The following is a 54,011-nucleotide window of genomic DNA, read 5'->3' as shown; positions in this document are numbered from 1 at the left end:
TCGCCGGTCAGTACGGCGGCCGCGGCGGCGGCGTAGTCCGCCCGCGCGGCGGAGGCGATCCTGCCCGAGCCCGCGCTGCCCACGACCGCGCCGTGCTCCAGGACGGTGCCCAGGTGCCCGGTGTAGTTCTCGTGGTACCAGCCGTTGCGCAGGAAGGTGTGGGGCAGGCCGGAGTCGAGGATGGCCTGCTCGGTGACCTTGTGCTCGGCGGCCAGGTCGAAGTCGGCCTCGGGGCCGCCGAGGATCCCGGTGTACGCGAGCTGGGCGACGCCGGCGGCCTGCGCGGCCGCGACCACGGCGAGGTGCTGCGGAACCCGGCGGCCGACCTCGTTGCCGGAGATCAGCAGGACGCGGTCGCCGGAGCGGAAGGCGCCGGCCAGGGTCTCGGGGGCGTCGTAGTCGGCGACGCGCACCTCGACCCCGCGGGCGGCCAGGTCGGCGGCCTTCTCCTCGCTGCGGACGACGACGGCGACGCGCTCGGCGGGGACCTGGTTCAGCAGCTCCTCGACGACGAGGCGGCCGAGGGCTCCGGTGGCTCCGGTGACGACGATGCTCATGGGGTGCGCTCCTTGCGTGGGGACCGTGTCTTGTTTCGCGGTGTGACACCACCCTAGGGAGAGCGCTAACCTTTCGTAAGTACCCACTTCAAAGTAAGGTACTGGTATGAAGGTGAGTGAGCAGCCCGAAGTCAGTGTGAAGGCCCCGATGTGCCCCTCCCGCGGGGTGCTGGAGCACGTCACCAGCCGCTGGGGCGTCCTGGTGCTGGCCGCGCTCGTCGAGCGCTCGTACCGCTTCAGCGAGCTGCGCCGGGAGGTGGGCGGCGTCAGCGAGAAGATGCTGGCCCAGACCCTCCAGACGCTGGAGCGCGACGGGTTCCTGCTGCGCGACGCCAAGCCCGTGATCCCGCCGCGCGTGGACTACTCCCTGACCGAGCTGGGGCGCGAGGCCGCCGACCAGGTGTGGGCGCTCGCCCGCTGGACCGAGCGGCGCACCGTCGACGTGCAGGCCGCGCGGGCCGCGTACGACGAGGCCCGGAACTCCTGAGGCAGGAGCTCCGGGCCTCGTCGCACCGTCCGGCGGGCGCGGGTCAGCCGACGACCGTCCAGGTGTCGTTGCCGGCGAGGAGCGTGCTGAGGTCGCCCTTCCCCTTGGCGTCGACGGCCGTCTCCAGCTGCTCGGCCATCAGCGTGTCGTAGACCGGCCGCTCCACGCTGCGGAAGACCCCGATGGGCGTCTGGTGCAGGGTGTGCGGGTCGGCCAGCCGGGAGAGGGCGAAGGCGGTGGTCGGGCCGCCGTGCGCGTCGTGGACCAGGATCCGGGACTCGTTCTCGGGGGTCACCGTGACGACCGCCAGCTCCCCCGTGGCCTGGTCGCGTACGACGCCCTTGTGCCCGTCCACGCCGAAGCGGATCGGCTGCCCGTGCTCCAGCCGGATCACCGCCTCCTGCGCCTGGTCGTTGTCCTTCAGCACCTCGAAGGCGCCGTCGTTGAAGATGTTGCAGTTCTGGTAGATCTCCACCAGTGCCGTGCCCTGGTGGTCGGCGGCGGCGCGGAGCACCTCGGTGAGGTGCTTGCGGTCGGAGTCGACCGTCCGGGCCACGAAGGTGGCCTCGGCGCCGAGCGCCAGCGAGACCGGGTTGAAGGGGGCGTCGAGCGAGCCCATGGGGGTGGACTTGGTGATCTTGCCGACCTCGCTGGTGGGCGAGTACTGGCCCTTGGTCAGTCCGTAGATCCGGTTGTTGAAGAGCAGGATCTTGAGGTTGACGTTGCGGCGCAGGGCGTGGATCAGGTGGTTTCCGCCGATGGAGAGCGCGTCGCCGTCCCCGGTGACCACCCACACCGACAGGTCGCGGCGCGAGGTGGACAGCCCGGTCGCGATGGCGGGGGCCCGGCCGTGGATCGAGTGCATCCCGTACGTGTTCATGTAGTACGGGAAACGCGAGGAGCAGCCGATCCCGGAGACGAAGACGATGTTCTCCTTCGCCAGCCCCAGCTCGGGCATGAAGCCCTGCACGGCCGCGAGCACCGCGTAGTCACCGCACCCGGGGCACCAGCGGACCTCCTGGTCCGACTTGAAGTCCTTCATCGACTGCTTGGCCTCGGCCTTCGGCACGAGGGAGAGCAGATGGGGGGCGTCGGTCACCTCAGTCATTGATGGCCTCCTCGAGAACCTTCGCGAGCTGCTCAGCCTTGAACGGCATTCCGTTGACCTGGGTGTACGACTGGGCGTCGACCAGGTACTTCGCCCGGATCAGGGTGGCGAGCTGCCCGAGGTTCATCTCCGGCACCACTACCTTGTCGTAACGCTTCAGGACCTCCCCGAGATTCCTCGGGAAGGGGTTGAGGTGGCGCAGGTGGGCCTGTGCGACGGGGCTGGCGGCATTGCGCAGGCGTCGCACGGCGGCGGTGATGGGGCCGTAGGTGGAGCCCCAGCCCAGGACGAGGGTGCGGGCGCCGTCGGGGTCGTCGACCTCCAGGTCCGGGACCAGGATGCCGTCGATCTTGGCCTGGCGGGTGCGGACCATGAAATCGTGGTTGGCGGGGTCGTACGAGATGTTGCCGGTGCCGTCCTGCTTCTCGATGCCGCCGATGCGGTGCTCGAGCCCGGGCGTGCCGGGCACCGCCCACGGGCGGGCCAGCGTCATCGGATCGCGCTTGAACGGCCAGAAGACCTCGGTGCCGTCCGCGAGCTGCTGGTTGGGCCCGGCGGCGAACTGGACCTTCAGGTCGGGAAGGTCGGCGACGTCCGGGATCCGCCAGGGCTCGGAGCCGTTCGCGAGGTACCCGTCGGACAGCAGGAACACCGGCGTCCGGTACGTCAGCGCGATGCGCGCGGCGTCGATGGCGGCGTCGAAGCAGTCCGCCGGGGTCCGGGGCGCCACGATCGGCACCGGGGCCTCGCCGTTGCGCCCGTACATCGCCTGGAGCAGGTCCGCCTGCTCCGTCTTGGTCGGCAGACCGGTGGACGGGCCGCCGCGCTGGATGTCCACGATCAGCAGCGGCAGCTCCAGCGAGACCGCGAGCCCGATCGTCTCGGACTTGAGCGCGACTCCGGGTCCGGAGGTGGTGGTCACGCCGAGGGCGCCGCCGAAGGCCGCGCCGAGCGCCGCACCGATGCCCGCGATCTCGTCCTCGGCCTGGAAGGTCCGTACGCCGAAGTTCTTGTGCCTGCTCAGCTCGTGCAGGATGTCCGAGGCCGGGGTGATCGGGTACGAGCCCAGGTAGAGCGGCAGGTCGGCCTGCCGGCTCGCCGTGATCAGCCCGTACGACAGGGCCAGGTTCCCGGAGATGTTCCGGTACGTGCCCGTCGGGAAGGCCCGGGTCGCCGGGGCGACCTCGTACGAGACCGCGAAGTCCTCGGTCGTCTCGCCGAAGTTCCAGCCGGCCCGGAAGGCCGCCACGTTCGCCTCGGCGATGTCGGGCTTCTTCGCGAACTTCTGCCGCAGGAAGTTCTCCGTGCCCTCGGTGGGCCGGTGGTACATCCAGCTCAGCAGGCCCAGGGCGAACATGTTCTTGCTGCGCTCGGCCTCCTTGCGGGAGAGCCCGAAGTCCTTCAGCGCCTCGACGGTGAGCGTGGTCAGGGGCACCTGGTGGATGTTGTAAGCGCCCAGCGAACCGTCTTCCAGAGGCGAGGTCTCGTAGCCCACCTTCGCCATCGGGCGCTTGGTGAATTCATCTGTATTGATGATGATCTCGGCCCCGCGCGGAACGTCCCCGATGTTCGCTTTCAGCGCCGCCGGATTCATCGCGACCAGTACGTTCGGGGCGTCGCCCGGCGTCAGGATGTCGTGATCGGCGAAATGCAGCTGGAATGACGAGACGCCCGGCAGGGTGCCGGCGGGGGCGCGGATCTCGGCCGGGAAGTTCGGCAGCGTGGAGAGGTCGTTTCCGAAGGACGCCGTCTCCGAGGTGAACCTGTCACCCGTGAGCTGCATGCCGTCACCCGAGTCACCCGCGAAGCGGATGATGACGCGGTCCAGACGGCGTACTTCCTTGCCCCCCGGAGCCGGGGGGGTCCGCTGTTCGCCGACTACGGCACCTTCGGCCCCGTCGGCCTGTTCGGCTGGACTACTGACCTGGCTGGTCACTGAACTGGACCTCCTTCGAGGCGTGGCGTTCCCGTTCCCAAGGTCAACCCTACGTCGGCAGGGCCGGCCTTCCCGGGGGACGCTCGTATTCTGGACCGTCGTCTGCGGCGGTCTGTCGAGAGAATCCCGTGGGATTGCGCGGGTCCACGGGATTCCGAGAGATTTCCGAGATTTCATGCAGTGCAGAAATGGTGCGAGCCCCCAGCGGCCCGGTGCGGTAACGCCGCACCTGACAGGGTGTCAGTTGATCAAGGTTTTGATCAATGCCCCCGGTCCTCCGGTCAAGACCGCAGGTAGGTGAGAACGGCCAGAACCCGCCGGTGGTCCCCATCGCTCGGCGACAGCCCGAGCTTCATGAAGATGTTGCTGACGTGCTTCTCGACCGCTCCGTCGCTGACCACGAGCTGCTTGGCCACGGCCGAATTGGTCCGGCCCTCGGCCATCAGGCCCAGCACCTCGCGCTCGCGCGGGGTCAGCCCCGCCAGCACGTCCTGCTTCCGGCTGCGCCCCAGCAGCTGGGCGACCACCTCCGGGTCCAGGGCGGTCCCGCCCCGGGCCACGCGTACGACGGCGTCCAGGAACTCCCGCACTTCGGCCACCCGGTCCTTGAGCAGATACCCCACCCCGGTACTTGAACCGGCCAGCAGTTCGGTGGCGTACTGCTCCTCCACGTACTGCGACAGCACGAGCACACCCATACCGGGATGCTCGCGCCGCAGCCTTACGGCGGCCCGCACGCCCTCGTCGGTGTGCGTCGGCGGCATCCGTACGTCCGCCACCACCACATCCGGCAGCGCGTCCTCGGCGGCCAGCTCCGCCACCGTCTTGATCAGGGCTTCCGCGTCCCCGACGCCGGCCACGACGTCATGCCCCCGGTCGGTCAGCAACCGGGTCAGGCCCTCACGCAGCAGCACCGAATCCTCGGCGATGACCACCCGCACCCTGTCTTCCACGTCCAGCAGCTCCCGCGTCCCCGTCGTCCTGTGTACCTGACGCAGCCAAGCATCCCAGCCTGGGGTCCGGATGGAGGCGAGAAGGGATCATCGGACGAGGCGTACTCGGGAGCCGGGAACGGACTACCGGGAACGCCAGGGGAGCTCGGCGGTGACGGTGGTGCCGCCGCCGGCCGGGGAATCGAGGACCAGCACCCCGTCCACGGCGTCCAGCCGCTCGGTGAGACCGGCCAGCCCCGTGCCGGAGCCCGTGCTGCTCGCGCCGCCGCGTCCGTCGTCCGTGACCTGGATCAGCAGCCGGTTCCCGGACCTCCACACGTCCACGCTCGCCGTACGGGCCCCGGAGTGCTTGCTGACGTTCTGGAGAAGCTCGGACACCGTGAAGTACGCGATTCCCTCGATCGCGGCCGCGGGCCGTTCCCGCAGCTCCGCGGAGACCCGTACCGGCACCGCGCAGCGGGAGGCGACCGAGGACAGCGCCGCGTCCAGGCCGCGGTCGGTCAGTACGGCCGGGTGGATCCCGCGGGCCAGGTCGCGCAGCTCCTGGAGCGCGATCTTCACCTCTCCGTGCGCCTCGTCCACCATGCGGGCGGCGGCCCCGGGGTCCTCGGCCAGCTTCTCCTTCGCCAGTCCGAGGTCCATGGCCAGGGCCACGAGGCGGGCCTGGGCGCCGTCGTGCAGGTCGCGCTCGATGCGCCGCAGGTCGGCGGCGGCGGTGTCGACGACGACCCCGCGGTCGGACTCCAGCTCGGTGACCCGGTGGTCGAGGCGCGAGGGACCGAGCAGCCCGGCGATGAGGACCCAGTCGACGGTGGTCAGGGCCCGCACCACCCAGGGCGTGGCCAGGGTGAAGGCCAGCCCGGCCAGGCAGGCGAGGGCGATCTCGGCGGGGGAGTCGAGGTAGAAGGTGTGCTCGCCGTTCTGGAAGAGCTGGAGCCCCGGCCAGTCGGTGTAGGCCGGGAAGACCCAGAACCAGACCGGGTACAGCAGGAAGGCCCAGCCGTACGCCCAGAACACCAGTGCCAGGGTGAAGGCGAACACGGCCCAGGGGAGGTGGATCACGCAGTACAGCGCGTGCCGCCAGGCGCTGCCGCTCTTGAGCAGGGCCCCCATGGCGGCGACCGGACCCCGCTTACCGGCCCGGACGGGCGCCGGGTCGGCGATGTCGGCCCCGAGCATGGCCCGCGCCCGGCCCCGCTCGACGCGCCCGAACCCGCGGCACATGGCGAGCACCCCGGCGAGCACCGGGATCCCGAGGAAGGTGACGAGCAGCCCGGCGCCGAGGCTGACGCCGGTGATCGCGAGCGAGAAGTACAGCACGCTCAGCGGCAGCCCGAGCAGCAGGAACCCGAGCTCCCGCCAGGTCCGCCCCTCCACGGGAGCCCGCAGCACACGCACGAAACCCATCATCCCGACCCGCCTCCCAGACACTTCCCACGATCACCCCACCCTCCCGTCCGGGAGGCCCGGAAACCATCGGGCGGGTAGGCGTCCCCAGGGTGGGGATAACCCCACCCTCCGATCCGGCCCCGACCGGGGCTCGAGCGGGCCCCGACCGGACCTCGACCGGGCGTCGCGGGCGGGACGCGCGACACGTGACGGGACCCCCGCCCGCACCCACCCCGGACGGGGGTCCCGATCACACGTCCCGGGGCCCGCTCAGCCGCGCCCGCGCCAGGCTCAGCCGCGCCCGCGCCAGGGCAGCTCCGCCGTGACCACCGTTCCCTCCCCGGCGGGGGAGTCGACCAGGAACACCCCGTCCACGGCCTGCAGCCGCTCCGCCAGCCCCGCCAGGCCCGAGCCGCCCGTCACGTCGGCCCCGCCCCGCCCGTCGTCCGAAACCCGGATCAACAACCGCCCCGAAGCGGTCTCCGAGCTCCGCCACACCTCCACGCTCGCCCCCCGGGCCCCGGCGTGCTTGCTCACGTTCTGCAGCAGCTCCGACACCGTGAAGTACGCGATCCCCTCGATGGCGGCCGCGGGCCGCTCCTCCAGATCCACCGCCACCTTCACCGGCACCACGCACCGCGAGGCCACCGACGACAGCGCCGCGTCCAGCCCCCGGTCCGTCAGGACCGCCGGATGGATCCCCCGCGCCAGGTCCCGCAGCTCCTGGAGCGCCAGCTTCACTTCCCCGTGCGCCTCGTCGACCATCGCCGCCGCCGCGTCCGGATCCTCCAGCAGCTTCTCCTTCGCCAGACCCAGCCCCATCGCCAGCGCGACCAGCCGCGCCTGCGCCCCGTCGTGCAGGTCCCGCTCGATGCGCCGCATGTCGGCCGCGGCCGTGTCCACGACCACCCCCCGGTCGGACTCCAGCTCCGCGATGCGCCGCTCCAGCTCGTCCGAGGGCGACAGCAGCCCCCGCACCATCAGCCGGTCCGCGTTCGACAGCAGCCGCACCACGTACGGCAGCACGGGCCACAGCACCAGCAGCCCCACCAGCGCCACCGTGAACGTCACCACCCCCCAGGGCAGCCGCACCAGCGAGTACAGCACCGTCCGCCACGCCACCGGGTCCTTCACTCCCGCCCACAGCCAGGGGAAGAACCCGCCGGCCCGGCGCGGCCCCGGCAGCGGGGTCGGCTCCTCCACCCGTACGCCGAGCAGCGCGCGCGCCCGCGCCCGCTCCAGCCGTCCCAGCAGACGGGATCCGAGCAGGCCGAAGGCGAGCAGCGGAAGACCGACCGCGGTCACGGACAGGCCGCCGGCGGTCGCCACCATGGCCACCGTGTAGACGAAACCGACGAGTGCGAGCGGAAGATTGACCAGCAGATGGACGGTCTCCTTCCACGCCACGGCCCCCAGGGCCGGGCGTACGGGCGGGGGCCGGTCGTTGTCGGGACCTGGGTGGGAGACTTGAATGGTCGCGGTCATGCCGCCCAGCCTGCCAATTCCGTCCCGCCGTCGCCATGGGGTAGCCGGGCCGCGGTAAACGGGGGATAACCCCACCCTGTGTGGGCCAGGCCCTAGACTCCCGTCCGTACCAGATCATCGACAGTGGCCAAGGAGCGAGGAACGGACGTGCCCGACCCAACGGTATCGACCGTAACCGTGCTCGCGGCGGACTATTTCCGGAGTTATTCGGTCGTCGGCCTGCTGGCCGTCCTCGGTGTGCTCTTCGTGGCCGTCGCGTTCGGCGCGGGCCGCCTGCTGAGACCGGTCGTCCCGACCCCTGAGAAGCTGCTGACGTACGAGTGCGGCGTGGACCCCGTCGGCGAGGGCTGGGCGCACACCCAGGTCCGCTACTACGTCTACGCGTTCCTCTACGTCATCTTCGCCGTCGACTCGATCTTCCTCTTCCCGTGGGCGACGGTGTTCGCCGACAGCGGCTACGGCGCCACCACGCTCGTGGAGATGTTCATCTTCCTGGGCTTCCTGGCCGTCGGCCTGCTCTACGCGTACAAGAAGGGCGTCCTCGAATGGACGTGACACCGGCCGCGACACCGGCCGAGCCCCAGCTGCTCCCGGAGCCCAGGCGCCTGGGAGTCCTCTCCCGCCTCGCGCCCGAGCCCATGAAGGTGGTCCTGAACTGGGGCCGCCGCTACAGCCTGTGGGTCTTCAACTTCGGCCTCGCCTGCTGTGCGATCGAATTCATCGCCGCGTCGATGGCCCGGCACGACTTCATCCGCCTCGGCGTCATCCCGTTCGCGCCCGGCCCGCGCCAGGCGGACCTGATGATCGTCTCGGGCACGGTGACGGACAAGATGGCCCCGGCCGTGAAGCGGCTCTACGAGCAGATGCCGGAGCCGAAGTACGTCATCTCCTTCGGCGCCTGCTCCAACTGCGGCGGGCCGTACTGGGACTCGTACTCGGTGACGAAGGGCGTCGACCAGATCATCCCGGTCGACGTCTACGTCCCCGGCTGCCCGCCGCGCCCGGAGGCGCTGCTCCAGGGCATCCTCAAGCTCCAGGAGAAGATCGCCAGAGAGTCGCTGGCGGACCGCTACGCGACCGACCCCTCGACCGTCCAGCTCACGAGCGGCCTGGTCAAGCCCCCGCCGGCCCCGGGAGCGGGCGCATGAACCTCTACGACTCCCTCCCCGACGCGGTGGCGACGGTCTTCGGCGCGGAGGCGCTGGCCGACCACTCCTACGACGTCCTGACCGTGGACGTCCCCGCCGGAAGCTGGATCGCGTCGCTGGAGATCGCCCGGGACAAGCTGGGCTGCACCTACTTCGACTGGCTGAGCGCGGTGGACGAGCCGGGCACGGGCTTCCGCGTCTGCGCGCACGTCGTGTCCCTGGAGAACCACCGGGTACGCCGCCTGCTGCTCCGTACGACGGTCCCGCACTCGGCGCCCTCCCTGCCCTCCGCGGTCGCGATCTACGCGGGCGCGGAGTGGCACGAGCGTGAGACGCACGAGATGTTCGGCGTGGTCTTCACGGACCACCCGCACCTGGTCCCCCTCCTGCTCCCGGAGAACTTCGAAGGCCACCCCCTCCGGAAGGACTTCGTCCTGGCCGCGCGCGTCGCGAAGGCCTGGCCGGGGGCCAAGGAGCCGGGCGAGGCACACGACCCCGACGCCCCGAAGCGCCGCCAGATGCTCCCGCCGGGCGTCCCGGACCCCAACGACTGGGGCCCGATGAAGGGCCAGCTCCCCCCGGCCCCCGCCCGCCCCGCCCGCACGGCCCGCACCCCCCGCGCAGCCGCCGCCGGCGCCCCGGCCGCCGAAGCCCCGCCGCGCCCCGCCCGCCGTACCCGCTCGGCCGCCGACGGCTCGGCCGGCCAGGCGGCGCAGCCGGAGGCGGCGGCCGCTCCACAGGCCGACGCCCCCGCGCGCAGCACCCCCGCGGCAGCCGAAGGCCCGGCCGGCCGGGCCGTCCCCCCGGCGCAGCCGGAGGCCGAAGCCCCGCCGCGCCCCGCCCGCCGTACCCGCTCCGCATCGGACGGCTCGGCGAGCCAGGCCGTCGCGCCGACCGAGCCCGGGACCGAGGGCGCGCCGCAGGCCGACGCCCCCGCGCGCCCGGAGGGCCAGGCGATCCGGGGCCGCACGGTGGCGCCGGGCAGGCGCCCCGCCCCCCGCAGCGCCGACGCGCCCTGGCACAACCCGCAGCCCGCCTTCACGGAACCCGGACCGGACCAGGCCCAGGCCCCGGACCAGGCCCAGGCACCGGACCAAGCACCGGACCCCGAGCCCGCCCCCGGGGCCGACCCGGGCCCGAAGGGCGGGTCGAGGACCGCGCCCGGCGCCGGACCCGATTCCGACCGCGGGCCCGACTCCGACCGCGGCCCCGAGTCCGCGCCCACCGGCACACCCGAATCCGAATCCGACCCCAACGGAGGCGACGCGTGAACGACGTCCTCGACGTCGCGCTGCGACTCATCGTCGTCTTCGCCGTGTTCCTCGTGCTCCCGCTCGTCGTCGGGCAGACCGAGCACAAGGTCATGGCCCACATGCAGGGCCGCCTCGGCCCCATGTACGCCGGCGGCTTCCACGGCTGGGCCCAGCTCGTCGCCGACGGCGTGAAGTTCGCGCAGAAGGAGGACATCGTCCCGGCGGGCGCCGACCGGCGCATCTTCCAGCTCGCCCCCGCCGTCGCCCTCCTCCCGTACCTCCTCGTCCTCGTCGCCGTCCCCATCGGCCCCGGCGAAGGCGCCGTCGGCCAGGTCATCGACGCCGGGCTGTTCTTCGTGCTCGCCGTCATGGGCGTCGGCGTCCTCGGCAGCCTCATGGCCGGCTGGGCCTCGGCCAACAAGTTCTCCCTCCTCGGAGGCCTGCGCACCGCCGCCCAGCTGCTCGCGTACGAGCTCCCCATGCTGCTCGCCGCCGCCTCCGTCGCGATGGCGGCCGGGACCGTGTCCCTCCCCGGCATCGTCGACGCCTTCCAGTGGTGGTGGCTCCCCTGGCAGATCACCGGCGCCCTCGTCTTCTTCACCGCCGGCCTCGCCGAACTCCAGCGGCCCCCCTTCGACATGCCCGTCGCCGACTCCGAGATCATCTTCGGCGCGTACACCGAGTACACCGGCCTGCGCTTCGCGCTGTTCCTGCTCGCCGAGTACGCCGGCATCGTCGTCCTGTGCGCCCTCACCACCGTCCTCTTCCTCGGCGGCTGGCACGGCCCGATCGCCGACGGCTGGGTCTGGACCCTCCTCAAGACAGCGGTCCTCGCCTTCGTCGTGATCTGGCTCCGCGTCAGCTACCCGCGCCTGCGCGAGGACCAGCTCCAGAAGCTCGCCTGGACCACACTCATCCCGCTCGCGCTCGCCCAGATCGCGCTCACCGGCATCGTGAAGGTGGCGATCAGCTGATGCCCATTCCCGGATCCGGCCTGGCCAAGGGCCTCGCCGTCACCCTGCGCACGATGACGAAGCGCGCGCACACCGCCCAGTACCCCGAGGTGCAGCCCGAACTCCCGCCCCGCACCCGCGGGGTCATCGGCCTGTTCGAGGAGAACTGCACGGTCTGCATGCTGTGCGCCCGCGAGTGCCCCGACTGGTGCATCTACATCGACTCCCACAAGGAGACGGTCCCGGCCGCCGCCCCCGGCGGCCGCGAGCGCAGCCGCAACGTCCTCGACCGCTTCGCCATCGACTTCTCCCTCTGCATGTACTGCGGCATCTGCATCGAGGTGTGCCCCTTCGACGCCCTCTTCTGGTCGCCGGAGTTCGAGTACGCGGAGACGGACATCCTCGAACTCACCCACGAGCGCGACAAGCTGCGCGAATGGATGTGGACCGTCCCGGCCCCGCCCGCCCTGGACCCGGCCGCGGAGGAGCCCAAGGAGATCGCCGCCGCCCGCAAGGCGGCGGAGAAGGCCGAAGCCGCGGCCGCCGCCGCAGCCGAGGCCTCCGCGACCGCGACGCCCGGGACCGACACCCCCACGACCCCGGAGGGAGACGCGTGAGCGACCTGACCCCCGCGGCCACCACCCTGGCCGCCGCGGCGACGGGCCACGGGTTCCTCTCCCCGACCGGCGTCGAGATCGCCTTCGTCCTCGTCGGCCTCGCCACCCTCGGCGCGGCCGTCGTCACCGTCACCACCAAGCAGCTCGTGCACGCCGCCCTCTGGCTGGTCGTCGCCCTGGGCGGCATCGCCGTCGAGTACCTGCTGCTGACCGCCGAGTTCATCGCCTGGGTCCAGGTCCTGATCTACCTCGGCTCCGTGGTCGTCCTCCTCCTCTTCGGGCTGATGCTCACCAAGGCCCCCATCGGCCGCTCCCCGGACGCCGACTCGAACAACCGCCCGGTGGCCCTCGGCGTCGCCCTCATCGCGGCCGCGTCCCTCGTCTGGGTCGTCGTCGACGCCTTCCGCACCACCTGGATCGACCTCGACGGCCCCGCCCAGGGCTCCACCAAGGTCTCCGGCGAGATCCTCTTCCAGCACTGGGTACTGCCCTTCGAAGCGCTCTCCGTCCTCCTCCTCGCGGCCCTGATCGGCGCCATCGTGCTCTCCCGCAGGGACACCGCGGCCGGCGGATCCGCCGACGACACGAACACGAAGGGGCAGCAGCGCTGATGCACCTCGCCTACCCCGCCGTGCTCGCGGCGCTCCTCTTCTGCACGGGCCTGTACGGAGTGCTCGCCCGCCGCAACGCCATCCTGGTCCTGATGTCCGTCGAGCTGATGCTCAACGCCGTCAACCTCAACCTGGTGGCCTTCGACGTCTGGCTGCGCGACGCCCTGCACGGCGGCCAGGCCCTCACCCTCTTCACCATCGCCATCGCCGCCGCCGAGATCGGCATCGGCCTCGCGATCGTGCTGATGGTGTACCGCAACCGCGGCACCTCGGACGTCGACCGGCTGCGCGACACCGCCGAGGGCCACGAGCCCGCCCCGAACGACCAGACCGCCCCGAACAACCAGAGCGAGGTCACCGCGTGAGCACCACGACCCTCGCGGTCCTCGTCCCGCTCCTGCCCTTCCTCGGCGCGGTGGCCGGACTGCTGCTCGGCCGCCGCGCCCCCGGGTTCGTCCGGCCGCTCGCCGTGCTGCCGGCGCTGGCCTCGGCCGTACTGGCCGTCCTCGTCGCCGTCCGCCAGGGTGGCGGCACCCCGATCGCCGCTTCGACGGAGCTGACCCCGACCGGCTCGGTGCCGATCGAGCTCTCGCTCTACCTGGACGGCTTCGCCGCGCTCGTCGCCGTGCTGGTCGGCGTCGTCGCCACCTGCGTACAGCTCTACTCCACGGCGTACCTGCGCGAGGACCCGCGCTACCCCTCGTACGCCGCCCTGGTCTCGCTGTTCACCTCGGCCATGCTGCTCGTCGTCTACTCCGGCGACCTGATGGTGCTGCTGGTCGGCTGGGAGGTCATGGGCATCTGCTCGTACTTCCTCGTGGGCCACTACTGGGAGACCGAGGCGGCCCGCTCCGCCTCCCTGAAGGCCTTCCTCGTCACCAAGCTGGGCGACGTCCCCTTCCTGATCGGCCTGTTCGCGCTCGCCACCGACGCCGACTCCTTCGAGATCCCCAAGATCCTGGGCACCGTCGCCTCCGGCGGACTCGACCACCCCACGCTGATCGCGCTCCTGCTGCTCGCCGGAGTCGCGGGCAAGTCCGCCCAGTTCCCGCTGCACACCTGGCTCCCCGACGCCATGGCGGGCCCCACCCCGGTCTCCGCGCTGATCCACGCCGCGACGATGGTCGCCGCCGGCGTCTACTTCGTCGCCCGCCTCCTGCCGGTCTTCGCGGCCTCGCAGGCCGCACTGGTGGTCATGGCCGTCATGGCGGCCGTCACGATGGTCGGCTCCGGCCTCGCCGCCCTGGCCCAGGACGACATCAAGCGCGTCCTCGCCTACTCCACGATCGGCCAGCTCGGCTACATGACCGGGGCCCTGGCCGTCGGCGACCGCGGCGCCGCCGTCTTCCACCTCCTGTCCCACGGCGCCTTCAAGGCCCTCCTGTTCCTCGGCGCGGGCGTGATCATCCACGCCGCCGGGACGAACTCCCTGGCCGCCATGGACCGCATGGACGGCCTGGCCAAGCGCATCCCCGACGCCTTCTGGACGATGACGATCGCGCTGCTCGCGCTCGCCGCGATCCCGCCCTTCGCCGGCTTCTTCTCCAAGGAAGCCGTCCTCGTCGCCGCCGAGCACGCCGCCGGGGGGCACTCGGAATTCGCGCCCAGCGCCGCCGGCTGGATCGTGCTCGTCTCCGGCGTGCTGACCGCCCTGCTCACCGCCGCCTACGCCACCCGGCTGTGGCTGATGGCCTTCCGCGGCCGGGGCCCCGCCGCCCCCGACCACGGCAAGGAGCCCGTCGCCATGACCGGCGTGCTGTGGGTGCTCGCGATCCCGTCCATCGGACTCGGCCTCGCCGCCGGTACGATCGCCGACTGGTTCGACGGCAACGGACTCACCCCCACGCCGGTCACCTCCGTCCTGGGCACCGGAGCCGCCGTCGTCGGCGGGGTCCTGACGTACGCCCTGTGGCAGCGGGCCACCGCGAGGGCCGCCACGGCTCCGGCCACGGCCCGGCCCACCCCCGCCGCCGCTGCCGCCGCGGCCGAACAGCCGGCCGCCGTCGCCGCCGGGGTGTCCGCGGCCACCGCGGCCGCCGAATCCGCGGCCGAAGCACCCGAGGTCGCGGAGGTCGCCCACGAGCACCCCGCCGTCCCGGCGGGCCCCGCCGCCGACCCCGGCCGGGCGCTGCTCGGCCCCCTGCACCGCCACGCGGCCGACGGCTTCCACCTCGACGCCGTCTACGACCGGCTGTTCGTCCGCCCCGTCCGCGCCGCCGCGAGCCTCGTCCGCTTCCTCGACCGCGAGGTCGTGGACACGTACGTCAGCGGCGCCGGAGCCGGCCCCCGGCTGCTCGGAAGCCTCGTACGCCGGGCCCAGACCGGCAACGTACAGAGCTACCTGAGCGCCCTGCTCGCCGGCGCCGTGGTCCTGGCGATCGCCACCGCCGTCCTCGCCAACGTCAACGCCGGATCGTGAGCCGTGAGTCAGCCGTGATTGATATCAGCCCGTCCGTGATGCAGTTCCTCCTGGCGTTCGTCGTGGCCGCACCGCTCCTGGGCGCCCTCGCCGCCCTCCTGCCGGCCCCGCCCGGACTCAAGGGCAAGAGCCCCGAACAGGCCGTGCTGCGCCACGGCGTGACCGTGACCGGCGTGATCCTCGCCGCGGCCGTCGCCCTCGCCCTGGGCTTCGACCGCGGCACCCCGGCCCGCTTCCAGGCGACCACGGACATCAGCTGGATCCCGGCGCTGGACGTCCGGATCCACCTCGGCGTCGACGGCATCTCGCTCCCCCTCCTCCTGATGACCGCGCTGCTGTTCTTCCTCTGCGCGCTCTACAGCTACTTCAAGTTCCCCGAAGGCCCCGCCCCGAAGGCCTTCGTCGCCCTGCTCCTCGTCCTCGAATCCGGCACCCTCGCGACCTTCGCCGTCCTCGACCTGCTGCTGTTCTTCCTCGCCTTCGAGATGGTCCTCATCCCGATGTACTTCCTCATCGCCCGCTGGGGCGGTGCTCAGAGGCAGGCCGCCGCCTGGAAGTTCATCCTCTACACGCTCCTGGGATCCGTGGTCATGCTCCTCGGACTGCTGCTCATCGGAGTGAACAGCGGCACCTTCGACATGGTGGCACTCGCCTCCGACAACGGCCGCGAACTGACCCACACCACCCAGCTCCTGGCCGTCCTCGCCATCGGCATCGGCCTCGCCGTGAAGACCCCGATGTGGCCGCTGCACAGCTGGCTGCCCGACGCCCACACCGCCGCCCCCACCGTCGGCTCCGTCCTGCTGGCCGGCGTCCTGCTGAAGATGGGCACGTACGGGTTCGTCCGCATCCTGCTCCCCGTCACCCCCGACGGCATGGCCACCTTCGCCCCCTACCTGGGCGCCTTCGCCGCCGTCGGCATCGTCTACGGGTCGCTCGCCTGCCTCTCGCTCGCCCGCAAGGGCAACAAGGGCGACCTCAAGCGCCTCATCGCGTACTCGTCCGTCGGCCACATGGGCTTCGTCCTCCTCGGCATCGCCTCCATGACCCCCACCGGCGTCAACGGCGCGCTGTTCGCGAACATCGCCCACGGCCTGATCACCGGCCTCCTGTTCTTCCTCGTCGGCGCCCTCAAGGACCGCTACGGCACCGCCGACCTCGACACCCTCGCCGGAGCCACCGGCGCCGCCCTCTACGGCCGCGCCCCCCGCCTCGGAGCCTTCCTCGCCTTCGCCGCCGTCGCCTCGCTCGGCCTGCCCGGCCTCGCCGGCTTCTGGGGCGAGATGCTGGCCCTGTTCGGCGCGTTCGAGCCGGCCCGGGGACTCTCCCGGCCCGCCTTCCTCACGTACATGGCCTTCGGCGCGTTCGGCACCCTGCTCACCGCCGCCTACCTGCTGATCGTCGTACGGCGCGTCTGCATGGGCGACCCCGCGGCCCGGCCGGAGCACCCGTCGGGCCCCGCGCTCGAACTCGCCGACATCCAGCGCCACGAGTTCGCCGCCTGGACCCCGCTCGTGGCCCTCACCGTCCTCGCCGGCCTGTGGCCCGCCGTCCTCCTCGGCCTCACCGACCCGGCCGTCCAGAAGCTCCTCGCAGGAGGCAACGCATGACGGCCCTGACGGCCTCCGTTCTGTCCGCTCCGTCGGCGGCCCCGGCCGCCGAGGCCGCGAGCCGCGTCCAGAGCGTCGACTGGCTCGCGATCACCCCCGTGGTCCTGACCGCCGCCGTCGCCCTGGTCGTGCTGGTCGCCGACCTCTTCGTACCGGAGCGGCGCAAGCCCCTCCTCGGCTGGGTCTCCGTCGCCGGCCTCGCCGCCGCGACCGCCGCCCTGCTGCCGCTGCGCGCCGGCGACCGCGCCACCTTCTGCCTCACCACCGACCCCGGCGCGTGCAGCTACACCGCCGACCACTTCGCGCTCGTCGTCCAGTTCCTCGTACTGGCCGGCGCCCTGGTCACCGCCCTGCTGTCGGTCACCACCGTCCGCGAGGCGCGCATGCCGGCCGGCGAGTACTGGTTCCTGCTGCTGTCCTCCGCCGCCGGCGCCGCGCTGCTGCCCGCCTCCCGCGACCTCGCCACCCTGATCGTCGCCCTCGAAGTCGCCTCGCTGCCCGCGTTCGCCCTCGTCGGCATGCGCCGCGGCGACCGCCTCTCCTCCGAGGCCGCCCTCAAGTTCTTCCTGTCCTCCGTCACCGCCACCGCCGTGTCGCTGATGGGCGTCAGCTTCGTCTACGCCGCCACCGGCACCCTGCACCTCGCGCAGGTCGCCGACCGGCTCGAGGACGTCCCCGGGCAGCTCGACACCCTCGCCATGGCCGGCGTCGCGCTCACCCTCGTCGGCTTCGCCTTCAAGACCGCCGCCGTCCCCTTCCACTTCTGGGTCCCGGACACCTACGTCGGCGCGCCGCTGCCCATCGCGGGCTACCTCTCCGTGATCGGCAAGGCCGTCGGCTTCACCGGCCTCATCCTCGTCACGGTGATCGCCTTCCCCGCCTACTCCGACGTGTGGGGCCCGGCCCTCGCCGTCCTCGCCGCGCTGACGATGACGCTCGGCAACGCCGCCGCCGTGCGCCAGAGCGCGGACCGGCCGAACAGCGCCGTCCGGCTGCTCGCCTGGTCCTCCGTCGGCCAGGCCGGCTACCTGCTCGTCCCGATCGCCGCCGCCGCGTACTCCGAGCGCGACCAGGTCGGCTCCACCATCGCCTACGCCCTCATGTACGCCGCCGTGAACCTCGGCGCCTTCGCCGTGGCCGCCCTGGTCGCCCGTACGAAGCCGCAGAACCGGATCAGCGACTACCGCGGCCTCTACGCGGAGCGCCCGGCCGCCGCCCTCGCGCTGGCCTTCTTCCTGCTCTGCCTGGCCGGACTGCCGCCGGGCCTCATCGGCCTCTTCGCCAAGGTCACCGTCTTCCGGTCCGCCGTGGACGCGGGCCTGGGCTGGCTGGCCGTGGTCATGGCGGTCAACGTCGTCATCGCCCTGTACTACTACCTGCGCTGGACGGCGCTGCTCTTCCGCGCCCCCGAGGCCCCCGCCGAAGGCGCCCGTACGAAGACCCCGTGGCCGGTCACCGCCGCCATCGCGGTCACCGCCGTCATCGCCGTGGTGCTGTCGGCCGCCCCGCAGCTGGTCCTGCGCTTCGCGTCGGGCGGCCTGTTCCCGCAGTAGCCCGCGGTGCCGCGGGCCGGTGCGCCCGTACGCCGTGACCCGTACGGCCCAACGCCCTCCGCGTCCCCGCCGCCCCGCCCTCCCGGGCGGCGGGGACGCCGCGCCCTGGGAACCAGACGCCCTCACCTCGCGTTGAGCCAGGAGGGAGGGTCCACTGGACCGTAGACCCTCAGATCCAGGACGGGGCTCCCCTGCCGCACCATTTGGAGGGCGTACCGTGCACCGCCGGCACAACGGGCTGAAGACCGCCGTACTCCTCGGCGGGCTGTCCGCACTCATCATCCTCATCGGAAGCTTCTTCGGGCGGGGCGGCCTCATCATCGCCGTCCTCGTCGCCCTGGGGACGAACGCGTACGCGTACTGGAACAGCGACAAGCTGGCTCTACGCGCGATGCGCGCCCGCCCCGTCAGCGAGTTCGAGGCCCCGCAGCTCTACCGCATGGTGCGCGAGCTCTCCACGTCCGCACGCCAGCCCATGCCGCGGCTCTACATCTCGCCGACCGAGGCGCCGAACGCGTTCGCCACCGGCCGCAATCCGCGCAACGCCGCGGTCTGCTGCACCGAGGGCATCCTGCGCATCCTCGACGAGCGCGAGCTGCGCGGGGTGATCGGCCACGAGCTGAGCCACGTCTACAACCGCGACATCCTGATCTCCTCCGTCGCCGGAGCGCTCGCCTCCGTGATCATGTTCCTGGTGAATTTCGCCTGGCTGATCCCGGTCGGCCGGTCCAATGACGACGAGGGGCCCGGCATCCTCGGCATGCTGCTGATCATGATTCTGGGCCCGCTGGCCGCCTCCGTGATCCAGCTGGCCATCAGCCGCTCGCGCGAGTACGAGGCGGACGCGTCGGGCGCCCAGCTCACCGGCGACCCGCTCGCCCTGGCCAGCGCCCTGCGCAAGCTGGACGCCGGCGTCAAGCAGCTCCCGCTGCCCCCCGAGCCCAGGCTGGAGACGGCGAGCCACATGATGATCGCCAACCCGTTCCGCCCGGGCCAGGGCCTTTCTAAAATGTTCTCGACGCACCCCCCGATGGCCGAGCGCATCGCCCGGCTCGAACAGATGGCAGGACGTAGCCGATGAAGACCATCCTCAACATCATTTGGCTCGTACTCAGCGGCATCTGGCTCTTCCTGGGCTACTGCCTCGCGGGCGTGATCCTCTGCATCACGATCATCGGCATCCCGTTCGGGATCGCGGCCTTCCGCATCGCCGTGTACGCCCTCTGGCCCTTCGGCTACACCACCGTCGAGCGCCATGACGCGGGCGCGGGATCCTGCGTCGGCAACGTCCTGTGGCTGGTCCTGGCGGGCTGGTGGCTGGCCCTCGGCCACATCGTCACCGGCATCGCCCTCTGCGTCACGATCATCGGCATCCCGTTCGGCATCGCCAACTTCAAGATGGTCCCGCTGTCCCTGCTCCCGCTGGGCCGTGAGATCGTCCCGACCGACGCCCCGTTCGCGTCCCGGTAGTGCCCCCTGCCGGCTCGGCCACGACCCTCTCGGTCATCGTGCCGATGTACAACGAGGAAGAGGCCCTCCCCGCCCTGGTGGGCCGCCTGCGCCCGGTCCTCGACGACACCGGCGTGCCCTACGAGGTCCTCGCCGTCGACGACGGCAGCACCGACCGGACCGCCGAACTCCTCGAGAAGTTCCGTACGGACTGGCCCGAGCTCCGCATCGTCCGGCTGCGCGGCAACTCCGGCCACCAGGCCGCCCTGCGCGCCGGACTGCACAGCTCGGTGGGGGCCTACGTGGCCAGCATCGACGCCGACCTCCAGGATCCGCCGGAAAAGATCCCGGAGATGCTGGACCTGGCCCGGTCCGAGAACCTCGACATCGTCTACGGCGTCCGCTCCGACCGGAGCACCGACACCGCCTTCAAGCGCCTCAGCGCCGGCGCCTACTACCGGCTGATGCGCCGCATGGTCGGCAAGCAGGTGCCCGCTCAGGCCGGTGACTTCCGGCTGCTCAGCCGCGAGGCCGTGGAGGCCCTCAAGTCCCTGCCGGACCAGCACCAGGTCTACCGGCTGCTGGTGCCCTGGCTCGGTTTCCCGAGCGGGCAGGTGACGTACCGGCGGGCCGAGCGGGTGGCGGGCGAGACCAAGTACCCGCTGAGCAAGATGATCCGCCTCGCCGTGGACGGCATCACCAACTTCTCGGCCGCGCCGCTGAGGCTGGCCACCTGGCTCGGCGTCATCAGCTTCGTCACCTGCTTCGTGATGATCGCCTGGACGCTGGTGGTCTACCTGCTCGGCAAGACCGTGCCCGGCTGGAGCTCGCTGTTCGTCGCCATGCTGTTCCTGGGCGGCGTGCAGCTGATCTGCGTGGGGCTGCTCGGCGAGTACATCGGCCGGATCTACACCGCCGTGCAGCGCCGGCCCACCTACTTCATCGGGTACGACTCGGCGCGCGAGGACGCGGGCAAGAGCGCGGGGGAGAACGGGAGCTGACGGCGGCTGACGGGGGATCATCGCAGGTCGGGGTGATTGTCAGTGGTGCGGGTCACGATGAATGCATGAACGGGACGGAGCAGTTGCCGGAGCGGGTCGCCCAACACGCGCGCGGCTTCGGGCCCGAGGGCGGCACTCCGGTCCCCGGGCGCCTGCCGGCCCCCGCGGACCGGGCGGTGGTGCGCCGGGCCGAGGGCGTACTCGGCTTCGCCCTGCCCCCGCTCCTGGCCGAGACGGGTCTGTGGCCGCAGCTCAGAGCGCGGCTCTGAGCCTGCCGCGCACCGCGTAGAGGGCGGCGCCCACGGCCAGTACCGCCGCCCCGGTGACCGCCGCCGTCGCCGGCAGCGCGCAGGCCAGTACGACACAGCCGGACAGTCCGACCGCTGCCACGGCCCGGCCCTTGAGACCTGAATCGAGAGTCCACGCGGAAGCGTTCGCGATCGCGTAGTAGGCCAGCACCCCGAAGGACGAGAAGCCGATCGCGCCCCGCAGATCGGTGGTCGCCGCGAGCACCGCGACCACCGCACCCACGGCGAGCTCCGCATGGTGCGGCACCTGGTGCCGCGGATGTACGGCGGCCAGCGCGCGGGGGAAATGGCCGTCCCGGGCCATCGCCAGGGTGGTCCGCGACACCCCGAGCACCAGGGCCAGCAGCGAGCCCAGCGCCGCCAGGGCGGCTCCGACGGCGACCACGGGGGCCAGTCCGGGCAGGCCGGCCGCCCGTACCGCGTCGGCCAGCGGGGCCGGCGAGGCCGCCAGTGCCCCGGCGCCCAGCACCGACAGCACCGCAACCGCCACCGCGGCGTACACGAGCAGGGCGATCCCCAGGGCGACCGGCACCGCCCGCGGGATCGTGCGCTCCGGCTCACGCACCTCCTCGCCCAGGGTGGTGATGCGGGCGTACCCCGCGAATGCGAAGAACAGCAGTCCGGCCGCCTGCAGCAGCCCGCCGGCTCCGCCGCCGCCCAGGCCGCCGAGCCGTCCGGCGTCCGCCCCGCCGGAGGTCAGGCACCCCACCACGACCGCGGCCAGCACGGCCAGCACCACCGCCACGATCACCCGGGCGATCCGGGCCGACTTCCGGACGCCGCCGTAGCCCGCGGCGGTCAGCGCCACCACCGCGGCGACGGCCACGGCGTGCTGCCGCCCGGGCCAGACGTACGCCCCCACGGTGAGCGCCATCGCCGCGCACGAGGCGGTCTTGCCGATGACGAAGCCCCAGCCGGCCAGATGTCCCCAGAACGGGCCGAGCCGCTCCCGCCCGTACACGTAGGTCCCGCCGGAAGCCGGATAACGGGCGGCCAGCCGCGCCGAGGAGTGCGCGTTGCAGTAGGCGATCAGGGCCGCCACCGCCAAGGCCGCGAGGAGCGCGCCCCCCGCGGGCCCCGCCGCGCCCGCCGCCGGGGCCAGCGCGGCGAAGATGCCCGCTCCGACCATGGCGCCGAGCCCGACGACGACGGCGTCGAAGACCCCCAGTGTGCGCTTCAGCTCGTTGTCCACGGGCCGGAGGGTAACCGCCCTAGATGACGCCCTCCCTGCCGGTCAGTGGCGTCCGGTTCTGTTCCCAGCCGTGCAGGGCCGTCAGGCAGGCGTGGTCCAGGTGGCGCAGCCCGCTCAGGTCGAGGCGCACGGGGTGCCCGGCCGGCAGCGCGTCCAGCTCGTCGAGCAGCTTCGGCAGCCGAAGGAAGCTGGCGCTCCCCATGACCTGGACGTGCAGCTCCCCGCCCTCCCACACCTCCTCGATGTGCACGTGGGAGGTCTCCCAGGCCGCCTTGACCACCGCGAGCCCCAGCCCGATCAGCACGCCCTCGAAGAGGTTCGTGGCCACGACGGCCCCGGCCGTCGTCACCAGCACCACCGCCTCGCCCCGGTGCGAGCGCCACAGGCCGGCGACGGCCCGGGCCGGCAGCAGTTTCCATCCGGCGTGCAGCAGCACCCCGGCCAGCGCGGCGAGCGGGACGATCCGGAGCAGCTGGGGGAGTGCGACGGCGAACAGCAGCAGCCAGCAGCCGTGCATGATCCGTGCGGCCCGGGTGCGGGCCCCGGCCTCCACGTTGGCCGCGCTGCGCACGATCACCGCGGTCATCGGCAGCGCGCCGAGCAGTCCGCAGACGGTGTTTCCGACGCCCTGCGCCACGAGCTCACGGTCGTAGTGGGTCCGCGGCCCGTCGTGCATCCGGTCGACGGCGGCCGCGCTGAACAGCGTCTCGGCGGAGGCGATCAGCGCCAGGGCGATCACGGTGCCGAGCGCCCCGGCGGAGGCCAGCATCCCGAAGTCGGCCCAGCGGGGCGGGGCGACGGCCCCCAGGACGCCCGTCACGGTCACCTTCTCGACGGGCAGCCGCAGCATCACCGACACGGCGGTGGCGGCCGCCACCCCGACCAGCGCGCCCGGTACGAGCCGCAGCCGGTCCGGCATCCGGCGCCAGGCCACGAGGACGGCGATGGTCCCGGCCCCCAGTGCCACGGCGGCCCAGTCGGCCTCCGCGGCGAGCGCCGGCACCGCGGCGAGCTTCTCCAGGGTCGCGCCGGGAGCCGGTACGCCGCCCAGGGCGTACAGCTGCCCCGCGATCAGCACGAGCCCGATCCCGGCGAGCATCCCGTGCACGACGGCGACGGAGATCGCCCGGAACCACCGTCCGAGCCGCAGCGCCCCCATGCACAGCTGCAGCACCCCGGCGGCCAGCACCAGGACCCCGAGCGCGCGGGCCCCGTGCGTGTGCACCGCCTCGTAGACCAGCACCGTGAGCCCGGCGGCCGGCCCGCTCACCTGGAGCGAGCTCCCCCGGAACCACCCGGTGACCAGCCCGCCCACCACGCCGGTCACGATCCCCAGCTCCGCGGGCACGCCGGAGGCGACGGCCACCCCCACGCAGAGCGGCAGCGCGACGAGCGCGACGACGACCGACGCCCCGAAGTCTTCGCGAAACGTTCCGACTCCGGGCATCCGTGACCCTCCCCTGTCCCGCGGCGATGAATACCGCCAGGTTGGCGGGTGCGCACGGGGTTGCCCAAGTGCTCATTGGGGGCCGGTGAGGCGCACGCGCCGCGTACGCCGGGCACATGATCCGTACGCCCCCGAGGACGGCCGCCGCCCCCGGAAAGCGCCGCGGCCCGGCGGTCCGGGAAGGACCGCCGGGCCGCCGGAGGGCAGAGGGGACCGCGATCAGCGGTAGTTCACGAACTGGATCGCGAAGTCGAGGTCCTTGCCCTTGAGGAGGGCCTGGATGGCCTGCAGGTCGTCACGGCTCTTGGAGCTGACGCGCAGCTCCTCGCCCTGGACCTGGGCCTTGACGCCCTTGGGACCCTCGTCCCGGATGATCTTCGCGACCTTCTTGGCGTTCTCCTGGGAGATGCCCTCCTCGATCGAGGCGAAGATCTTGTACTCCTTGCCGGACAGCTGCGGCTCGCCGGCGTCGAGCGCCTTCAGCGAGATGCCGCGCTTGACCAGCTTGGTCTCGAACACGTCGAGGACGGCCTTGACGCGCTCCTCGGAGTTCGCCTCCATCAGGATCTTCTCGCCGGACCAGGCGATGGTGGCGCCGGTGCCCTTGAAGTCGTAGCGCTGCGAGAGTTCCTTGGCGGCCTGGTTGAGGGCGTTGTCGACCTCCTGCCGCTCGACCTTCGAGACGATGTCGAAACTGGAGTCGGCCATGTGCTGTGGCTCCTTGAAGTCGGCTGTCATTGCCCCGGAGGGCGCGGCCGGACATGCCCGGACCGCTCGGCAAAGCCTAGCCACCGCACCCGCCCCGGGTGCTGATCAATCCGGTGGCGAAGCACCCCCGGGCATCAGGTATCGTTTACGTCGTTGCCAGGGAGCACCGCCGAGAGGCGGAAAAATGGCAGCGATCATGGCGGTGTGCCCGAGTGGCCAAAGGGAGCAGACTGTAAATCTGCCGGCTCAGCCTACCCAGGTTCGAACCCTGGCGCCGCCACGCGAGTGGAACCCCCGTTCATCTGCGGAAACGCAGCGAACGGGGGTTCTTTCGTTTTCGAACACGGACAGTCGACTGTCTCACTGTGTCTCGTTGACGCACGCTCTCTACCAGCGTCTGTGGACGGAGCGTGGACGGGAATCCGGGATCTGACCTGCGGTTTGCCCGTGTGGCTAGCTGCGGTCCAAACGCGCGGAGATCTTGGCGTTCGCCGCCTCCTCCCCGTCCTTCAGGAACTTGGCGTACACACGGAAGAGCACCGCCAGGCTGTGGCCAGCCCGCTCGGCGACGATCTGCGGTTCCACTCCCGCGCTCAGCCACGTTGACACCGCTGTGTGGCGAAGGTCATAGGGTCGCTTCGCGAGCTTGGAGGCCTGATCCTTCGGGCTGAGAACCCTGGACCTTGCCTCTGCCCAGACCTCCCCGTACCCGCTCTCCTGCACCATGCCGCCGCGAGCCGTACGGAAGAGCCGGCCGTCCGGCGCGATGCCGTGGACCGTGATGTGCCACCGCAGCAGCGACACGAGCTGAGGCGGGATCGGGACCTGCCGTACGGCGCTGCGCGGCCGGTGCTTGAGCCCCTTCCGATCGTGGGCCTCGCCCGAGTCCGTCCACGACCGGCCGGCACGCGGCCGGCTTTCCCGCAGCCACACCGTCCCCCACCCCCGCCGGGGCAAGTGGAAGTCCGTGGCCCGCAGTCCGACCGTTTCCCCGGGGCGCGCGGCGGCGTAGAGGATGCAGGCGAAGAAGGCCTCCAGGTGCCGCCCCCGCGGCCCCTGTGATCGCACCCCAGTCAGTAGCTGCTCGGCGAGCTCCGGACCGGGCACGCACGCGCGGTCCAGTTCATCGTCGACCTTCTCGGGAGCGGACCACTGGAGGGAATGGAGAGGGTTCTCCGAGAGCAACTCCGCGTCCACGGCGTACTCGAGCGCCTGGTGGAAGATGGCCCGCTTCCGGGTGATGACGGTCCCTGCGGACATCTTCCCGTCCAGCCTCTTGGTGCAGGCATTCAGCGCCTTCCGGGCAACCATCCGCTCGGAGAGCGCCGACACCGGAAGGGACTTCCGCTCGAACCATGCCAGTACGGACTTCACTTCGTCCGGCTGCTCCTCGTCCCACCGGCGCACATTGAACGCCCAGCTGTAGAGCACTCGCCGTGCGACGGCCGTGTCAGCCATGCCCTTCGTGTCCTTCACCAAGGCCATGGTGACCGTGGCCATTGCCTCGGCCAGCGTCTTCCGCGTAGTAGCGGGGGAGGGGTCCCACTTCAGCTCGATGTAGTTCCGGGCGTGCTGGTACCAAGGGATGTCCTTCTCCCGCTGGATCAGCGACCGGGGGAGCCCGCTATCGACGTCGAAGGGCTCTCCGGCGCGCGCGGCGGTGATCAGCTGCGCACGCCGACTCTCCGCGAGACCGAGGGTCAGGAACGACTCGGAGTGCGGCCGAATCCCTACCTGCCAACGGAGTTGGTACGGCTTGCGGTAGGGCCGCTTACGGATGGCCCACAGCTTGACCGTGTAGCTCCAGTCGGTCACGCGGCCTCCAGACTGTTATTGAAGGCGTCCAGAGCACTGCGGCGAACCCTCAGATGGCCGTTGGGAAGGCGGCGTGCCTCTGGGCCGTACCCGCGGTTTCGCCACCGGTACCAGGTGGCTCGGGTGATGCCGAGTTCGTCTAGTACTTCGGTCAGGGGCAGCCATTCGTCGACCGGCGGTCGCCGGTGTCGAGACGTAGCCAAGGTCCAACTCCTCATTGGTATCGATGGACTGCGGTACGGATGCCTCTCAGGAGGCGACGTCTGCCTCGGAAACCCCGGAAAGTACTGACAGAACTGACAGAACCTCGCCATCTAGTCCCTGACCTGGGGTTTTGCCCGGTTCAGGCCGCGTGACAAAACCTCAAAAAACTCTGACAGAACCTCGAAAACCTCAGTTCTGTCAGACCGGACGGCTCGCCCCCGCGGCGAGGTTTTTTGAGTTCTGTCAGAGTTTTCGGAGGTTTTGTCAGAGCTCCGAAAGTGCTCGTTTGTGCAGATCAGGCGGCTAGTCGGGAGGTTCTGTCAGTTCTGTCAGAGGTTTCGGGGGTTTTCAGGCGGCGGGGGTGATGCGGGGGTGGGTCTCGTAGCGGGGGGAGGGCGGCCGGCCGCCGCGTGTGGTGCGGGGCGGCGGGGGCTGCTGGCGGACCCAGCCGTGTTCCTCCAGGAGGTCCAGGGCGGGGTCGAGGTCGCCCATGGCGGCGAATTCGCTGCGGGGCATGGCCCGGAAGAGGTCGCGTTTGGTGAAGGCGGCGGTGCGGGTCTCGGCGAGGTGGGTCAGGACGGTGTGGGCGGCTTCCTGGGCGGGGTCGGCCTTCATGGCGTTGAAGACGTCGAGGGCGTGGGCGGTGAAGTAGTCCCCGAGGCGCGTCGCGGCCGCCAGCGTTGCGGCGGTGATGGGCCGGGTCCAGGCGTCCTCGGGGTGGGCGGCGAGGTGGAGGAGGCCTGCGATGCGGGCGACGGCGCCGTCGCGCTTGCTGGCCCAGTTCACGATGGGCGCGAGGCTCCCGTCCTTGCGCAGGCGGGATTCGGTGACGCGCTGGTAGGAGAGGAGGACGGCGTCCGCCTCGGGAGTGAGGGTGAGTTCGGCGGGCTCGGTCCAGGCCGCGAGGGTCAGGGCCAGGCTCCCGAGCTTGCGAGCGTAGGTGTCGGCGGTGTCGGGGTTGAGGAGTTCGGGGGTGAGGTTGCGGTAGCCGACGAGGGATTCGGGCTTGGAGTAGAGGAACCGGGCGAGCAGACCACGCCCGTCGGCGCCCTTGATCTGCCCGATGGCGTCCAGGACCTCGGGCTGGATGGCCAGGCCCATGGTGATGGCGGGGTTCTCGATGTACTGGGGGTCTCTGGCCTGGCGGTTGACGCGGGCCATGTCGCCTGCGTGGCCCTTCAGGAAGATCCCCATGTTCGGGACGCCGGAGTACCGTCCGGCGATGATCTCGAAGATCTCGCCCTCCGGCGACAGGATCGAGATCCGCCCGTCCTGCTGGGCGAGGAGCGTGGTCAGGCTTTCCGCCGTGATGTCGTCCGCGACGAGCTGCGGCTCGACCGGGACGACAGCACGCTCGGCAGCCTCGGTGAGGGAGATGGCCTGGGCGGTCAGCCCGGCCAGCTTCTCGGCATCGGCATTGGCGGCCAGCTTTTCGGCCCTTTCAGCGGCTGCCTTCGCGATGCGGGCGGAGGCTGCGGCCTCGGTCCGCTGGGGCGCGGTGAGTTCGATGAGGGCTTTCTCGGCGGCGAGGAGGGGTTTGGTCATGAGGCCGAACACGGCGCTCTTGCGGTTGCCGGGCGGGAGAGCGACGGCGGTGTAGAGGTTGACGGGTTCGCTCCACTGCCCGCGCACGGTCACGGTGAGGCGTCCGCCGGCGGCGGTGCCGATGACGGCGAGAGCGAGACATCCGGCGAGGTCGACGGGCGTCTGCGTCTCCTCCGCGACCCCGGCTGTCATGGCGGCGAGCCAGTCGGGCAGGGCGTCCACGGGGAAGGCCGGGAGCGGCCCGCGCGGGTTGAGGGGGACGGGCTCGTCCCACCCGGGCCCGCCGAAGTCCTCCGGGGTCAACTGGTCGAACCCTTCCCACAGCTCAGGGTCGTGCGTGGTCATGCGGCTTCCCTTCGCGGGGTGAGACGGGGGCAAGTGATGCGGTGCTGTTCGTGGTCTGCGATCAGCGCGAGGGCCCGGGCCTGTCCGGCCGCGAAGATGTCCCGGCCGCACGAGCACCAGGAGCGCACGCTCGGGCTGGCGCCGTAGGAGGGCGGGGCGACGATGTGGAGCCAGGCCACCGGCCGGCGTCCGTCGTCGGCGAGCGGGTCAGGGAGAACAGATGAAGGGACGCCTTCGGCGACGACCTTCGGCGCCCCACCGCCGTCCGGGGCGGGGGCCGGTTCGGCGGGGCTGGTGTGGTGTGGGGTCATCGGGTACCTGCCAGGGCGTTGCGGGTGCTGCGGCGGATGCCGTCGCGGATGGTGGACGCCGTCCGGGACGCTGCCAGGCCCTTGGCGTGGGCGGCGGTGGTGAGCTTGTCGGTGACTTCCTGCTCCGAGACGGCTCCGGCGGCGACGAGGCGCCCGAGGGCGTACGCGGCCTTGTAGAGGGTGAGGTTGTGCTCGCCGTCGGGGGCGGCGGCCAGCTTGGCCAGCTCCCCATCCACGGCGGCACTCACGTACCGGTCCTTGCGCCCGATGCGGGCGCGCACCGTGGTCACGGACAGGGGGGCGGGTGCGGGCGGCGGGGTGAGGAGGTCAGAAAGCCACGTGGGGAGGGGGACCGGGTCCACCGCGTTGATGACCTCGTACGGCCGGCGGTGGACCACGCTTCCGGGGGCCACCACGTACCCGCCCCAGGCTCGCGTGTCGACCTTCCACCCCAGGCGCCCTGCGCTCCCACGCAGCCGCTTTCCCTCAGGGGCGGTGAAGTACAGGTGCAGCCCGCCGCGCCCGGTCCGCACCGTGTACGTGCCGGTGGGTACAGGGTGTCCCGCCCGCTCGCAGACGGCGGCAAACACCTCGATCCCGTCCCGGAACCCCGCCCACTGGCCGGTCGGCGGCTTGTCGGCGGGCTTGGGGAGGTCAAGGTCGATGACGAGGAGCCCGGCGGGGCCGGTGGCCAGACCGACGTTGTACGGCTTGTGCGTCCAGCAGTCGGCGATCCGGGCGCGGTCGGTCGTAGCCCGCTGCTCGGGGGTCAGATGTCCGCCCACGCATCGGCCGGTGGTGGGGCAGTGCTCTTCGGAGTGCCCCGCGGGCCGCTTGTCCCCGGGACGGAGCGGGAACACCGGCCAGCTTCGCGCGGCGGCCGTGAGAGCTGCGGCTAACAGGTTGGCGCTCATACGGCGTTGCCCCGGTCGTTGGGGTCTCGCCGGATGTCGGCGGTGTGGGTCATGCTGGAGTCCTCCAGTTCAGTTGGATGTGCTGGTTGACGAGGGCGGCCCCGCTTCATTGGCGTGAGAGGGGGCCGCCCTCGTGTGTTCAGTGGCGGGTGTGGTCGGTGGCGAGGTCGGTGAGCCGCTTGGCCTCGTCGGGGGCGACGTGGCGGTAGCGGATGCTGACCCGGCATCCGGGGTCCGGGCAGCGCACGGTGCGCATGCCGGTGAGGAGCGCGAGGGCGTCGGTGATGCGCTCGGGCAGGGGCTGGTTCACGCGGTGGCCTTTCGGCGGTTGAGGGTGTTCGTGGCCGGGCTGGACATGGGTGAGGGCGGCCCGGTCTGTGGTGAGAGGGGGCCGCCCTCGCTGTCTGGGTGGGTGGGGCGCTCAGCTGTCGGTCTGTCTGCGTACTTCGGCGATGAGGCGGAGGATTTCGTGGGCCAGGTCTTCGATCGTCTGGAGCTTCTCCTCGACCTCCGCGGGTGCGGTGAAGGAGAACGAGCGGCCGTCGCGACCGTGGTCCGGTCTGGGGTTGGTGAACGAGAACGACACGGGCGGCTCCGGCCTCAGATGTTCGCCTGGTGGGCGCGCTGGATGGCGGCCTCCCAGACGCTGCGGACCTGCGGGCCGGTGTGGGCGTCGTTCCAGGCCGGGATCGCCTTCCAGTGGCTGCCGTGCTGGCGGCATGCCTCGTCCAGGAGGAGCTTCCCGGCGTCGCGGTAGGCCGAGTTGCGGGCGCCGGCGGCGGCGCGCAGGGCGCCGATGGAGCAGCGGGCGCCCTCGGGGTGGATCAGGCGGCCCTTGGCCCAGCCGTGGGTGTCGAGGAAGGCGAGCGCGTCGGTGAGGGTCTTCTCCACCCGTCCCGGCCGGTGCACCGGCCCTGCGGCGAGGATCACGGCTACCGGCGAGGGCGCGGCCGGGGCAGCGGGGGCGACCGGTTCCGGGGCGGGGTCGAGGAGCTGGAACGCCTTCGCGTACAGGTCGGGGTCGATGGGGGTGAACTGGGTTTCAGTGCGGTTCATGCAGCCCTCCACAGGCCGTTCTCGTTGGTGACCTCGCCCCGCTTCTTCAGCTCGGACAGGCGCGGCTTGATCTTGTTCGCGGACGTGCCCAGCTTTCGGGCGATGATCTCGACGGTCATGGGGATGGATCCCTCCCGCAGGAGTTCGAGGATTCTCGGCTTGATCAGCTCCTGTCCGTCCGAAGCAGGTGCCGGGTTGGCGGGGGCGGTCTGGGCCCGCTGCTGGGGCAGTGCGGCTGGGCCCTGCTCGGTCTTGGTGAGGAGATCGGTGAGGCTGCCGATCAGGTTCCTGCCCCGCTGATCGACCACCGGCGTGCGCGTGATCGCCTCCCGGTGCTGCCAGGCCTGGCAGTCCTCCACGGACACGGGAGGCTGGCCTCCGGCGAGGGAGGCGGGCGGGATGTCGAGGTGCAGGGAGCGGAACTGGACGGCTTGCGATCCGGGGGTGAGGAGGTAGCCGAGGCCGAAGGTGCCGTCCTCGGGGTTAGCGGCGGCCTCGGTGTCCAGGCCGCTCATGTCGCGGTCGGCGACCTTGGCGTACTGGCCGGGCCATGACGAGGGGATCATCGACAGGTCGATGCCCTCCGCGCCTTCGACCGCGTTCGCGCCGACGAGGGAGCCCTGGCCTTTGGCACAGCGCAGGAACACCGCGCCGCCGCCGATCAGGAGCTGCGAGCGGATGATCGAGGAGTTCCCGAGGTCTTCGGCCAGCGGCGTCTGGGTGGCCAGGACCACCCCGATGCCCCGCTTGAGGGACCGGCGAGTCATCTGCTCCACGATCGCCTTCGCCTCCGCGTGATACTGCGAGGAGACCGACAGCAGCATGTGCGCTTCATCGATGACGGTCAGGACCAACGGATCGGTGAAGGGGAAGGACGGGGAGCGGTAGCGGGCTTCGCGGTCGAGCATCAGGGCGTAGGCCAGCCGCAGGGCGCCCATCGCGTCGTCCAGGCCGTCCCCGCAGTACGCGGTCAGGCCCGCTCCGGCGATGGTGCCGGCCTGCGGGGAGGACAGGATCACCGCAATCCGGGATCGGTGGGCGGAGAGCAGAATCTGTTCCAGCACTCCAGACTTCCCGGAGCGGGATCCGCCGACCAGGTACAGATGACGGGCCCCGGACCCGGGCTGAGCCAGGGGCACGAGGGCGGCGTGGGTGTCGATGTACGTGCCCAGGCGGACATACCCGCGCGAGTCCATGGCCAATTCATCGACGACGGCGGAGAGCATCGTGCCGTGCATCAGCGCGTGCTCCTTCATCACGCGCACCCCCATCTGCGAGGGCTTGTCCGTAGGCGCCAGGGCGATCTGGATGGACGACAGGTCGAGGTTGCCCGCGAGGTCCTGGATGTTGACGGTCCCGATGGCCTTCCGCTCCCGCGTGGCGATCCCCTCCCAGTCCAGGGGGCCGTCGTAGCGGGTCAGGGTCAGGGTGGTCCCGGGCATCGCGCCGTCCGGGACGGCCACATGGGCGGCCCACAGCTCCTCCGGCGTAGACGGATCACCCGCCGAGATTCCCGGCTGCTCCGGCAGTTCCGGCGCCTTCCTGAGGTGGACCGTGACCGGGAGTGCGTTCGGCGCGTAGTGCTTGGGATCGCCCATCTCCACCTGCGAGACGGGGACCCGGTAGACGGAGGCGATGTCCGCCGCTTTCACCCTGACCTGCTGGCCCTGGGCCACCGTGATGACTCCGGAGAACGACACGTGCTCGTCCCCGACGTCGAGAGCCAGGTGCGCGAGGACGGCCCCGGGCTGGATGAGCTTGCGGCCCTCGGTCTGGGTCGGGCCGCAGATGAACTCCGTCCACCACGCCGTGATGACCTGCGCCTGCGAACTCTGCCCCTCCGCCGTCGTGACAGGGAGGACGGGGAGCCCGGCGCCGGTGTTGCGGTGATGCGCGAGGGCTGCCGCTCCGGCCGGCACGGCCAGGCCGAGAGCGAAGAGCGGGTTCATGCCGGTGGTGAGGATCTGGTGCGCGGCGATGCCGCATCCGCCGGCGGTGATCCCGCAGGCGATCAGGGAGCGCAGGGCCGGAGCGGAGACCCCTGCGGCCCACGCCCCCGCTCCGGCCGCTGCCGCGGCGAGGGCGGACCAGGGGCCGGCGGTCACCGATGCCAGCGCGAGTGCAGCGGGCGCGTACTGGATGAACTGTGCTCGGGTCGGCCCCATCAGTCCGGCTCCTTCCTACTGCTCGGCGTAGAACGCGGCTTCGGCCATCTCGACCGGGGAGGTGTCCACCGCGTCCGCGATGCCGCCGTGCTCGGACTCGGTGGTGGTCTTGGCGTCGTCGGCGGCCGCGGCCGCACTGTCCGCCGCCGCGGTGTAGGCGCTGGCGGCGTCCTTGGCGCCGGTCATGGTCAGGGAGGCGTCGGCGAACTCGGCGGTGGTGGCCGCGTCCACGGCCAGCGCCTTCATCGTCTCGGCGGCGTCCTGCATCTGCTCCGCGGTCTCATCGACCTCGGTGGTGAGCTGGGTGACGGTGTCGGCGTGGGAGTGGACCTGGTGGGTGAGCCAGGCGAGCTTGGTGCGCAGGGCCGCGTAGGTGACGGCGTCCTTCAACGATTCGGTGGCAGACATCCGGGCTCCTCGTCTATCGGGCGTTGTAGAAGTCGCGTTCGGCGGGCTTGGTCAGCGGCGAGTCGGCGACGGCGCGGAAGATCGGGCCGTGGCGTACCTCCGCGTTCGCGGACGCGGTGCGGCAGGCCTCTTCGCCGCCCTGGATCTGGTCGTGGAGCTTCTTTGCGGCGGCGGCCTGAAGGTCGAGCTGCTCCTTGAGGTGCTCGCACTTGCCGATCAGGTTCGCGCCGACGCCCTTCTCGGTGATCTCGGCGATCAGCACGTCACAGTCCGCGGCAAGCTGCGTGGACTCGTCGACGAGTTCCAGGCAGGTGTCGGTGCTCGCCTGGCACAGGTTGGCCGCGCCTTCGGCGAGGTCGATGACCTGGGTGAGGGTGATGACCTCCCCGCCGCTGTAGGTGCGGGTCTTGCCGGCGGCGGTGGTGACGTGGACGCCGTTGGCGTCCACGGTCGCGGTGTGCGGAACGGGCGGATTGGGCTGCATCGCGGGGTCCTTCCGAATCTGCTCGGGCAGTTTGATCGTGGGCGGCACAGGCACCGTGCCCGGCGCCGGAATCGTCGTGGCCGACGGCGAGGTCGAGGGCGCCGCAGTCGGCGGCGTCGGCGGATCCGTGGGCTTCGGCGGCACAGTCGGCTTCGGGGGCACGGTGGGCTGGGGCGGCACGGTCGCCCCAGTGGCGGGCGCCGATGGCCCCGCCGGGGCTGCCGAGGACGGCGAACCGGAAGGTTTGGTGACCGGCTTCTTCATGTAGGCGGACCGCCATCCATCGCGCAGGCCCCCGGCAAAGTGGGCGCCCGCCAGCAGCCCGTAATGCGCTTTCGCCGCCGCGTTGTAGGCGCCGTTCCGGAAGGTGTCCGGTGCCCTGGTCGGCGACCAATTGGATTTCGGTTTGGGCGGGGGCTTCTTCATGCCCGCCTTCTCGTAGGTGTCGTGGGTGTTGTTGACGCCGACGAGGTAGGAGATGGCGAGGAGAACGAGGATTTCCACGAGCCTCCCTACGTGACACTGTGTAGTTGTCGAGGGTTACCGGTTACCGGTTACAGCCCCTGCGGGCGCCGGTTCGGGCCGCACAGGGCGGTTCGAAGGGGTGTCTGTGAGCTGTAACCGGTAACCAGTAACCGGCATGGCTGATCGCTCAGCGTGACGTGCCGATGTTGCTGACGGTGCTGTTCGCGGTGTTGAAGACGGATTCGAGGGTGCTGCGGATCTCGTCACTGAACGGCGTGTAGGGCAGGAAGATCCCGGAGACGATCAGCATCAGGCAGATCGCCATCTGCTTTCCCTTGGTCTTCTTGAAGGTGAAGAACAGGGCCCAGCAGAACAGGGCCAGGGCGAAGAACTGGAGCGTCATTTCAGGCACCCTTCTCGAAGATGAATCCCTTGTCGTTCGCGGAGACGACCGCACCCGAACCGGAGGGCACGGAGAGCTTCTTGTAGGCGATCAGGCCACCGCCGCCGACGAGCGCCACCCACAGCCACGGGCTGGACGTGATGCCGCCCGCGCCGTCGCCGGAGGGCTCCTGCTTCCCGGGGGCGGCGGCGCTCAGGCTGGTCGGGGCAGCGCACGCGGGGATCTTCGACACCTCGTACGAGGCGGCCTTGGCCACCGCCGCAGCCCTGACCTTCATGCACTCCTGGTAGACGGTCATCTCCCGCTCGTACAGGGTCTTGGCCGCGGCTTCGGCGGTCTGCGCGCGCTGCTTGTCGGCCTCCGCCTCCACCAGCGCATTCGCGGCGTTCTCCTTGGCCCGCGCCCGGTCCTGGGCGGCCTGTTCGCCCTGCATGCTGGTGACGGCCACGACCGTCCCGCACACCGCGAGGACGGCGATGGTGCCGCAGACGGCGAGGGCGGCGGTGTTGCGGCGGACCCCGCCGAGCTTGCCGATCGTGGCGGAGAACTTGGACGACGTGCTGGGTTTCTCCGGGGCTTCGGTGTTCATGCGGGTGAACTCCTCGTCCCAGTCGATTCCGGACATGGTGGTTCCCTCCTTCCAGTGCTTGGACGGTGCAGGTCAGACGCGGTCATCGGGTTCGGGGTAGGCGCACGGGGTGCACATGCCGAGCGAGGCCGGGATCACGTACCCGGCATCACGCCGACAGGTAGAGCACCAGCGGCGGGCCGCGTTGGCCTTCGCCAGGGCCACGGCCCGCCGCTCAGTCATGGGCCGGACGGGCCGGGCCCGGTCGATCCGGTACAGGTAGGCCACCAGCGGCCCGCGCCGCCGGCGGGGCCGCTCGACCTGCGCGGCGACGTCCTGGCCACCGGGCCGCAGGCCGAGGGCGCGGAGCTGTCGGCGGGTGGCGAGCCCGTCAGGGGCGAGCCTCCACGAATAGACGGGCAGGGTGCCCATCAGCGGGTGCGGTGGTAAGCGGCCCGGCAACTGGCGGCGTGGTCGTTGGCGTCCACGCGGGTTATGTAGAGCGGGTAGTCGGAGCGGGTCTCGCCGCATCCGTGGCAGGCCCAGCGTGCCCGGTCCTCGGTGCCCGTGACGTCGACGGTGGCGCCGAGCTGGTTGTGCATCCGGATCAGCAGGCTGTCCGGCTCGGCGGGGCTGGTGTTCGGGGAGAGCTTCACGACGTGGCTCCTTCCAGAACCGGGCGGGGGCCGGACGTGGTGAGTGCGCGGAGTTCCGTGTAGCGGGACTGGACCCAGCCGTTCGACCAGCCGGTCAGCTCCACCGCCGAGCGCACCGGAAGACGGGCCGCGAACGCGGCCTGCACGACCTGCCGGGCCTGGTCCTCGCTGAGCCTCTCGGCCGGCGGACCTGCGGCCAGCAATGCCGCGCGTTCACGCTCGGCCTGCTCGTGTTCACGAGCCTGCTGTTCGCGTTCACGCTCGACTCGGTCCCGGCGCTCCTTCTCCCGCCGCTCCGCAGCCTGGTGTTCAAGCTGTTCACGCTCGGCCTGCTGCTGTTCACGCTCGCGTTCACGGCGTTCACGCTCCGCCCGCTCCTCTGCCGCGGCAGCTTCCGCCCGGGCCGCCTCTTCGCGGCGGGCCCGGTCCTGGCGCTCGGCTTCCTCGCGGGCGAGGCGGGCTTCGTGTTCACGTTGTTCACGGGCGAGGGCCGCCGCGTGCTCGCGCTGTTCACGGGCCTCGCGCTGCCGGTTGGCCTCCCGCTCGTCCATGGCCTTGGCGGCAGCCTGGCGGCGGGCTTCCCGCTCCTCCTCCAGCGCCTTCACGGCCGCGGCAATGGCCCGCCGGTAGGCGAGACCTGCCTCCGCCGTGACGATCAGCAGGAGCGGCGCCACGGAGTGGATGGCGACGCCCACGGGGTCTTTGGCCAGGGCGGATGCGCCGATGTTCAGGGCCAGGGTCATGGCGCCGGTCATCCACCGCAGGGCGACCGGCCACGGCCCGCCCTGCCCGCCCAACCGGGCGAGAACAGAGTCGAGACGGACCACGATCACAACCGCGGCGTCCACGACGAGCGGGAGGATCGGGGCGGTCCACCGCCACGCGGACGGGGTGTGGGCGGCCATCAGCGGGGTCACGGTCAGGACGGAGTAGAGCACCGCCCCGCCCACGATCAGCCACGTCCCGACCGACAGAGCACGCTCGGATGAACGCACCGCAGCCATGTTCACGATGCCGCCTCCGCCCGTGAACGCCCGCCGTGCGGCAGGGAGAGCGGGGCGTAGGAGATGAGCCGCAGGCGGGCGCCGACGTAGTCCAGCTCCACCTTCCGCACCGCGGTCCGGTGATCGCTCTGAACGCTGTGGTGAACGCGTCCGGGGCTGATGTCCAGGGCCGCGCACCAGGCTTCGAAGCCCGGCACGTCGTTGTGGAAAGCGAGCTCCAGGCGGTCGGGGTAGACCGTGGTGATGTTCACGCACGGCGCGGACAGGTGCGGGTACTCGATCGCGAACAGGGCCAGGACCTCAAACGGGCCCCGCAAGTCTGCCAGGAGGGGGTGCGTCATGCGGCACCGCCCGGCAGGCTCGCGGCGATGGCCCGGTTGGTCAGCGACCGGCGGGCGGTGAGGACCTTACGGCGGGCCCGGCGGATCCGCCGCTCGTCCAACACCGACGGCGTACGGTCCAGCACGGTGATCTCCGCGTCCAGGAGATCGACCTCCGCCAGGATCAGCGGCAGCTCGAACTCAATCGCGTCCAGCTCCGCGTCCGACGGCTCCAGACCGTCGGACCACGGCGTAACAACGTTTTGAAGTGCAGCGATGGACTTCATGGGTCTTGCTCCTTCTGTAGAGGAACGGGACTCAGCAGCCCCCGGCGTTCGAGCGCCGGGGGCTGCACTGTGTTGCGGGTGGAGCGGATGTACTCGGCTCCCTGCAACCCCGCCCGTACAACGCCGAAGCGGCGGACAGGCGGAGGAGGCAGCCGACCGCAGCACAAGGCTGCGGCGGTAGATCGTTCGATGTCTCTTTCGGGGACGGACTGCCGGTCAGGAACAGCCCGCAATCCCCGTGGTAGGCAGAGACCTGCCATCCGGACTGACAAGGGACCGACCACCTCGCGGCGGACGGCTGTCCGGTATCCCTCCCCCCGTCCAACGCGGGGCTCCTGATCGTGCATGCACACCGAAGCTGAGCCCATTCGGGCCATCTGGTGCGCACCAGAAGCATTGCATCTGGTGCGCACCAGATGCAAGCCCTTGGTTCGTTCGGGGCTTGCCGGTGTGTTCCGGTGTGACTTCAGGAAACGGCTGAGACAGGGGGTGCCGGTAGCCAACAGGGGTTAACCTCAAGGGTGTTAACCCGCTCCCACCTGCGGCGATTTGGCTAGGTCTTCCCCAGGTGGCACGGCCATCGGAGGCGATGCACGTGGGCAAGGGATTACGAGCTGTTCGTACCGCGCGGGGATGGTCGCAGGAGCGGCTCATCTTCGAGATTGAGCGCTACGCGCGGCAGCACATGCTGAACATCGCATCGAGCGCGAGCCTGAAGACCTACGTGTCGGAGTGGGAGAACGGCCGACGAGCCATCACGGAGCGGTACGCCGTGATCCTTCGGCCGCTGCTCGGGGTGACGGACGTCGAGCTGGGCGGGGAGCCTGCTCGTTCACTCCCCCAACAAGCTGATGGCTACGAGGACCTGCTGAGCCGGATCGACTCGGCGCGGAGCGTCAGCGATTCCATGGTGGGCACCTTCATGGACCAGACCGAGCTACTGCGGACCATGGACCGGCAGATGGGTGCATCGGGCCTGGTGGACCAGATGAACGGCCACCTGACGGCAATGGAGGACGCGCTCACCTTCGCGGTCTTGCCAGGGACGCGCCGTCCCATCGCGACGGCCCTGGCGGGGGCTGCAACCCTGGCGGCCTGGCAAGCGTTGGACGCAGGTTCTGTGGAGCGCGCATGGCGGCACTACGAGCTGGCGAAGCGAGCCGCGCAGGACGCTGACGCGCCGCAGTACTTAGCCCACGCGATGGGGGAGCAAGCGTACGTCCTGGGTGATGCCGGCCGACCCGAGATGGCCGTGGAGCTCATCCGCGACGCGCAGCGCACCCACGCGGAGCGGCAATCGCCTCGCCTTCGAGCTTGGCTGAGCGCGGCCGAAGCTGAGCTTTGCGCCGCCGCTGGCATGCACGACGACGCTCGGCATGCGCTGGACCGTGCTGCGGCCGCTCTGCCGGAAGGTGCGCACACTCGTGACTCCGACATGCTGAGCATCTTCCTGAACGCGGACCACCTGGCGCGCTGGCGGGGGAACGTGCTGGCGCTCTTGGGTGACAGCTCAGCCATGGGTGACCTCTACGCGTCCCTCCAGACGACGGACCCCACGTTCGTCCGCGCTAAGGCAGGACTGCACAGCGACCTGACACAGGCCCACCTTGCCCGCGGCGAGTTCGACGAGGCCCGCTCGAACCTCCAGCAGGCGCGCCTGCTGGCGAACCGCACGGGGTCCGTGCGGCACCGCCGGCGTGTGGAGTTACTTACGGGGCGGCTGTAGCCCGCGATGCGAGGACGTGCAGCAGGGCGACTAGGGTTCCTGACCCCATGAGCTTCCCCTCGGCCATGAGTCGGGGGATGTCCGCCAAGGGCACCCAGGCGATCTGCCCGGCTTCCTCGATGTCTGTGGGTTCGCCTACCTTCACCGCGCCCCGTGCCAGGAAGATCTCGTGCGGCGAATCGACCATGCCGATCATGGGCTGGTACGTCACGACGTGCTCGACGTTCGTTGGACGCCAACCAGTCTCTTCCTCGGTTTCTCGCGCCGCTGTGGCCGCCGCATCCTCGCCTTCGTCCACGATCCCGCCGGGGAGTTCCCATCCCCACTGCTGAGGGACGAAGCGGTAGCGCCACATCATCAGCACGCGCTGTTGCTCATCGAGCACAGCCGTGATCGCCACGTGGTGCAGGCGCACTACGTGGTGCTCGAACCGCTCGACCCCGGGTGGCTCTACGTCGACGAGGTCGAGGTTCACCCAGCGGTTCTCGTAGACCGTCCTGCTGCCGTGGATGGTCCAGGGCTCCAGCTCCGCCGGCGTGGGTACGGTCTCGCCACCCACGACTCGGTACGAGCTCCGGTCGTAGGCCTTGATGAGCCGCTCGTTCGCCAGTCGTGCGAGTACCTGGCGGAGGGCGGTGCGGCCGATCTCCAGCTCAGCGCTCATGGTCCGCTCGGAGGGAAGTTTCTCGCCGGGGCCGTACTTGCCCGACTCGATCCAAGACCGGATCGTCTGGTAGACCCTCATCGACTTCGGTCCCATCCTCAGAGCACTCTCCCCGTTTGTCGGCTGGTACCAGCCAGGGTAATCGGGGGCCAGCTCGGGGGACTCGGTCATGCCTGTCTCTCTTCCCGTCTGATGTTGGGGCGCGAGCCCGGGGGCTTCCGGCGGTCGCCCCGGCGAAGGCCTGAATTGAAGAAAGTGAAGCGGAGGGGGCGGTGAGCCGTGTAGGCCCGCAGACCTATTCCCCGAACGCGCGGAGATGACGTCCTCGACGATGGCCAAATCTTCGAGGACGGCACTCTGTATCGTGCACGCGCGAGGGCTAAACGTCCTCAGGCTGAAATCATGCGACGCCTGAGAGAGGTTAGAGCCTGCCTCAAGATCGCGGAATCCATAGCATCTGTCCAGTGCACCAGCTCGATCGGACGCATCGTCTCCGTTTCCAGCTCATCCAACAGGACTTCAATCCGTCGAGACCACTCTCGGCTCGTGACGATCAGGACCCCATTTGCAGCTTCGCGGGGAGTGAATGCGGCGCGTTCGAGGTCTTCGCCCGTAAAACTACGAGCCCCGGCCTTTATGTGGACCGCTACTGATCCCTCTGGCGCGTCGATGAGTGCATCTACCCCGAAGTCTCCTGGACCGTCGACATGCTGCACTCTTGGGGTGAACTCGCGCAGGGCTTGCACAACCTTCCGCTCGTAAATATGCGGATTTATTGAACGGCGCGATACGAGATGCCACCTGGCTCGCTGGTCTTCTTCCGCGAGATTCTCCAGGGGTACGATTTCATTAACAGGCTCGCTGAGCAGACTCAACGAATCCTCGATGAGGCGCCTCGTGAGGCCTGTGTCGAGTTCATCCAGGCCTACCGCTGTGAAACGGCCAGTGCGAAGCACCGAAATTTCTTTATGGGGATCGGATGGGAACAGAATTGATGTATCCCATGTGGCAGTGAAAGGGGGGTCAATGCGGTGGCTGTACAGGTAGATCTCCCACTCCACCCTGACCCAATGCCAGAGGGAGTCCGCGATGCTCCGACACTCCACGGTTCCCATTGACTTTAGCCTAGCTCCCAAGCGCACGTCTTCGGGTATCTTCTTTGTCGGCCTCATGCCCCGTAGTGGAGCAAGCCGTCTCCATGCCTCGCGAGCCACAATTTCCAGAGATGTATTGCCTTCCAGGCGACTCTTGAGCGAGTCTGTGATGCCCTCTGCTGGGGTCACTTCCTCGGTGAGGTCGCGAAGAACCTCCTGAAGGCTTGGGAATTGCTTGATTCTGCTAGACTTTGCGCCCAAATCCACGTTGAGCGGGAATGGCCAGGTTTCCGGCTCGCCGAAATCTGATGTGTTGTTTGTGACAAAGGAAATCTGGGTTTTCGGATTTTGTTCCATGTAGTCGAGGATGGAGAACCAGACGGCTACATCGCGCCCACCGGACTTATTGTTCTTCTCCATCTTTGCGGGTCTCATGCATGCGGCTTCTCGTAGTACCGCGGCTCTGAGGGCAGATTCGTTAGTTGGGATTGCCCCGAAGACATCCGAGTACTGATCGCGCCAGTGATCTGCGAAGACTTCTTCCTTGAACTCGGGAATCGGGCCAGACAAGTTGGGTTCAAGGTTCGCAAGTTCCTCGTGGCGTTTGAGCATCAAGCCGAAGGCCCGCTGGTACTCGTAGAGCTTGTGTGCCGTTAGCTCTTCGAGTACGACCCAAGGGACTGTGATTTCGAGACCTGTTTTTCGTAGCATCCGGATCAGGTCGGCTTGACTGCCGTGCGGATCGAGATCATGCACGGCATTTGTGTCAAGAATGATCACATTGTCCATTTTGCCTCCGGCGCCGTTTCCGGCTGCGACTCCGCCCGCCCGATGGCGGGGGCGGGTTGGTGGTTCACCGCATGGTGGCAAGACCGAAGTGGGTTCCGGGGGCGTTTGTGCGTATCCGCTGGAACTGCTCGTGAAAGTGGCGTGCTGGGCTCGGCCCTGGGCTGATCGCAGCGCGCTCGGACGCAGCGTGGACGGGAGTTGCAGCTGCCAAACAACTTGGGGCCTACGTCGCAGGTCAGCGGAGTGTGAGGCAGGCAGGGTTGGCAGACTGTAAATCTGCCGGCTCAGCCTACCCAGGTTCGAACCCTGGCGCCGCCACGCGAGTGAGACCCCCGTTACTGCGGAAGCGCAGTGGCGGGGGTTTTCTCGTACGGGCCTCGCCCCGTCCGTATCGTCTGCGTCGCGTGTTCGTTCTCCGGACGTGAACTTCATTTCTGACACGCGCGGGAGGGTCGGCGGCGGCGTGCTCCTCGCCCTCCTCGGAGCCGGGATCCCGGCCCTCGTCGGCGCTGCCCTGCACAGCCACGTGGGCCAGCCCTACCAGGAGACCACCCTCTACTTCGGCACCGAGCGCCCCGGCGGCCGGGCTCCCGTCGCGGAGCAGGAGTTCATGGGCTTCCTGGACCGGGAGATCACCCCGGCCTTCCCCGAGGGACTCACCCTCCTGGACGGGCGCGGCCAGTGGCAGCGCGCAGGCAAGGTCATCCGCGAGACCTCGTACGAGGTGGTGCTCCTCTACCCGGAGAAGGAGGCCGAGGAGCGCAGCGCGCGCATCGAACGGATCCGGCAGGCCTACGAGGACCAGTACCAGCAGGACTCCGTCGGACGCTCCGACGACAAGGTGACCGCCGAGTTCTGAGGCCTCAGTTGCCCGCGACGGCCTTGACGGCCACCTCGACCGGGGTCGATCCCTCGACCAGTTCGAGCGTCAGACCGGCCGTCGCCGGGGTCTCGATCAGCTCCGCCAGCACGGCCGCCACGTCGTCCCGCGGCACCGCCCCGCGGCCCGTCCGCGCCTCCAGCCGCACCTGCCCGCTCCCGGGGTCGTCGGTCAGCGACCCGGGCCGCAGGACCGTCCACTCCAGGCCCAGCCGCGTCCGCACGTGGTCGTCCGCCTCGCCCTTCGCCCGCAGGTAGAAGTCGAAGACGTCGTCACCCTCGTGCTGCGCGTCCGCGCCCATCGAAGAGACCATCAGGAAGCGCCGTACCCGCGCCCGTTCGGCCGCGTCCGAGAACAGCACCGCCGCGCCCCGGTCCACGCTGTCCTTGCGCGCCACACCGCTGCCGGGGCCCGCGCCGGCCGCGAACACCGCGACGTCCGCGCCCTGCAGAATGCCCGCCACGTGCTCGACCGAAGCCGACTCCAGGTCGCAGAGCACCGGTTCGGCGCCCGCCTCCCGCAGGTCGTCGCCCTGCTCCGGGTCGCGGATGATGCCCGCGACCTCGTACCCGCGCGCGGCGAGCAGCTGCTCCAGCCGCAGGGCGATCTGACCGTGTCCACCCGCGATGACGATGCGCATGCCCCGACCGTACGACGAGCCGGGCGCCCCCGCCCGCGAAAGTGTCCGCCGCGGGACCGGCCGGCACTCAGGGCCCGGGCTCCACACGGCCCTGCCGGGGCAGGTCCAGGGCCACCGCGACCGCCGAGTCGCAGTACTCCCGTACGGCACTCGTCCGGGCTACCACCCGGCCGCGGTGGATCACGATCCGGCTGTACGCCAGGGACAGCACGCCCGCGATCCGGTCCCCCCGTACGGCCAGCAGCTCTGCCGGGAACCCGGCCTCCACCCGGACCTCCGGCAGGCCCATCGCCTCCCGGGCGGCGCCGCTGACGGACGCGTAGGCCTCCGGCGCCCGCAGTCCGCCCTGGGAGGCCAGCAGGAAGGCGGCCTCCAGCGGGTCGCCGCGGCCGACCGGGTTCCCCGCGTCCCGCAGCGCCCCGCTGCCGGCCGCGACCCTGACCCCGGCGGCGCGCAGCAGCCGTACGGGCGCGGTGCGCAGGCCGCGCCGCTCCAGGGCCGCGCAGTCGCCCTGGGGCAGGCAGGTCACCCGTACGCCGGCCGCGGCCAGCTGGTCGGCGGCCCGGTGCGCCACGTCCAGCGGGAGCCGTGACAGGCCCCCGCAGGGGCCGATCGTCACCCCCGGGCGCAGTCCGCCGGCCATCGCGGCGAGCCGGGCCAGCCGTCCGGGGTCGTCACCGTCCGTGTGCAGGTCCACGGGGCAGCCGTGCTCGGCGGCGAGTTCCAGGACGGCTTCGAGGAATCCCGTCGGGTCGGGGTCCAGGTCCGGGCAGCCGCCGATGACGGAGGCGCCCATCTTGACGGCGTCCCGCAGCATGGCGAACCCGTCGGCGCCGGCCATGCCCGTGAGGAGGCGGGGCACGGCGACGGTGGTCAGGTCGGTGAGCCCGCGCAGCGAGCGGCGGGCCTGGAGCACGGCCTCCATGGGGCCCAGGCCGTGCACGTCGCCGATCCGGACGTGGGAGCGCACGGCCGTGGCCCCGTGCCCGAGCTGGAGCAGCGCCGCCTCGGTGGCCCGGCGCTGCACCTCGTCGGGGGCGTACGAGACGGGCCCCTCGCCGTCGGCGGTCAGGGCGGTGTCCCCGTGGGCGTGCGGCTCGGCGGGGGCGGGCAGCAGCAGGTAGCCGGTGAGGTCGACCCGGGCGAGCGCGGGGGAGGGCAGGCTGCCCGCGGTGCCGACGGCCTGGATCCGGCCGCCGCCGAGCCGGACGTCGACCGTACGGCCGTCCGTGAGGCGGGCTCCGGCGAGCAGGAGGGTGGTGGACTCGGCGGAGGGCGCGTTCGCGCTGCCGGGCGGGCGCTGGGGCCCGTGGCCGCCGCCCTCACCACGGCCGCCCGGCGGGAAGGGGGACGGCTGCTGCGGCTGGCTGTCGGACATCGCGCTCCTGCGGTGGCTCGGGCGGTTCCTGGGCCGAGTGGCCGCGGCCCGCGGCCCAAGATCACGCAGCGTGCTCAGAGCCTAGGGCGCAGGGCTCCCCGCTTCGCGGAAGAGCGCAATAGTCGTACCGGTGTGGTGCCCGTGCGCCGCGGCGCACGGGTGCGCGCCCCGGCCGGGTGCGGATGCTTCCTCGGCGCGGGTACCGCTCCCGGCGGGAGTGACGGGCACGGAGTGCCCAGCGGGGCCGCTGGGAATGTGAGCCCGGCCACAATCTGCCCCGAAATGGGCCTCGGTGGGGGCGGAACCCTGATCGGGAAAGCCCCGGCAGCCCCCTCGGAGGCCAGGCGCCGCAAAGGATTTGGGCGATGGGCGGGCAACCGTGTAATGTCTTCATCGCTCGCCCCAATAGCTCAGTCGGTAGAGCGTCTCCATGGTAAGGAGAAGGTCTGCGGTTCGATTCCGCATTGGGGCTCTGGTGAGAGAGGTTCCCCACCCTCGGGTGGGGAGCTGATCACATCAAAGCGGCGTAGCTCAGTCGGTAGAGCAAGCGGCTCATAATCGCTGTGTCACCGGTTCAAGTCCGGTCGCCGCTACCCACAGTAGCCGATTGCGGGGTCGGTCTCCCGATCGGCTACTCTTTTATGCGTTCATCCGTCCCATAGTCCGTCAAGGAGCACTCACGTGGCTGCCACCGACGTCCGCCCGAAGATCACGCTGGCCTGCGTGGAGTGCAAGGAGCGGAACTACATCACCAAGAAGAACCGGCGTAACAACCCGGACCGCATGGAGATGAAGAAGCACTGCCCGCGCTGCAACTCGCACACCGCGCACCGCGAGACCCGCTGACCCCAGCGAGTCTCGAAATACAGGCACCGTCATGAGGTCGTCCCCTTCTTTGGGGGACGGCCTCGTGTCGTTTCCGTGATCGCCGGCCTGTGATCGTTTTCCTCATGTGACCGAGTTTTTCCAAAGCAGGAGGTAGGGAGCCATGGCGCTCGACCAGTCCTTCGTGGGGCGGAGCTACCCGCCCACCGATCCGTACGAGGTCGGCCGGGAGAAGATCCGCGAATTCGCGGTTGCGGTGGGAGACGCGAATCCCGTCTACACCGACCCCGATGCCGCCAAGGCGTTCGGTCACCTGGACGTGATCGCCCCGCCGACTTTCGTGTTCGCGATCACATTCGCGGCGGCGGGCCAGGTCGTGGAGGACCCGCAGCTGGGTCTGGACTACAGCCGCGTCGTGCACGGCGACCAGAAGTTCGCGTACTCGCGTCCCGTGCGGGCGGGTGACCGGCTGTCGGTGACCTCCACGATCGAGGCCGTGAAGTCGATGGCCGGCAACGACATCATCGACATCCGCGGCGAGGTCCACGACGAGACCGGCGAGCACGTGGTGACGGCGTGGACGAAGCTCGTCTCCCGCGCCCCCGAGGAGGCCTGAGATGACCGCCCAGATCAAGTACGCCGACGTCGAGGTCGGCACGGAGCTGCCGGCGGGCTCCTTCCCGGTGACGCGCGCCACGCTGGTGCGGTACGCGGGTGCCTCGGGTGACTTCAACCCGATCCACTGGAACGAGAAGTTCGCCAAGGAGGTCGGACTGCCGGACGTGATCGCGCACGGCATGTTCACGATGGCCGAGGCGATCCGCGTGGTCACCGACTGGGTCGGCGACCCGGGTGCGGTCGTCGAGTACGGGGTCCGCTTCACGAAGCCGGTCGTCGTCCCGAACGACGGGGCGGGCGCGCTGATCGAGGTCACGGCCAAGGTCGCGGCGAAGCTGGACGACAACCGCGTACGGGTGGACCTGACGGCGATGAGCGCGGGCCAGAAGGTCCTGGGCATGTCGCGCGCCCTGGTGACCCTGGCCTGAGCCCGGAGCACCCTGCCGGGCCCGGAGCGCCCTGCCGGGCCCGGAGCACCCTGCCGGGCCGGGCGCCGGGCGGGGATCCCGCCCGGCGCCCGCTCAGCGGGTGCCGATGCCGTGGGTGGTGCCCTGCGCGACGGCCCTGAGCTTGTCGGGGTTGGCGACGTTGTGGATGGCGGTGATGCGGCCGTCGGCGCCGAAGTCGAAGGTGACCGTGGCGACCACGCGGTCCGGTCCGCTGAACACCACGCCCGGGCCGCCGTTGATCTCGACCAGTTCGGCCTTCATGTCGGCGGGGGCGATGCCCTGGTAGGTGACCGTGCCGATGGCGGCGAACCAGGCGGCCACCGTCGGGGCGCCCACGACCGGACGCATGGCCTGGCGGACCTTGCCGCCGCCGTCGGTCCACAGGGTGACGTCCGGGGACAGCACCTCCATCAGGGCGTTGACGTCCCCGCCCGTCGCGGCGGCGAAGAACCGCTCGGTCACCTCGCGCCGGCGCGACCGGTCGGCGGTGAAGCGCGGCCGACGGGCCCGTACGTGCTCGCGGGCCCGGTGCGCGGCCTGCCGCACCGCCGCCTCGGAACGCTCCAGGGCCTGCGCGATCTCCGCGTGGCTGAAGTCGAAGACCTCCTTCAGCACGAACACCGCACGCTCCAGCGGACTGAGCGTCTCCAGTACGACGAGCACGGCCATCGACACCGACTCGGCGTCCAGGACGGTCTCGGCGGTGTCGCCCGTGGTGAGGATGGGCTCGGGCAGCCACGGGCCGACGTAGGTCTCGCGCTGGTACCGGGCGGACCGCAGCCGTCCCAGTGCCACGTTCGACACGATCCGCGTCAGGTACGCCTTGGGCTCGGCCACCTGCGAGCGGTCGGCGGCCGACCACTTGATCCACGCGTCCTGGACCGCGTCCTCCGCGTCGGCCGCGGTGCCCAGGATGCGGTAGGCCACCGAGAAGAGCAGGTTCCGGTGCCGGTGGAACACCTGCTGGTCGAGGTCGGCGGACGGGCCCGTCATCGGCCCGCCCCGTTCCGGGTGAAGCGGCCGCCGCGCGGCCACACGGCCCCCGAGGCGGGCATCTTCTTCATGCGGCCGTACGTCGGCCAGGGTGCGGCCGTCACCGCCTCCTTGTACCGGGCCGCCACGCGGCCGGTCAGGTACGCGCGCCGCGGGCTGTCGTCGGGGCGGGTGAACTGCACCACCGCATCACCCCGCCCCAGGCTGACCGGCGTGTGGTAGTAGCCGAAGCGGAACGGCCGGGGCTGCTTGCCCCGCAGCGTGCGGACGATCGACACCGCGGCGTGCACACCCGTCGGCATGCCGCCCTGGCAGGTGCCGTGCATGACGCCGTAGCCCTGGCGGATCGCGGCCGCGTCCCCCACGGCGTACACCTCCGGGTGCGACACCGACCGCAGCGCGGCATCGGTGACGACGCGACCGCGCTCGTCGACGGCCAGCCCGGCGGCGGCCGCCAGCGGCGACACCCGCGTACCGCTGGTCCACAGGACGGCGTCGGCGGGGAGGCTCTCGCCCCCGGCCAGCTCGACGCCGTCGGGCAGCACCTTCACCACCTCGGCCCCGCTGCGCACCACCACGCCCAGGCGGTCGAGTGCGGCCCGCAGGTACGCCCCGGCCTTCGGGGTCATGGCGGCGCCGGGTTCCTGCCGGCCCAGGAGGACGACGTTCAGCCGCGGGTAGCGCTCGGCGATCTCCGCGGCGGACTCGACGCCGGTCAGCCCGCTGCCGCCGACGACCACGGTGCCGCTGCCGAGCCGCCCCAGCCGGTCGGCCAGCACCCCGGCGTCCTCGGCGCTGTTGAGGGTGTGGGCGTGCTCCTCGGCACCCGGCACCGCCGACAGGTCGGCCGCACTGCCCAGCCCGTACACCAGCGTGTCGTAGTGCAGGACCCGGTCGTCGTCGATGCGGACCGTTCGCGCGTCCGCGTCCACCGCCGTCACCCAGCCGCGGACGAACCGCGCGCCCGTGCCCTCCAGGAGTTCCGGGATGCTCAGACCGGCGACCTCCTGCCCGGTGGCCGTCATGTGCAGCCGCAGCCGCTCGGTGAACCGTTCCTGCGCGTTCACCAGGGTCACCTGCACGTCCCGGCGTCGTCCCAGCCGGGCGCCGAGCTGGACGGCCGCGGACATCCCCGCGTATCCCGCCCCCAGGACCAGGACCCGGTGGGTGGTGGCCGTGCCGTCGGCTCCGTCTCGTGCGCTCATCGCTCCGCCTTCCTCCACTCGCTGTTGACGATCATCAGATGCAAGCTGCCGCCCGGTTCGTGACACGGGTCCGGTGTGACGCGCGACACGGTGGAAGCCTCCGGGTCGGCCGGGGAGCGGCAGGGTTGACTTGGTTAGTGATTGAGCACTAACTTTGAATCATGGCAAGGATGAGTGCGGAAGAGCGGCGCGAGAGCGTCATCCGTGCGGCGATGCACGAGTTCGCCCGCGGCGGCTACCACGGGACGTCCACCGAGGCGATCGCCAAGCGGGTGGGTGTCTCGCAGCCGTACCTGTTCCGGCTCTTCCCCAACAAGCCGGCCATGTTCCTCGCCGCGGCCCAGCGGTGCCTGCGGGAGACCCGCGAGGTGTTCGCCGCGGCCACCGAGGGTCTGGAGGGCGAAGAGGCCACGCAGGCCATGGCGAACGCGTACGCCCGTCTCATCACCGAGGATCCGGACAAGCTCCGCATGCAGCTCCAGATGTACGTCGCCGTCGGGGCCGCCGAAGCGGCCGGGGACCACGAGCTCGGCGAGCTCGTCCGCAAGGGCTGGATGGAGCTCTGGGACGCCGTCCACGGACCCCTCGGCGGGGACGTGAAGGAGACCACGGCCTTCATGGCCTTCGGGATGCTGATCAACAACCTGGCCGCCATGGGCTTCCCGCCCGGGCACCGGGTCTGGGAGGGGCTGTACCCCTCCGCCCGCGTCGGCGGAGAGACCCATCCGGGGCGATGAGCCCCGGGTGGTCCGCCCGCGCGCCCGTCCCGCGCACCTGTCCCGCCCGCCGCACTTTCATGGCCGCGAAAGTTAGTCAGCAATAACTAACAAGCTGTCCTCGTCATCAGGGGGAATCGTGAACGGCAAGCACGACACGCACGACACGCACGACACCGCGCTCCGCGGACCCGCCATCTGGGCGCTCGTCCTCACCTCCGTCGCCGGGTTCATGGCCGCCCTCGACAACCTCGTCGTCACCACCGCCCTCCCCGCCATCCGCAAGGACCTCGGCGGCGCGCTCGAGGACCTGGAGTGGACGGTGAACGCGTACACGCTCACCTTCGCCGTCCTGCTCCTGTTCGGCGCGGCCCTCGGCGACCGCTTCGGACGGCGCCGGCTCTTCATGGGCGGCCTCGCGATATTCACCGCGGCCTCCGCCTTCGCGGCCCTCTCGCCCGGCATCGACGAGCTCATCGCCGCCCGCGCCGTCCAGGGCGTCGGCGCCGCCGTCATGATGCCGCTCACCCTCACCCTGCTCACCGCCGCCGTCCCGGCCGCCCGCCGCGGCATGGCCCTCGGGATCTTCAGCGCCGTCAGCGGCCTCGCCGTCGCCAGCGGCCCGCTCGTCGGCGGCACCCTCACCGAGCACATCTCCTGGCAGTGGATCTTCTGGCTGAACGTCCCGATCGGACTGGCCCTGATCCCGCTCGCCCGCCTCAAGCTGGCGGAGTCCACCGCCCCGAACTCCCGTCTCGACGCACCCGGAACGCTCCTGATCAGCGGCGGCCTCTTCGGCATCGTCTACGCCCTCGTCAACGCCAACGCCCACGGCTGGACCAGCGCCCCCGTGCTCACCGGCCTGATCGCCGGCGCCGCGCTCGTCGGTGCGTTCGTCGTCCACGGCTTCCGCAGCGCGAACCCCATGCTGCCCATGCGCCTCTTCCTGAACCGCGGCTTCTTCGGGATCAACCTGGCCAGCCTCCTGATGTACCTGGGCATGTTCGGCTCGATCTTCCTGCTCAGCCAGTTCCTCCAGGGCGTCGCCGGCTACTCGCCCACCCAGGCCGGCGTGCGGATGCTTCCCTGGACCGCCATGCCGCTGGTCGTCGCCCCGATCGCGGGCATCCTCTCCGACCGGATCGGCGGCCGGCCCGTCGTCGCCGTCGGGCTCGCGCTGCAGGCCCTCGGCCTCGGCTGGTTCGCGGCGGTCCTGAGCACCGACGTCTCGTACGCCGCCCAGCTCCCGGCGCTGATCGTCAGCGGCATCGGCATGGGCCTCTACTTCGCCCCCGCCTCCAACATCCTGATGTCCACCGTGTCCCCCGCCGACCAGGGCAAGGCCTCCGGCGCCAACAACGCCCTGCGCGAGGTGGGCGGCGCCCTCGGCGTCGCGGTCCTGGCCTCGGTCTTCTCGGCCCAGGGCGGCTACGAGTCCCCGCAGGCCTTCACCGACGGGACCGTGCCCGCGCTGTGGATCGGCGCCGCCGCGGTGGCCGTGGCAGCGGCCTTCGCCCTCCTGGTCCCGGGCAAGCGGAACCAGACGCCCCCCGTACCGGCCACCGCCGGCCACACCCCCGAGACCGGACACGCGACCGCCTCCAAGGTCCCCGCGGCCGGCTGACAGCCCCGACAGCCCCGACAGCCCCGGAAAGGAACGCACGCGATGCCCGACGTCCCCTGGTCCACGCCCACTCCGCCCGCTCCCGACGCCGAGGTCCACGTCATGGCCTCCCGCTTCGAGACCCGGACCCTCGCCGGCGCCTTCCGGTTCTTCCTGAAGTCGCCCGGCATCATCCTCCAGATCCGCAAGGCCCCCGGCGCCCACGGCGCGGCCCTCCGAGCCCGCCCCTTCGGCCGGACCTTCCTCACCCTCTCCGCCTGGCAGGACCGCGACGCGCTCCACCGCTTCGCCCGAAGCGAGCCGCACCGCTCCAGCTCCCGGGCCGCCGCCGCGTTCATGCGGGAATCGGTCTTCACCTTCTGGACCGCCCCGGCCTCCGCCCTCCCGGTCACCTGGGCCGAAGCGGAGCAGCGGCTCGCCGAGGAGGCCGCACGCTCGTGACGTACGGTCCGTGCCCCGCAGGGATGCGAGGGGTACGGACCGTACTCTTGTCCACGTGCAGGAACTCCACGACGCCCCCCTCGCCCCCCTGACCACCTTCCGCCTCGGTGGCCCCGCCACGCGTCTGGTCACCGCGACCACCGACGCCGAGGTGGTCGACGCCGTCCGCGCCGCGGACGAGAGCGGCACCCCGCTCCTCGTCATCGGCGGCGGCAGCAACCTGGTCATCGGCGACCGCGGCTTCGAGGGCACCGCCCTGCGCATCGCGACCACCGGCTTCCACCTGGACGGGACGCGGCTGGAGCTCGCCGCCGGCGAGAACTGGAGCGACGCCGTCGCCCGCAGCGTCGAGGCGGGCCTGGCCGGCATCGAATGCCTCGCCGGAATCCCCGGCTCCGCCGGTGCCACCCCGATCCAGAACGTCGGGGCGTACGGCCAGGAGGTCTGCGACACGATCACCGAGGTCGTCGCGTACGACCGCACCAGCGGCGAGACGGTGACGCTCACCGCCGCCGAGTGCGCCTTCCGCTACCGCAACAGCACCTTCAAGGACCAGCCCGACCGCTACGTCGTCCTGCGCGTGCGCTTCGCCCTGGAGGACGCGGGCGGCCTGTCCGCGCCGGTCAAGTACCCCGAGACCGCCCGCGCCCTCGGCGTCGAGGCCGGCGACCGGGTCCCGGCCGCCACCGCCCGCGAGACCGTACTGCGGCTGCGCGCCGGCAAGGGCATGGTCCTCGACCCCGCCGACCACGACACGTGGTCCGCGGGCTCCTTCTTCCACAACCCGATCCTGACCGACGAGGCGTACGCCGCCTTCCTCACCCGCGTCCAGGACCGGCTCGGCCCCGAGACCGCCCCGCCCGCCTACCCCGCCGGGGACGGCCGGACGAAGACCAGCGCGGCCTGGCTGATCGACAAGGCCGGCTTCACCAAGGGCTACGGCACCGGCCCGGCCCGGATCTCCACCAAGCACACCCTCGCGCTGACCAACCGCGGCGAGGCCACCACCGAGGACCTCCTCGCCCTGGCCCGCGAGGTCGTCGCGGGCGTCCACGCGGCCTTCGGCGTCACCCTGGTCAACGAGCCGGTGACGGTCGGCGTCAGCATCTGAGGAGTCCCGGCCGCCATGCTCTGTCCACTGCACGGGGCCGGTACGGACCCCACCCGCCTGGTGGGGCGCACGATCAGCAGGATCGTCGCGTCCTGGCACGTCTACGAGGGCGAGCGCTCCGAAGCGCCGCTCGACGTCTGGCTGATCGACAGCGAGGGCGATTCCACCAGGATCAGCACCGGGTCCGACTGGTGCCTCATCGTCGAATCCGCCGCACCGCACGAGCCGTACGACATGGGGGAGTGGGGCCGGATCGAGGTCGGCGAGGACCTCGGCGACCACCCCTTCCTGCGCCACCTCGGGGACACGGTGGCCACCGTGGCCGAGTTCGCGGCGCCGGAGACCGGGCGCACCCAGCTGGAGATCGGCTTCCCCGACGGCGACCGGGTACGGGCCGACTGCTGGGAGGGCGACCTGCGGCTGACGCGCTGAGTCCGGGACGGGCGCCTCGGACCGCCCGGCCTCAGCTCGCCAGCCAGTGGTCGATCCCGGCCAGCAGCTTGTCCTGTACGTCCTGCGGAGCGGCGCTGCCGCGCACCGACTGCCGGGCCAGCTCCGCGAGCTCCGCGTCCGTGAAGGCGTGGTGGCGGCGGGCGATCTCGTACTGCGCCGCCAGGCGGGACCCGAACAGCAGCGGGTCGTCCGCGCCGAGCGCCATCGGCACCCCGGCCTCGAACAGGGTGCGCAGCGGGACGTCCTCGGGCCGCTCGTAGACGCCGAGGGCCACGTTCGACGTCGGGCAGACCTCGCAGGTGATCTGCCGGTCCGCGAGCCGCTTCAGCAGCCGGGGGTCCTCGGCGGCCCGCACGCCGTGACCGATGCGCGAGGCGTGCAGATCGTCCAGGCAGTCGCGGACGGAGGCGGGGCCGGTGAGCTCGCCGCCGTGCGGGGCCGCGAGCAGGCCGCCCTCGCGGGCGATGGCGAAGGCCCGGTCGAAATCCCGGGCCATGCCGCGGCGCTCGTCGTTGGAGAGCCCGAAGCCGACGATGCCGCGGTCGGCGTAGCGGACGGCGAGCCGGGCCAGGGTGCGGGCGTCGAGCGGGTGCTTCATGCGGTTGGCGGCGATGAGCACCCGCATGCCGAGGCCGGTCTCGCGGGAGGCCGCCTCGACGGCGTCCAGGATGATCTCGACGGCCGGGATCATGCCGCCGAGCAGGGGGGCGTAGGAGGTGGGATCCACCTGGATCTCCAGCCACCCGCTGCCGTCCCGTACGTCCTCCTCGGCGGCCTCGCGGACCAGCCGGCGGATGTCCTCGGGCTCGCGCAGACAGGAGCGGGCGGCGTCGTACAGCCGCTGGAAGCGGAACCAGCCGCGCTCGTCGGTGGCGCGGAGCTTGGGCGGCTCGCCGGCGGTCAGCGCGTCGGGGAGGCGCACGCCGTACTTGTCGGCGAGCTCCAGGAGGGTCGAGGGGCGCATCGACCCGGTGAAGTGCAGGTGGAGGTGGGCTTTCGGCAGAAGCGTGAGATCGCGTACGTGCTCCATCCGGTGATCCTGCCCCACATGTCACCCGTTCGGCAGCCCGATTCCCTGAACGGGACCTTGCCCGAACGTAAAAACGGGGTCGGCGGGCGGCGCGGCCCGGAGCCCGAACGGCGGTGGGGGGGGGGCCCCGCCGGGGCCCCCCCCCCCCCCCCCCCCGCGCAAACTGTGCACGAAACAGGCCCGAAAACAAACACTGGCGACATACGGACCGATCCAACAACCCAAAAGACACACCGCAACA

The 54,011-nt window shown here is 71.1% G+C and carries 59 protein-coding genes and 4 tRNA genes (1 of these 63 cut by a window edge); 29 read left to right on the top strand and 34 right to left on the bottom strand.

The genetic code is table 11. The annotated features are described in order from the left end of the window. Window positions 1–557, bottom strand: the 5' portion of a protein-coding gene (locus tag ACFY1T_RS03825) for an NAD(P)H-binding protein (protein ID WP_390786798.1). It extends 298 nt beyond the left edge of the window; only the first 557 of its 855 coding nucleotides appear in the window; its start codon is at window positions 555–557; its stop codon lies beyond the left edge, outside the window. Window positions 558–705: 148 nt separating this feature from the next. Between ACFY1T_RS03825 and ACFY1T_RS03820 the strand changes: the two genes are divergently transcribed. After that, complete coding sequence (locus ACFY1T_RS03820) at window positions 706–1,044, top strand: winged helix-turn-helix transcriptional regulator (protein WP_390786963.1); 339 nt, start codon at window positions 706–708, stop codon at window positions 1,042–1,044. A 43-nt stretch (window positions 1,045–1,087) separates the two neighbouring features. Here ACFY1T_RS03820 and ACFY1T_RS03815 read toward each other — a convergent pair whose 3' ends face one another. From ACFY1T_RS03815 to ACFY1T_RS03795, 5 genes are all read right to left on the bottom strand, one after another. Continuing rightward, a complete protein-coding gene (locus tag ACFY1T_RS03815) occupies window positions 1,088–2,152 on the bottom strand; it encodes a 2-oxoacid:ferredoxin oxidoreductase subunit beta (RefSeq protein ID WP_390786797.1) in 1,065 nt (354 codons plus the stop codon). Then, the gene (locus tag ACFY1T_RS03810; RefSeq protein ID WP_390786796.1) at window positions 2,145–4,088 is read right to left on the bottom strand and encodes a 2-oxoacid:acceptor oxidoreductase subunit alpha; all 1,944 of its coding nucleotides are present in this window, start codon (window positions 4,086–4,088) and stop codon (window positions 2,145–2,147) included. The genes ACFY1T_RS03815 and ACFY1T_RS03810 overlap by 8 nt, the downstream gene beginning before the upstream one ends. 281 nt (window positions 4,089–4,369) lie before the next feature. After that, window positions 4,370–5,029 carry a response regulator gene (locus ACFY1T_RS03805; RefSeq protein ID WP_390786962.1) on the bottom strand — a complete coding sequence of 220 codons (660 nt, stop codon included), beginning with the start codon at window positions 5,027–5,029 and terminating at the stop codon, window positions 4,370–4,372. A gap of 135 nt (window positions 5,030–5,164) precedes the next feature. Then, complete coding sequence (locus ACFY1T_RS03800) at window positions 5,165–6,439, bottom strand: sensor histidine kinase (protein WP_390786795.1); 1,275 nt, start codon at window positions 6,437–6,439, stop codon at window positions 5,165–5,167. Window positions 6,440–6,721: 282 nt separating this feature from the next. Beyond that, window positions 6,722–7,915, bottom strand: coding sequence for a sensor histidine kinase (locus ACFY1T_RS03795; RefSeq protein WP_390786794.1), 1,194 nt, complete (start codon window positions 7,913–7,915; stop codon window positions 6,722–6,724). Window positions 7,916–8,062: 147 nt separating this feature from the next. On the opposite strand from ACFY1T_RS03795, the gene ACFY1T_RS03790 reads away from it, so the two are divergent. The 14 genes from ACFY1T_RS03790 to ACFY1T_RS03725 all read left to right on the top strand — a co-directional run bounded on the left by ACFY1T_RS03790 (window position 8,063) and on the right by ACFY1T_RS03725 (window position 20,798). Then, complete coding sequence (locus ACFY1T_RS03790; RefSeq protein WP_030870082.1) at window positions 8,063–8,470, top strand: NADH-quinone oxidoreductase subunit A; 408 nt, start codon at window positions 8,063–8,065, stop codon at window positions 8,468–8,470. Then, a complete protein-coding gene (locus ACFY1T_RS03785) occupies window positions 8,461–9,063 on the top strand; it encodes an NADH-quinone oxidoreductase subunit B (protein WP_390786793.1) in 603 nt (200 codons plus the stop codon). Before ACFY1T_RS03790 ends, ACFY1T_RS03785 begins: the two co-directional genes overlap by 10 nt. After that, window positions 9,060–10,334 carry an NADH-quinone oxidoreductase subunit C gene (locus ACFY1T_RS03780; protein WP_390786792.1) on the top strand — a complete coding sequence of 425 codons (1,275 nt, stop codon included), beginning with the start codon at window positions 9,060–9,062 and terminating at the stop codon, window positions 10,332–10,334. Before ACFY1T_RS03785 ends, ACFY1T_RS03780 begins: the two co-directional genes overlap by 4 nt. After that, the gene (locus tag ACFY1T_RS03775; RefSeq protein ID WP_327133181.1) at window positions 10,331–11,290 is read left to right on the top strand and encodes a complex I subunit 1 family protein; all 960 of its coding nucleotides are present in this window, start codon (window positions 10,331–10,333) and stop codon (window positions 11,288–11,290) included. Before ACFY1T_RS03780 ends, ACFY1T_RS03775 begins: the two co-directional genes overlap by 4 nt. Beyond that, on the top strand, window positions 11,290–11,886 hold the full coding sequence (locus tag ACFY1T_RS03770; RefSeq protein WP_390786791.1) for a NuoI/complex I 23 kDa subunit family protein: 597 nt from the start codon (window positions 11,290–11,292) through the stop codon (window positions 11,884–11,886). Before ACFY1T_RS03775 ends, ACFY1T_RS03770 begins: the two co-directional genes overlap by 1 nt. Next, the gene (locus ACFY1T_RS03765) at window positions 11,883–12,497 is read left to right on the top strand and encodes an NADH-quinone oxidoreductase subunit J (protein WP_390786790.1); all 615 of its coding nucleotides are present in this window, start codon (window positions 11,883–11,885) and stop codon (window positions 12,495–12,497) included. Before ACFY1T_RS03770 ends, ACFY1T_RS03765 begins: the two co-directional genes overlap by 4 nt. Then, complete coding sequence (nuoK, locus tag ACFY1T_RS03760) at window positions 12,497–12,862, top strand: NADH-quinone oxidoreductase subunit NuoK (protein WP_030870093.1); 366 nt, start codon at window positions 12,497–12,499, stop codon at window positions 12,860–12,862. The genes ACFY1T_RS03765 and nuoK overlap by 1 nt, the downstream gene beginning before the upstream one ends. Beyond that, window positions 12,859–14,916, top strand: coding sequence for an NADH-quinone oxidoreductase subunit L (locus tag ACFY1T_RS03755; protein ID WP_390786789.1), 2,058 nt, complete (start codon window positions 12,859–12,861; stop codon window positions 14,914–14,916). The genes nuoK and ACFY1T_RS03755 overlap by 4 nt, the downstream gene beginning before the upstream one ends. A 38-nt stretch (window positions 14,917–14,954) precedes the next feature. After that, window positions 14,955–16,526 (top strand): NuoM family protein, encoded by a 1,572-nt coding sequence (locus ACFY1T_RS03750; protein WP_390786961.1) that lies wholly within the window; start codon window positions 14,955–14,957, stop codon window positions 16,524–16,526. Then, window positions 16,523–18,079 (top strand): NADH-quinone oxidoreductase subunit N, encoded by a 1,557-nt coding sequence (locus ACFY1T_RS03745; RefSeq protein WP_390786788.1) that lies wholly within the window; start codon window positions 16,523–16,525, stop codon window positions 18,077–18,079. The genes ACFY1T_RS03750 and ACFY1T_RS03745 overlap by 4 nt, the downstream gene beginning before the upstream one ends. A gap of 217 nt (window positions 18,080–18,296) precedes the next feature. Further along, entirely contained in the window at window positions 18,297–19,160 is an 864-nt protein-coding gene (htpX, locus tag ACFY1T_RS03740) for a zinc metalloprotease HtpX (protein ID WP_030870104.1), read from the top strand. Continuing rightward, a complete protein-coding gene (locus ACFY1T_RS03735; protein ID WP_390786787.1) occupies window positions 19,157–19,549 on the top strand; it encodes a YccF domain-containing protein in 393 nt (130 codons plus the stop codon). Before htpX ends, ACFY1T_RS03735 begins: the two co-directional genes overlap by 4 nt. A gap of 38 nt (window positions 19,550–19,587) precedes the next feature. Further along, window positions 19,588–20,529: a glycosyltransferase family 2 protein gene (locus tag ACFY1T_RS03730; protein WP_390786786.1), complete on the top strand. Its 942-nt coding sequence runs from the start codon at window positions 19,588–19,590 to the stop codon at window positions 20,527–20,529. A gap of 65 nt (window positions 20,530–20,594) precedes the next feature. Continuing rightward, window positions 20,595–20,798, top strand: coding sequence for a hypothetical protein (locus ACFY1T_RS03725; protein WP_390786785.1), 204 nt, complete (start codon window positions 20,595–20,597; stop codon window positions 20,796–20,798). Here the strand turns inward: ACFY1T_RS03725 and ACFY1T_RS03720 are convergent. The 3 genes from ACFY1T_RS03720 to ACFY1T_RS03710 form a co-directional block, all read right to left on the bottom strand. Further along, window positions 20,782–22,029 (bottom strand): APC family permease, encoded by a 1,248-nt coding sequence (locus ACFY1T_RS03720; RefSeq protein WP_390786784.1) that lies wholly within the window; start codon window positions 22,027–22,029, stop codon window positions 20,782–20,784. The two genes, ACFY1T_RS03725 and ACFY1T_RS03720, sit on opposite strands and share 17 nt — an antisense overlap. Window positions 22,030–22,048: 19 nt before the next feature. Next, window positions 22,049–23,476 (bottom strand): SulP family inorganic anion transporter, encoded by a 1,428-nt coding sequence (locus ACFY1T_RS03715; protein ID WP_390786783.1) that lies wholly within the window; start codon window positions 23,474–23,476, stop codon window positions 22,049–22,051. Between the two features lie 219 nt (window positions 23,477–23,695). After that, entirely contained in the window at window positions 23,696–24,184 is a 489-nt protein-coding gene (locus tag ACFY1T_RS03710) for a YajQ family cyclic di-GMP-binding protein (protein WP_030163016.1), read from the bottom strand. 198 nt (window positions 24,185–24,382) lie between these two features. Between ACFY1T_RS03710 and ACFY1T_RS03705 the strand changes: the two genes are divergently transcribed. Further along, window positions 24,383–24,464, top strand: a tRNA-Tyr gene (locus tag ACFY1T_RS03705). Window positions 24,465–24,637: 173 nt separating this feature from the next. On the opposite strand, the gene ACFY1T_RS03700 is transcribed toward ACFY1T_RS03705, so the two are convergent. From ACFY1T_RS03700 to ACFY1T_RS03615, 18 genes are all read right to left on the bottom strand, one after another. Next, window positions 24,638–25,999: a tyrosine-type recombinase/integrase gene (locus ACFY1T_RS03700; protein ID WP_390786782.1), complete on the bottom strand. Its 1,362-nt coding sequence runs from the start codon at window positions 25,997–25,999 to the stop codon at window positions 24,638–24,640. Further along, window positions 25,996–26,217 (bottom strand): helix-turn-helix transcriptional regulator, encoded by a 222-nt coding sequence (locus ACFY1T_RS03695; protein ID WP_390786781.1) that lies wholly within the window; start codon window positions 26,215–26,217, stop codon window positions 25,996–25,998. Before ACFY1T_RS03695 ends, ACFY1T_RS03700 begins: the two co-directional genes overlap by 4 nt. A gap of 334 nt (window positions 26,218–26,551) precedes the next feature. Beyond that, window positions 26,552–28,093, bottom strand: a complete 1,542-nt coding sequence (locus ACFY1T_RS03690) for a YfjI family protein (RefSeq protein ID WP_390786780.1) — start codon at window positions 28,091–28,093, stop codon at window positions 26,552–26,554. Beyond that, window positions 28,090–28,404: a hypothetical protein gene (locus ACFY1T_RS03685; protein ID WP_390786779.1), complete on the bottom strand. Its 315-nt coding sequence runs from the start codon at window positions 28,402–28,404 to the stop codon at window positions 28,090–28,092. The genes ACFY1T_RS03690 and ACFY1T_RS03685 overlap by 4 nt, the downstream gene beginning before the upstream one ends. Further along, a complete protein-coding gene (locus tag ACFY1T_RS03680) occupies window positions 28,401–29,318 on the bottom strand; it encodes a bifunctional DNA primase/polymerase (protein ID WP_390786778.1) in 918 nt (305 codons plus the stop codon). The genes ACFY1T_RS03685 and ACFY1T_RS03680 overlap by 4 nt, the downstream gene beginning before the upstream one ends. Before the next feature lie 139 nt (window positions 29,319–29,457). Next, on the bottom strand, window positions 29,458–29,628 hold the full coding sequence (locus ACFY1T_RS03675; protein ID WP_390786777.1) for a hypothetical protein: 171 nt from the start codon (window positions 29,626–29,628) through the stop codon (window positions 29,458–29,460). A 111-nt stretch (window positions 29,629–29,739) separates the two neighbouring features. Continuing rightward, the gene (locus tag ACFY1T_RS03670; protein ID WP_390786776.1) at window positions 29,740–29,904 is read right to left on the bottom strand and encodes a hypothetical protein; all 165 of its coding nucleotides are present in this window, start codon (window positions 29,902–29,904) and stop codon (window positions 29,740–29,742) included. Window positions 29,905–29,918: 14 nt separating this feature from the next. Beyond that, window positions 29,919–30,374 (bottom strand): hypothetical protein, encoded by a 456-nt coding sequence (locus tag ACFY1T_RS03665; RefSeq protein ID WP_390786775.1) that lies wholly within the window; start codon window positions 30,372–30,374, stop codon window positions 29,919–29,921. After that, a complete protein-coding gene (locus ACFY1T_RS03660) occupies window positions 30,371–32,539 on the bottom strand; it encodes a type IV secretory system conjugative DNA transfer family protein (protein ID WP_390786774.1) in 2,169 nt (722 codons plus the stop codon). Before ACFY1T_RS03660 ends, ACFY1T_RS03665 begins: the two co-directional genes overlap by 4 nt. A gap of 15 nt (window positions 32,540–32,554) precedes the next feature. Next, on the bottom strand, window positions 32,555–32,947 hold the full coding sequence (locus ACFY1T_RS03655) for a hypothetical protein (RefSeq protein WP_390786773.1): 393 nt from the start codon (window positions 32,945–32,947) through the stop codon (window positions 32,555–32,557). A 13-nt stretch (window positions 32,948–32,960) separates the two neighbouring features. Then, complete coding sequence (locus tag ACFY1T_RS03650; protein WP_390786772.1) at window positions 32,961–33,935, bottom strand: hypothetical protein; 975 nt, start codon at window positions 33,933–33,935, stop codon at window positions 32,961–32,963. Between the two features lie 148 nt (window positions 33,936–34,083). Continuing rightward, window positions 34,084–34,299: a hypothetical protein gene (locus tag ACFY1T_RS03645; protein ID WP_234318040.1), complete on the bottom strand. Its 216-nt coding sequence runs from the start codon at window positions 34,297–34,299 to the stop codon at window positions 34,084–34,086. A gap of 1 nt (window position 34,300) precedes the next feature. Beyond that, window positions 34,301–34,924, bottom strand: a complete 624-nt coding sequence (locus tag ACFY1T_RS03640) for a hypothetical protein (protein ID WP_390786771.1) — start codon at window positions 34,922–34,924, stop codon at window positions 34,301–34,303. Between the two features lie 36 nt (window positions 34,925–34,960). Continuing rightward, window positions 34,961–35,299: an RRQRL motif-containing zinc-binding protein gene (locus tag ACFY1T_RS03635; protein ID WP_390786770.1), complete on the bottom strand. Its 339-nt coding sequence runs from the start codon at window positions 35,297–35,299 to the stop codon at window positions 34,961–34,963. Further along, window positions 35,299–35,523 (bottom strand): hypothetical protein, encoded by a 225-nt coding sequence (locus ACFY1T_RS03630; protein WP_390786769.1) that lies wholly within the window; start codon window positions 35,521–35,523, stop codon window positions 35,299–35,301. Before ACFY1T_RS03630 ends, ACFY1T_RS03635 begins: the two co-directional genes overlap by 1 nt. Further along, window positions 35,520–36,533 (bottom strand): DUF2637 domain-containing protein, encoded by a 1,014-nt coding sequence (locus ACFY1T_RS03625; RefSeq protein WP_390786768.1) that lies wholly within the window; start codon window positions 36,531–36,533, stop codon window positions 35,520–35,522. The genes ACFY1T_RS03630 and ACFY1T_RS03625 overlap by 4 nt, the downstream gene beginning before the upstream one ends. Continuing rightward, window positions 36,530–36,844, bottom strand: a complete 315-nt coding sequence (locus tag ACFY1T_RS03620; RefSeq protein ID WP_390786767.1) for a hypothetical protein — start codon at window positions 36,842–36,844, stop codon at window positions 36,530–36,532. Before ACFY1T_RS03620 ends, ACFY1T_RS03625 begins: the two co-directional genes overlap by 4 nt. 20 nt (window positions 36,845–36,864) lie before the next feature. Beyond that, window positions 36,865–37,134 carry a DUF6284 family protein gene (locus ACFY1T_RS03615; RefSeq protein WP_390786766.1) on the bottom strand — a complete coding sequence of 90 codons (270 nt, stop codon included), beginning with the start codon at window positions 37,132–37,134 and terminating at the stop codon, window positions 36,865–36,867. Between the two features lie 595 nt (window positions 37,135–37,729). Between ACFY1T_RS03615 and ACFY1T_RS03610 the strand changes: the two genes are divergently transcribed. Then, window positions 37,730–38,860 carry a helix-turn-helix domain-containing protein gene (locus ACFY1T_RS03610; protein WP_390786960.1) on the top strand — a complete coding sequence of 377 codons (1,131 nt, stop codon included), beginning with the start codon at window positions 37,730–37,732 and terminating at the stop codon, window positions 38,858–38,860. On the opposite strand, the gene ACFY1T_RS03605 is transcribed toward ACFY1T_RS03610, so the two are convergent. Continuing rightward, window positions 38,844–39,620 (bottom strand): NUDIX domain-containing protein, encoded by a 777-nt coding sequence (locus ACFY1T_RS03605; RefSeq protein ID WP_390786959.1) that lies wholly within the window; start codon window positions 39,618–39,620, stop codon window positions 38,844–38,846. The two genes, ACFY1T_RS03610 and ACFY1T_RS03605, sit on opposite strands and share 17 nt — an antisense overlap. A gap of 293 nt (window positions 39,621–39,913) precedes the next feature. Further along, a complete protein-coding gene (locus tag ACFY1T_RS03600; RefSeq protein WP_390786765.1) occupies window positions 39,914–41,407 on the bottom strand; it encodes a PIN domain-containing protein in 1,494 nt (497 codons plus the stop codon). Between the two features lie 249 nt (window positions 41,408–41,656). Between ACFY1T_RS03600 and ACFY1T_RS03595 the strand changes: the two genes are divergently transcribed. Beyond that, a tRNA-OTHER gene (locus tag ACFY1T_RS03595) sits at window positions 41,657–41,725 on the top strand. 103 nt (window positions 41,726–41,828) lie between these two features. Next, complete coding sequence (locus tag ACFY1T_RS03590; RefSeq protein ID WP_390786764.1) at window positions 41,829–42,266, top strand: DUF3574 domain-containing protein; 438 nt, start codon at window positions 41,829–41,831, stop codon at window positions 42,264–42,266. Window positions 42,267–42,270: 4 nt separating this feature from the next. Here the strand turns inward: ACFY1T_RS03590 and ACFY1T_RS03585 are convergent, their stop codons facing one another. Together ACFY1T_RS03585 and ACFY1T_RS03580 are read right to left on the bottom strand one after the other, a co-directional pair. Next, window positions 42,271–42,927, bottom strand: a complete 657-nt coding sequence (locus ACFY1T_RS03585) for an SDR family oxidoreductase (protein ID WP_390786763.1) — start codon at window positions 42,925–42,927, stop codon at window positions 42,271–42,273. 67 nt (window positions 42,928–42,994) lie between these two features. Further along, complete coding sequence (locus ACFY1T_RS03580) at window positions 42,995–44,305, bottom strand: amidohydrolase family protein (RefSeq protein ID WP_390786762.1); 1,311 nt, start codon at window positions 44,303–44,305, stop codon at window positions 42,995–42,997. Between the two features lie 399 nt (window positions 44,306–44,704). Between ACFY1T_RS03580 and ACFY1T_RS03575 the strand changes: the two genes are divergently transcribed. The 5 genes from ACFY1T_RS03575 to ACFY1T_RS03555 all read left to right on the top strand — a co-directional run bounded on the left by ACFY1T_RS03575 (window position 44,705) and on the right by ACFY1T_RS03555 (window position 46,176). After that, a tRNA-Thr gene (locus tag ACFY1T_RS03575) sits at window positions 44,705–44,777 on the top strand. A 48-nt stretch (window positions 44,778–44,825) separates the two neighbouring features. After that, window positions 44,826–44,898 (top strand) — tRNA-Met (locus ACFY1T_RS03570). Between the two features lie 88 nt (window positions 44,899–44,986). Further along, window positions 44,987–45,151, top strand: a complete 165-nt coding sequence (rpmG, locus tag ACFY1T_RS03565) for a 50S ribosomal protein L33 (RefSeq protein ID WP_007265873.1) — start codon at window positions 44,987–44,989, stop codon at window positions 45,149–45,151. Window positions 45,152–45,293: 142 nt separating this feature from the next. Then, window positions 45,294–45,746, top strand: a complete 453-nt coding sequence (locus ACFY1T_RS03560; RefSeq protein ID WP_030870124.1) for a MaoC family dehydratase N-terminal domain-containing protein — start codon at window positions 45,294–45,296, stop codon at window positions 45,744–45,746. A 1-nt stretch (window position 45,747) separates the two neighbouring features. Next, window positions 45,748–46,176 (top strand): MaoC family dehydratase, encoded by a 429-nt coding sequence (locus ACFY1T_RS03555; protein WP_390786761.1) that lies wholly within the window; start codon window positions 45,748–45,750, stop codon window positions 46,174–46,176. Window positions 46,177–46,269: 93 nt separating this feature from the next. Here ACFY1T_RS03555 and ACFY1T_RS03550 read toward each other — a convergent pair whose 3' ends face one another. Both ACFY1T_RS03550 and ACFY1T_RS03545 read right to left on the bottom strand, forming a co-directional pair. Continuing rightward, complete coding sequence (locus tag ACFY1T_RS03550) at window positions 46,270–47,190, bottom strand: RNA polymerase sigma-70 factor (protein ID WP_390786760.1); 921 nt, start codon at window positions 47,188–47,190, stop codon at window positions 46,270–46,272. After that, the gene (locus ACFY1T_RS03545) at window positions 47,187–48,395 is read right to left on the bottom strand and encodes an NAD(P)/FAD-dependent oxidoreductase (RefSeq protein WP_390786759.1); all 1,209 of its coding nucleotides are present in this window, start codon (window positions 48,393–48,395) and stop codon (window positions 47,187–47,189) included. The genes ACFY1T_RS03550 and ACFY1T_RS03545 overlap by 4 nt, the downstream gene beginning before the upstream one ends. Window positions 48,396–48,556: 161 nt before the next feature. On the opposite strand from ACFY1T_RS03545, the gene ACFY1T_RS03540 reads away from it, so the two are divergent. The 5 genes from ACFY1T_RS03540 (at window position 48,557) to ACFY1T_RS03520 (ending at window position 52,719) form a co-directional block, all read left to right on the top strand. Continuing rightward, on the top strand, window positions 48,557–49,132 hold the full coding sequence (locus tag ACFY1T_RS03540; RefSeq protein ID WP_390786758.1) for a TetR/AcrR family transcriptional regulator: 576 nt from the start codon (window positions 48,557–48,559) through the stop codon (window positions 49,130–49,132). 118 nt (window positions 49,133–49,250) lie between these two features. Beyond that, window positions 49,251–50,735 carry a DHA2 family efflux MFS transporter permease subunit gene (locus ACFY1T_RS03535; RefSeq protein WP_390786757.1) on the top strand — a complete coding sequence of 495 codons (1,485 nt, stop codon included), beginning with the start codon at window positions 49,251–49,253 and terminating at the stop codon, window positions 50,733–50,735. Window positions 50,736–50,777: 42 nt separating this feature from the next. Further along, a complete protein-coding gene (locus tag ACFY1T_RS03530) occupies window positions 50,778–51,176 on the top strand; it encodes a DUF3291 domain-containing protein (protein WP_390786756.1) in 399 nt (132 codons plus the stop codon). Window positions 51,177–51,186: 10 nt separating this feature from the next. Beyond that, window positions 51,187–52,287, top strand: a complete 1,101-nt coding sequence (locus tag ACFY1T_RS03525) for a UDP-N-acetylmuramate dehydrogenase (protein WP_390786755.1) — start codon at window positions 51,187–51,189, stop codon at window positions 52,285–52,287. Between the two features lie 15 nt (window positions 52,288–52,302). Continuing rightward, window positions 52,303–52,719, top strand: coding sequence for a hypothetical protein (locus ACFY1T_RS03520; protein WP_030870146.1), 417 nt, complete (start codon window positions 52,303–52,305; stop codon window positions 52,717–52,719). Window positions 52,720–52,750: 31 nt separating this feature from the next. Here ACFY1T_RS03520 and ACFY1T_RS03515 read toward each other — a convergent pair whose 3' ends face one another. Beyond that, on the bottom strand, window positions 52,751–53,770 hold the full coding sequence (locus tag ACFY1T_RS03515) for an adenosine deaminase (protein ID WP_390786754.1): 1,020 nt from the start codon (window positions 53,768–53,770) through the stop codon (window positions 52,751–52,753). Window positions 53,771–54,011 lie beyond the last annotated feature (241 nt).

This window comes from Streptomyces sp. NPDC001194 (assembly GCF_042896985.1).
GTDB lineage: Bacteria > Actinomycetota > Actinomycetes > Streptomycetales > Streptomycetaceae > Streptomyces.
This window is presented reverse-complemented; position numbering and strand designations above follow the sequence as displayed.

Coding starts and splice junctions, on each gene's coding strand:
- ACFY1T_RS03780 (WP_390786792.1), top strand. CDS start 9,060: ATGAACCTCTACGACTCCCTCCCCGACGCGGTGGCGACGGTCTTCGGC.
- ACFY1T_RS03665 (WP_390786775.1), bottom strand. CDS start 30,374: ATGAACCGCACTGAAACCCAGTTCACCCCCATCGACCCCGACCTGTAC.
- ACFY1T_RS03685 (WP_390786779.1), bottom strand. CDS start 28,404: ATGACCCCACACCACACCAGCCCCGCCGAACCGGCCCCCGCCCCGGAC.
- ACFY1T_RS03660 (WP_390786774.1), bottom strand. CDS start 32,539: ATGGGGCCGACCCGAGCACAGTTCATCCAGTACGCGCCCGCTGCACTC.
- ACFY1T_RS03795 (WP_390786794.1), bottom strand. CDS start 7,915: ATGACCGCGACCATTCAAGTCTCCCACCCAGGTCCCGACAACGACCGG.
- ACFY1T_RS03655 (WP_390786773.1), bottom strand. CDS start 32,947: ATGTCTGCCACCGAATCGTTGAAGGACGCCGTCACCTACGCGGCCCTG.
- ACFY1T_RS03715 (WP_390786783.1), bottom strand. CDS start 23,476: ATGCCCGGAGTCGGAACGTTTCGCGAAGACTTCGGGGCGTCGGTCGTC.
- ACFY1T_RS03770 (WP_390786791.1), top strand. CDS start 11,290: ATGCCCATTCCCGGATCCGGCCTGGCCAAGGGCCTCGCCGTCACCCTG.
- ACFY1T_RS03585 (WP_390786763.1), bottom strand. CDS start 42,927: ATGCGCATCGTCATCGCGGGTGGACACGGTCAGATCGCCCTGCGGCTG.
- ACFY1T_RS03820 (WP_390786963.1), top strand. CDS start 706: ATGTGCCCCTCCCGCGGGGTGCTGGAGCACGTCACCAGCCGCTGGGGC.
- ACFY1T_RS03680 (WP_390786778.1), bottom strand. CDS start 29,318: ATGAGCGCCAACCTGTTAGCCGCAGCTCTCACGGCCGCCGCGCGAAGC.
- ACFY1T_RS03555 (WP_390786761.1), top strand. CDS start 45,748: ATGACCGCCCAGATCAAGTACGCCGACGTCGAGGTCGGCACGGAGCTG.
- ACFY1T_RS03815 (WP_390786797.1), bottom strand. CDS start 2,152: ATGACTGAGGTGACCGACGCCCCCCATCTGCTCTCCCTCGTGCCGAAG.
- ACFY1T_RS03725 (WP_390786785.1), top strand. CDS start 20,595: ATGAACGGGACGGAGCAGTTGCCGGAGCGGGTCGCCCAACACGCGCGC.
- ACFY1T_RS03580 (WP_390786762.1), bottom strand. CDS start 44,305: ATGTCCGACAGCCAGCCGCAGCAGCCGTCCCCCTTCCCGCCGGGCGGC.
- ACFY1T_RS03600 (WP_390786765.1), bottom strand. CDS start 41,407: ATGGACAATGTGATCATTCTTGACACAAATGCCGTGCATGATCTCGAT.
- ACFY1T_RS03540 (WP_390786758.1), top strand. CDS start 48,557: ATGGCAAGGATGAGTGCGGAAGAGCGGCGCGAGAGCGTCATCCGTGCG.
- nuoK (WP_030870093.1), top strand. CDS start 12,497: ATGCACCTCGCCTACCCCGCCGTGCTCGCGGCGCTCCTCTTCTGCACG.
- ACFY1T_RS03560 (WP_030870124.1), top strand. CDS start 45,294: ATGGCGCTCGACCAGTCCTTCGTGGGGCGGAGCTACCCGCCCACCGAT.
- ACFY1T_RS03735 (WP_390786787.1), top strand. CDS start 19,157: ATGAAGACCATCCTCAACATCATTTGGCTCGTACTCAGCGGCATCTGG.
- ACFY1T_RS03645 (WP_234318040.1), bottom strand. CDS start 34,299: ATGACGCTCCAGTTCTTCGCCCTGGCCCTGTTCTGCTGGGCCCTGTTC.
- ACFY1T_RS03635 (WP_390786770.1), bottom strand. CDS start 35,299: ATGGGCACCCTGCCCGTCTATTCGTGGAGGCTCGCCCCTGACGGGCTC.
- ACFY1T_RS03710 (WP_030163016.1), bottom strand. CDS start 24,184: ATGGCCGACTCCAGTTTCGACATCGTCTCGAAGGTCGAGCGGCAGGAG.
- ACFY1T_RS03545 (WP_390786759.1), bottom strand. CDS start 48,395: ATGAGCGCACGAGACGGAGCCGACGGCACGGCCACCACCCACCGGGTC.
- ACFY1T_RS03615 (WP_390786766.1), bottom strand. CDS start 37,134: ATGAAGTCCATCGCTGCACTTCAAAACGTTGTTACGCCGTGGTCCGAC.
- ACFY1T_RS03690 (WP_390786780.1), bottom strand. CDS start 28,093: ATGACCACGCACGACCCTGAGCTGTGGGAAGGGTTCGACCAGTTGACC.
- ACFY1T_RS03745 (WP_390786788.1), top strand. CDS start 16,523: ATGACGGCCCTGACGGCCTCCGTTCTGTCCGCTCCGTCGGCGGCCCCG.
- ACFY1T_RS03550 (WP_390786760.1), bottom strand. CDS start 47,190: ATGACGGGCCCGTCCGCCGACCTCGACCAGCAGGTGTTCCACCGGCAC.
- ACFY1T_RS03785 (WP_390786793.1), top strand. CDS start 8,461: ATGGACGTGACACCGGCCGCGACACCGGCCGAGCCCCAGCTGCTCCCG.
- ACFY1T_RS03750 (WP_390786961.1), top strand. CDS start 14,955: ATGCAGTTCCTCCTGGCGTTCGTCGTGGCCGCACCGCTCCTGGGCGCC.
- ACFY1T_RS03640 (WP_390786771.1), bottom strand. CDS start 34,924: ATGTCCGGAATCGACTGGGACGAGGAGTTCACCCGCATGAACACCGAA.
- ACFY1T_RS03695 (WP_390786781.1), bottom strand. CDS start 26,217: ATGAGGAGTTGGACCTTGGCTACGTCTCGACACCGGCGACCGCCGGTC.
- ACFY1T_RS03530 (WP_390786756.1), top strand. CDS start 50,778: ATGCCCGACGTCCCCTGGTCCACGCCCACTCCGCCCGCTCCCGACGCC.
- ACFY1T_RS03515 (WP_390786754.1), bottom strand. CDS start 53,770: ATGGAGCACGTACGCGATCTCACGCTTCTGCCGAAAGCCCACCTCCAC.
- ACFY1T_RS03520 (WP_030870146.1), top strand. CDS start 52,303: ATGCTCTGTCCACTGCACGGGGCCGGTACGGACCCCACCCGCCTGGTG.
- ACFY1T_RS03605 (WP_390786959.1), bottom strand. CDS start 39,620: ATGGGACCGAAGTCGATGAGGGTCTACCAGACGATCCGGTCTTGGATC.